Below are 54,143 nucleotides of genomic sequence, written 5' to 3'. Positions count from 1 at the left end.
CTTGATTGTCGAGGCGGATGGCGGTGAGACGTTTGCGACCCGGGGGGGTGTTCAAGGGCACCAAGGTCACGGCCGCCGACGTGCCGACCCACCTCGCCCAGGCCATCGTGGCCATCGAGGATCGTCGCTTCTACAGCCATCTTGGCGTTGATCCATTGGGCATCCTGCGGGCAGCCTGGCGCAACTGGCAGGCGGGCGGCACCCGTGAGGGCGGCAGCACCGTCACGCAGCAGTTGGCGCGCCTCATGTTCCTGTCGCCGGACCAGAACCTGCGGCGCAAGATTCAGGAGGCCGTCATCGCCCTCTGGCTGGAGAGCCAGCTCAGCAAGGAAGAGATCCTGCTGCGCTACCTGAACACGGCCTATTTCGGCTCCGGCGCCTACGGGGTCGATGCAGCCGCTCGGCGCTACTTCGCCAAGCCGACGAAGGAACTGTCCCTGGCTGAAGCCGCCATGCTCGCCGGCCTCGTCCGGGCACCGTCTCAGCTTGCCCCCACCCGCAACCTCGGAGGGGCCAAGGAACGGGCCGACACCGTCCTCCAGGCCATGGTGGACACCGGGGCGATCACGGCGGATCAGGCGGAGGCGGCCCGTGCCGAGCCCGTGAACCTGCGGGTACCACCCGAGACGCCGCCCGGCACCAACTACTTCGTCGACACGGCAGCCGCTGACGTGCGCCGCCTGCTTGGCGGCGCCTCGGGCGACCTGACGCTGCGCACCACGCTCGACCTGGAGCTCCAGCGGCTCGCCGAGGGCGTCATCGAGCGCCGGCTCGACGCCGAGGGACGGCAGAAGAACGTCTCGCAGGCAGCCCTGGTCGCGCTCTCACCCGACGGCGCGATCCGTGCCCTCGTTGGCGGCCGGGACTACGAGGCGAGCCAGTTCAACCGTGCCACGCAGGCACGACGTCAGGCGGGGTCGCTGTTCAAGCTGTTCGTCTATCTCGCCGCGATACAGAAGGGCTACGATCCGCAGTCCATGGTCGTCGACCGCCCGACGCAGATCGGTGACTGGGAGCCGCAGAACGCCAACGGCCGCTTCCGCGGTCCCGTGAGCCTGCGCAACGCCTTCGCACAATCGATCAACACGGTTGCGGCCCAACTCGCCGACGAGGTCGGCATCCCGGCAGTGATCGAGACGGCGAAGCGCCTGGGCGTCCAGTCCGAGTTGCCGGCGGTGCCGAGCCTGGCACTCGGGTCGGCCGAGGTGACCCTGCTGGAGATGACCCGCGCCTATGCGGCTGTGGCCACTGGCAACCTGGCCCTTGAGCCGTACACGGTCCGCTCGATCCAGGGCTCAACCCAGCAGGCCCTGTTTACCCGCCCGGGCGCAGCACCCCGCGCCGAGGGCTTGGGTGCGAGCCGGGCGGCGATGCTCGACCTCTTGCAGGCGGTGGTGCGGGACGGCACGGGCAAGGCGGCGCGGCTGCCGAATGTGCTGGCGGGCGGCAAGACGGGCACCACGCAGGAATACCGGGATGCCTGGTTCGTCGGCTTCACGCCCGACCTGATCGTCGGGGTCTGGGTCGGCAACGACGACAACGCGCCGATGAACAAGGTGGTGGGCGGCGACCTGCCCGCGCAGATCTGGCATGACTTTCTGACTCGCGCCGCACCTCTGCTCGCCAAGGACAAGCAGCAAGCTCCGACTGCGCAAGTGGCACGCGCAGATCCGGAGGGGGCTGCTCCCCCTGCCCCGGAGGGCGCCGTCCTGCGCGGGGCTCCGGAGGTGATGGACACCGGAACTCTCGTGATCCGCGGCACGATGGTTCGCCTGGAAGGCATTCAGGGCGAGCGCGGCACCCTGGCCCGGCAGCTCGCCCGTTTCCTGCGTCGGCGGGAGGTGATCTGCGCCCCAAGCGACACTCCCGGCCTCCAGCGCTGCCGGATCGGGAACTACAACCTCTCGGCCATCATCCTGGCCGCCGGCGGAGGCCGAGCAACGCCAGATGCGTCAGAGGAGCTACAGGCGGCCGAGGACCAGGCGCGCTCCGCCCGTCTCGGAGTATGGCGGCGCGGGCGATGAAGGCCAGACGTGCTCCTTGGCTAGTTGGTACGCCACTCTCCGAGCGAACTGTTGGCAGCCTCAGGAGTTGGCTCGCTACCGCTCCGATCAGGATGGATTGCGTGTCCTGACCTCCTCTGCCGGAGAGGACTGGTCCCTCGCTGGCGTCCTGTTCTGCCGCACCATGAGGCTCTCGTCTGCATGGACGACTTCAACCGCACGCAGATGCCAAAAGAGGAATGTGTCGGCCCAGGAGCTTGGATGGATTCTACGTGCGATGCCGAGCGTCCCGGGGATATTCCTGACCGCGGCTGGTTTGATGTTCTCGCCAGACTGGCGCATTCCCTCGGCCGCGACGGCATGTGGCTCAGATCGGCTGGTGTTGCCTTCTGTGCCATCTTCGCCGCCATCCCAGGCGCATCCGCTTCTGTTTCCCTTTTCGGACTGCTGGCCAGCCCGGAGGCAGTGCATCGCCCCATTGAGATGCTGAGCGGTCTCGTACCTGGTAGTGCGACCACGTTCCTGGCCGATCAGATGCAAGCGGTTGCCCAGACCTCCCGAACCCAACTCGGGGCCGGCCTCGGTGGCGCCGTGCTCGCGGCGCTCTGGGGCGCGTGGTCCGGGGCTTCCGGCCTAATCGCTGCCCTCAACATCGCCTACCGGGAGGAGGAAGCCAGACCCTTCTTCAGGCGAGCTCGCGATGCGCTGATCGTTGCCCTCGCTGCCGGCGTGTTCATGGTGTTGGCCTTTGCCCTTCTCACACTGCTCCCTCTGGTTTTGGAGCGACTGCCGCTGGATCCAGCGGTGCGAACCGTGGCCTCCTTCGCCCGCTGGCCGGCCCTTGCCCTGCTGTGCATCACCGCCCTTGGGATGCTCTACCGCTTTGCTCCCTGCCGGCGGGCTGCCAAGTGGCGCTGGGTCAGCCCCGGCGCGGCGGTTGGGACAGCCTTGTGGCTGGTGTGCTCCACCGGGTTCTCCTTCTACGTCTCGCACTTTCCCTCGTACAACCAGACGCTCGGGCTGCTCGGGACCATCATGATGCTGCTGACGTGGTCGTATCTGAGCGCCTTTGCCGTGCTGCTTGGCGCCGAATTGAACGCCGAGTTGGAGCGGCAAACCTCCCGGGACACAACCACCGGACCGGTCCGGCGCCTGGGCGAGCGTGGCGCCGCTGTCGCTGACACGAAGATCTAAGCCGTGGAAGGGCGAAGGTGAGAAGCCCATTGCAGAAGGCGAGCCGCTTGGAACATCTCGCAAGTCGACACGTTCGCCCGCACGGCTGGGCATTGGCGGCGAGGCTCCCATGGACGAGGATCAGACACCCAATGGCGTTACCTTCCTGGAGATAGAAATGCCGGAAAGCTGTGGGCCCGCCCCTGTTCCTGGCAAGCTCGGGCCTGTCGAGTTGGATTGGATCGGGCGTGAGTTGCGCGAATACTATGACAATGTCCTGTGCGAACCGGTTCCGGCGAGGCTCTTGGCCCTGCTGGATCAGAGCCTCGCCTGGAGGACATTTCATTGACCCTGGATCTGGCGCTGCGTGATGAAATCCTGGCGTCGGTTCCGAGCCTACGCGCTTTTGCGATGTCGCTCACGGGCCACCCCGACCGTGCTGACGATCTCGTTCAGGACACGCTGGTGCGGGCTGTGTCCAACATCCATCGCTTCGAGGTAGGCACGAACCTCAACGCTTGGCTGTTCACGATCCTGCGCAACCTCTTTCATTCCGAGTACCGCAAGAGAAGGCGTGAGATCGAGGATGCGGATGGATCCTACGCGGCCCGTCTCTCGGCTCCGCCTGAGCAGGGCGCCAGGCTCGACTTCGCGGACTTCCGCAAGGCTCTGGCGCATATCCCCGTCGACCAGCGGGAGGCTCTGCTTCTGGTAGGAGCCGAAGGCTTGTCTTATGAGGAAGCGGCGGAGGTATGCGGAGTGGCGGTGGGCACGATCAAGAGCCGGGTCAACCGGGCGCGGATCAGGCTCGCCCAGGTGCTTGCCGTCAAGCAAGGCGAGGAGTTCGCGCCGGATCCGACGATCAGAGCCGCCCTACAAGGTACATCTAAGGCTTAGGTGAGCAGCCGGGTGCCAATCCATAAAATAGCCACGGTTGAACGACCAAGCTCTGGCCATGCGGTTTCAGTTCCCTTGAGCCGCATCGGCCCTGGTTGAGGCTCCAACCCGATTCTCTCAGCCAGGGCCATTGGCGCCCTAAGCCGGAGGTCACGCAGGGACCCCTCGGTTAGGGCGTTCTCCTCACCGCAGCAACTCCCGATGCGGAGTTCGCGATCAGGAATAAAGGCTCACCCCGTTTGCTCAGTTGCGGTTCGGTCGGGACAACCTAGTTTGGCTGGTGTGGCATCGCCCCCCTACACGCCACAGACGCCCCGGCTGAAGACCTCGTTATGCTTCTCACCGGGGCGTTTCCTTATGCACCATCAGTGGTCCGCATCGAAACGGGACCGAAGTCAGGCCGCGGTAGGGCAGGATCACCTCGGTATCATGTTCCGCAACTCGCCAGCCAGTCAGGCGGCTAGCGGATGCTGCACCGGCCATTCCTCCGCTGCTTCGATTGAAACAGGGGCTTCCACCTCTATCTCCTCCGCGAGCATTCCGACCGAAAGTCCTGCATCGTGAACTTCACGCGCCAAACTGAAGCACTCATCGCCGTTAAGCAGGACACCTACAGGTCCAGGCGCCCCTAGGCTGGAACAGCCGGTGCACAGCTTCCTTGATGACGGAGAGAAGGGCGCTCTGTTGCGCAGTCGGGACTGGTCGACCACTCCCCTCGGCTCCCTTGAAACGTGGCCACAAGCGCTCCGCACGGTGGTGAGCCTGATACTGACCTCCAAGTTCCCGATGTTCGTCGCCTGGGGACCGGAGCTCGCGCTCCTTTACAACGATGAGTACGCGTCAATCCTGGGCTCAAAGCACCCGCATGCCCTGGGCCGTCCCTTCCAGGAGGTCTGGCCGGAGATTTGGGACCACATCGAGCCGCTTGTCATCAGGGCCATGGCCGGAGAGGCCACGTTCCACGAGAACCTGCATCTCGTCATGGAGCGTCACGGCTTTCCGGAGGACACGTGGTACACCTCTTCCTACTCGCCTGTCCGCGATGACAGCGGCGCCATTGCTGGGATGTTCTGCGCCTGCACCGAGACTACGGAGAAGGTGCAGGCGGATCACAGAGCCAGATTTCATGTCGAGCTGAGCGAGCGGCTTGCCACCCTGTCTGAGCCGTGTGCCATCGCCCTGGCGGCAGCACGGGCGCTCGGCAGCCACATCAACGCAGACCGCACTGGATACGGCGAGATCAATGCGACGGAGCAGGTCGTGGCGGTCGAGCAGGACTGGACGCGGGACGCATCCGTGGCGAGCCTCGCCGGTGAGGCTCGCATTCTCGACGCATTCGGCCCCGCCGTGATCGCGGAGCTGAGGGCCGGGCGCACGCTCATCGTTGAGGACTGCTTGGCTGATCCGCGAGTTGGCCAAGATCACGCAGCAACATGGGCAAGCATTGGCTGTCGCTCCCTGATCGTGGCACCCCTCATCAAGGAGGGGCGGTTTCGGGCCATCCTCTATGTGCACGAGGCGAGGCCTCGTCATTGGACGGCTACCGAGATCATGCTCGTCGAGCGCGTCGCCCATCGTACATGGGATGCCGTCGAGCGCGCCCGCATCGAAAAGGACCTGCGGGACAGGGAAGCGGCCCTGCGGCAGAACGAGCAGCGGCTGCGCGCCACCTACGAGCACGTGTTCGCCGGCATTGGTGAAGTCGACCGAAGCGGGCGCTTCCTGCGCGTCAACGAGCGCCTGTGCACCATCACCGGATACAGCCGGGAGGAGCTCCTCGGACGAACCTTTTGGGACCTGACCCATCTGGATGACCGCGAGGTGGACCTGGAGCGGTTCTCGCACCTGATGTTGGCGAAGTCAGACACGTACACGGTCGAGAAGCGCTACATCCACAAGGATGGCCATGAGGTGTGGGTGGAAGTCGCGGCCTCTCGGGTCGATGATCCCTCCGGGGAGCCGCTCTACGGCATCAGCGTGATCCAGGACATCAGCGAGCGCAAGAAAGCCGAGGAGCACCAGCGGCTGCTCATCAACGAGCTGAACCACCGGGTGAAGAACACGCTGGCGACGGTACAATCCATCGCAACACAGACGCTGCGCGGGTCTGAGACACCCTTGGAGGTCCGTGAGGCACTGGAGAGCCGCCTGTTCGCGCTCTCCCGCGCTCACAACGTGCTCACCCGGGAGAGCTGGGAAGGCGCTCTGCTGCACGAGATTGTTGGTGATGTCATCGAACCCTACGGCAACGGGCGGGAGGGGCGGATCCGCGTCCAAGGAGGCCGGGTCCACCTCGTACCGAGGATGGCTCTCGCGCTTTCAATGGCCGTTCATGAGCTAGCCACGAATGCGGTCAAGTACGGAGCGCTCTCAAACGCAGCCGGGGAGGTTCACCTGAGCTGGATGGTGGATCACACGAAGAGCCCGCCTCTTCTGCTTCTGCGCTGGCAGGAGACTGGCGGCCCGAGGGTCACCCGTCCCACAAGGAAAGGGTTCGGGTCGCGCCTGATCGAGCGCAGCCTGGCTCATGACCTGAATGGCGAGGTTGGGATTGAGTACGCTCCGACAGGCCTGATCTGCTCGGTCGAGGCTCCGCTCCCCACATCGATGCTTTGACCCTTCCCTTCCGAAGCGCGTGATGTGGATTATTGCTGCTTTCCCATACCCACGCGAGGGAACAGATCCCTTTCCTTCAACCCCCGTCAACGGTGAGCAGTGTCCCAATCAGACGTACGAGTGTCTCAGGATGGACGGGCTTGCCGATGAACAAGGCTCCCTCCGGCAGGTCACCCGGCTTCGGTGCGGCGCGCCCAGAGGCGATCAGCACCCCAATGTCCCGGCGGCTGGCGCGAACCTGGCGGGCCAGCTCGAACCCGTTGATGCTGCCGCGCGGCATCTCCACGTCCGTGACCATGGCTTGGATGTCCCAGACAGCCTTCAGGACTCGCAGGGCCTCGTCGGCATGAACTGCTTCGATCACCTTGAAGCCGGCATCCTCCAGCACGTCAACGAGCGTCATCCGGACGAGTGCCTCGTCCTCGACAACGAGAATACGGGGTCGGTGATCAGATTTAGATTTAGGCATACCCGACGAAAGAGAGATCAACAGCCTTTGTTCCTAATGCCAAGACGTGAAACAATGCCGGTCATCTAGGCAGACCTTGGCTAAGGTCACCTCTTGACGAGAAGCAAGTTTAATGTGGTGGGGACCCATTGACCGCCTGCTGAGAGACCACTTGCGCGTCCCTGACGGAACCAGACCCAACCACCGAGCTTTTCCAGCCTTGCAGTAAGACAGCCCCGACGGGCATCTGAGCAGGAGGCATGATGCCCAAGAGGAGCGACGGCCCAAGCCTTGAACTGAAGCGCATGCACGAGTACCAGCGGGCGCTCGCCGCCTTCGGCCGTGTGGCGTCTGAGGTTCTGCCGCGAGAGAGGCTGTTGCACTACGTCACGGCCCAGGTCTCCCGTGTCACCCACATCAAGCACGTGAAAGTGCTGTGCTACCGTCCGGATCACGGTGACCTGCTGATGGTGGCAGGGGTGGGCTGGAAACCTGGCGTGGTGGGCCAGACGAGCTTTGCCCTCGACAATGCCTCACCTCCAGGCCGGACGATGCAGACGGCTGCTCCGGTGATCGTCGAGGACCTGCCGAATGACCCTGAGTTCCGCATGCACCCGAGCCTGCGCGACCATGGCATCGTCTCGATCCTGAACGTGCCGGTGCGGATCGACGGCCGCACCTGGGGTGTGCTCGAAGTCGATGCGGAGGAACCACGCTCCTTTGACGAAGGCGACGTGACCTTCCTGTCCACCATGGCCAATATTCTAGGCGTTGCCCTGCTGCGGTTGGAGACTGAGACCAAGGCGGCCGAGGCTGCGGCTGCTCATGGACGGGAGAAGTCCTTTGCCGACGTGGTCCTGCGCGAGTTCCAGCACCGCGTGAAGAACAACCTTCAGACCATCATCTCGTTTCTGGCCCTGCAACGGCGGCACGCTTCGACACAGGAGGACCGGGACCGTTTCGTGAGTGTTATGGACCGGGTGCATGCGATTGCCCTGGCTCAGGATCAGCTCTCGTTCGACATGGGCATCAGCAACGTGGAATTCGGCGATTACCTGCGGGCCCTATGTGCCAACATCGACCCGCAGCGGGAGACCGTGAGCATCGAGGTTGAGGCCGAGCGCGGAGCGCTGCTTCCTCTGGACCGGGCCGTGGCAGCCGGGCTGATCGTCAACGAGCTGGTCACCAACTCCCTGAAGTACGCTTTCGACGAGGACGGTGGCATCATCCGGGTCAGCTTCACGACACAGTCCGAACTCGGCGAGGCCTGCCTTGTGGTCGAAGACAACGGGCGCGGCATGGGACCGCCGCGCAAGGGCGGGCTCGGCCTTCAGCTCATCGACGCCTTCACCAACCAGCTCGATGGTCAGGTGGAGAGGGAGCCGATTGAGAAGGGCACCCGCACCAGTGTCAGGTTCCCTCTGCCGCTATGATCGCACTCCCCTACACTCACGTACTCAGGTGCTAGCTGAACACCTGTTTGCCATACCACAGCGTCATTTACGCTGCCGTGAATTTCCGGATTGGCATCTCGATGCGGAAAGTCCGGAACGGGTCAGAAATTCGCATTCCGGCGACTGAAACAACGTCGGCTTGCGAACGCCGAAGCGGACCAAACGCTTACATCTCAGGAGTGCCATTTTGAGACCTTCCGAGGATAGAGGCTGTTGCGGGCTATATCCGTCAATGGCTTACGACAAGAACTTCGGGTAGGGCCATTGATGGAATGCGGCGAGCGGATCAGGGGTTTCCCTTACTTTGGCTGATGGATCAGGGCATGGTAGGAAACTTTGGCAGTTAAAGTGCAGATTCCTCACCGTGGTTGGGTCGACGGGAACATCCTTCCAAGCCGGTCAAAACAAAAACAGGTTCCTGGGGCAAGAGAGATGAAGACCTATTGCGAGTTCACGTTCGATGCCGCTCACTCGGTGGCTCCCTATTCCGGGCTGCATGGACATACCTTCATCGTCAAGCTCACCTTCGGCGGGCCCGTCGACGAGGTCTATGGCTGGCCGGTCAATCTCTACGACGTCGAGAACTACATCAAGGAGATCAAGGGCGAGCATGGGTCGGGCCTCGATCACGGCAATCTCGACCTCAACCCCGCCATCGGCGTCGCCTCGCTGGAGAACGTCACCAAATATGTCTGGAAGCTGGTGAAGGAACGCTTCCCCGGCCTCGAGGAAGTGGAGCTCAAGCGCGGCATGTCCGGCTCCCAGGAAGGCTGCATCTATCGCGGTGAGGCCGAGGCCCGCATGGGTTTGGCAGCCTAGCCCGTTGGGCGCTTCAGGATGGCATGACCGCCACAGCGCCACCTCAGGCAGGAAAGCGGTTCATCCGGAACAGCGGCTCAGAGCGCCGCTTGGTGTGGCTGGGTTTCTCCCTGCCACTCCGGGAGAGGAAAGGCACGGTCGTAGGCCCAGTTGAACACAAGGGCGTAGACCATGTAGGCCCCGGCAAAGGCAACATCCATGACAAGGGCGTGCACGAGGCCTACCTCAAGGTACCACGCGATGACGGGCATCAGCAGGGCCAGCAGCGCCAGTTCGAACACAACAGCATGCAGGATGCGCAGCGGAAGGCTCTTGTGCGTTCCGCCCCTCAGGCGCTGCAGCGCTGCATCAAAGGCCAGATTGTAGATGTAGGTCCAAACCGTCGCGATGATCGCACAGGCTACACCCACCACGCCCACATCAGCCACTGGCATGCCGAAGGCCCACGCGCCGAGCGGCGAGATCAGGGCAAGGCCGCCGAGTTCGAAGCTGATGGCGTGACGGATGCGATCCCCAGTTGAACGCATGATCAAGAAGCCTCAAGGGAGAAGGGCGGACTGAGCCGCTTGGGTATGATGGACCTCTTATGGCCCTGCCCGGTCGAGGGTCGCGCATTCCTGCACGAACTCGCTCTTGAGCGCGGTGTCGCTGGCCAACTCGCCCCAGTAGTAGGTGTTGACCATGCGGCTGCGGTGGCTGGCGCGGACCCCGCGCTGGGTCTTGCACATGTGCACGGCGCTGATGCGCACGGCCAGCCCACGGGGAGCGGTCATGTCCATGATGTACTGCCCGATCTGCTTGACCAGTTCCTCCTGGATCTGAAACCGGGAGGCAAAATACTCCACAATGCGATCGTACTTGGACAGGCCGATGATCTTGCCATCGGCCGCCGGCAGGATGCCGATGTAAGCCTGGCCGTAGATTGGCATCAGGTGGTGGGCGCAGATGGAGCGCAGCTCAATTGGCCCGGTGATGATCAACTGATCGTAGGCCTGAGCGTTGTCGAACTCGGTGATCCTGGGCGGGGCGGTGAACCGGCCTTCCAGGAGTTCCTCAACATACATCTTGGCGACGCGCTGAGGCGTCTCGCGCGTGTTGTGGTCGTTCTGGTGATCGATGCGCAGGATATCGAACAGTTCCTCAATCTTCCGGGCAGCCGCCGCGGTCATCGCCTCACGCTCAGCCTCAGTCAGCGGCTGGTCGAGAGCTTCGTTGCACAGGCGAGCGAGGTTCAGATCACGCGAATGGAAGTTCATCATGGCCCCTGCGGATTTGTTCTGTGGTTAGTTTGAATGGCCGAAGAGGTGATTGGCCAGAAGGGCGAGCGTCAGCCCGGCTAGGATCAGGACCAGTATTAGGGTGATTTGGGTTACCTTTTCATGACGCGCCAGCCGGGCGTCGATAGCTTCCAGGCTTCGTTGCTTCGCCTGGTCATGTCTTGCCTTGTCAGTATCGTCATAGGCTTTCATCTATGCCCCCAAAGATGAATTTATTCTAATCATTTGCTCTACCAGTCTCATGCTGCCATGGGAAGATGATCCGGCAGAACGTGCGTCAAATTGCGCGTAATGGGGAATTGTGGAATGTAGAGCCACGGAATGGTCCGCTCAGGGTTATCCTCTGCCGATCCCCTGACCTCCAAGAACGTCCGGTGTTCCTCGCGAGAGCAGACTTTGGGTCTACTTCCGAGAGGTGCCAGTTGTGGACATTGCCCTTTGTTGGAGAATTCTTTCCCCCTTACACTCAGCCTGTCGGGTTCACTGACATGTTGGCCGAAATCAGGCGCTCTTTTCGGAACTGTCAGTGGGAGGGGACATTAAAGGTTCGTCCTGGTTTGGAGCTCCGAACGGAAGTGGTACCGATTGCCTCTGTCCAATGCACAAGACTATCCCGTCTGGGTCAACATCGGGATCTTCCTCGTGGCAGCCGTGCTCGTCTGGGGCGCCGGCACGCGTCTGACTCACTATCTGGATAACATCTCCCGCAAGACAGGCTGGGGGCAGGCTTTCGTGGGCATGCTGTTTCTCGGCGGCATCACCTCCCTGCCCGAGATCGCCAACACGCTGACATCGTCCTGGAGAAGGGGTCGTGCGCCAGCACCTCCTCCTGCATCCAGGCGCCGGCCTCGACCAGGGGCTTGGGCAACGCCACCACGGGCCAAGGTTCGCCATGCACGAGCTCGCCGATGCGCCGCTGCAGGGCCCTATAGCTGGGCGTCTCGGTCTCCCCGAGGAGAAAGGTGACCTCGCCCGGCAGATCGCTTCGCCGGTTCACCACGCGCTCGACCGCGTCGACCAGATCGTCGAGGTGCAGCGACGGCTGGCCATGCTCAGGATTACCGGCGAATAGGTAGCCCGTGGGCTGACGCTCGTAGATGCGGGCGATCTGCTGGGCAAGGAAGGCCGAGCGGCAGCGCTCGTCATAGACCCCGGCCGGCCGCAGGATCACGACCGGGATTAGGCCGTGCTCGGCCAGGACGAGCTGTTCGGTCTCGACCTTCGACTGCGGGTAGGCCCATTTGGGTTCGAGGGGCCAGTCCTCGGTGATCGGCCGGCCCGGCTGTGTGGGAGCGTGAACAAGCATCGTGCTGGCGAAGACGAACTGCTCGACGCGCTCGAATCCTTTCTGCAGCGCCTGCAGAAGGCGACGGGTGCCCTCGACTGTCACGCTCTGGTACTTGGCATCAGGCTCGCCCGAGAGATCATAGTAGGCCGCCAGATGGATCACCGAAGCGAGGCGCGCGCCGAACCGGCGGCGGATCTCACCTAAGGCATCGTGCACGCTGTCATCGGAGGTCAGGTCGACCAGAACCGTCTCGACGCCCTCCAAGGGCTTCTTCGGTTGGACGGTGTCGAGCCCGACCACCCGGTAGTGCCGGACCAAGCGCGCGGCTATGGCCTGCCCCAGAAAGCCGCTGGATCCGGTGATCAGGACGAGAGGATGCGGCATGAAGCCCTCCTTGCGACAGCCCAACGGGATCCCTCACTCGGCAGTGTCACCGTGGGCGCAGGTCTGCTCCAGGTAGGCGGCAAGGTCATAGCCGCCGAGGAGTTCCTCGGGCCGGATCGTCTGGTCGACCTCGATGGTGACGGTCTGTCCGCCGCCTAGCTAGCGTGAGCACGCGTGGTCTGGTGCAGGTCCAAGATCCGTCGAAGTTCCGCCGGAACGCATTGCAAAGGTCTGGCGTCATCGCTGTCCTCCCGCGAATCGAAGGCCGACGTCCCCGCTGCTGCAGGCCCGATTACAATCTTCTTGGTAGGCGACGGCACTCGGTCAAGAGGGCTCAGGATCTTCGCCTGCGCAGCCGAAGGCTCATCCAAGAGCTTTAAGGCTGCCAAAGGAGAGCGCTTACGCTGGCGCGATCAGGCTGAACAGGGCTGCATGGCACGCGCCATGTGGGCATGCCCGTTGCAGTCCCACAGAGTTTCCCATGCCGCCTGTCACCTTGTAGTTTGGGGCCAAGGTGCGGCCTACCCCAGGCGAGACGGGCAGGAGCCGGATCGCAGAACCCATCACGGCCCCTCCTCGTTGTCCTGGCAAGCGCTCCCATCCGGGCGCAATGCACCTCGAAGGAGGGTATCATGTTGAGACTGCAACTGGCCGCCGGCTTGGCGGCTACGGCCCTGATGGCCGGATCGGCCTTGGCGCAGACGAGCCCGGCCCCGACGCAGCCCGCCGGCTCCGGGCAGATCATCACCCAGATGACGCCGGACCTGATGCGCGGCTCGCAATTGATGGGCGTCGATGTGTACGGCGCCGACAACCAGAAGATCGGCGATGTCGATGAGGTGCTGGTCGGCAAGGACGGCAAGATCCAGGCCATCGTCGGCGTCGTCGGCGGGTTCCTTGGCCTTGGCGAGAAGGACATCGCCATTCCCTATGGCCAGGTGCAGTGGATGGCCGACAACCAAGCCCAGGCCGCCGGTGCCGGTGGCTATGGAACCAACACCGCCGGCGGTGTAGCTACTCCAGCGAGCCCGGGCGGCGCGCCTCCAGCAGGCCAGCCGACCACGACGGGCAGCACCGGCACGGCGGGCACCGCCACCACGGCCGGCGCAGGTGCCGATGACGGCGGGCCGGACCGGGCCATGGTGAAGATGACCAAGGCCGACCTGCAGGACGCCCCTGCGTTCCGCTACAGCGAGAATGAACCAAACCGGCCAGGGGCTGCCGGCAACACCAATCCACCGCCGCAGTCCGCCAGCCCTCCTGGCAACACACCGCCGACGGCACCGCGGCAGTAAGGCGGGAGCGAGAGACGGTGCGAGATCCTGCGGGCCGCACCGTTGATCCCTCTTCAGGCGAGCCGCAGAAACTGAGAGTGTGAATCAGCATCGAATACGGACCCTTGAGCCGACTGACGTTACGCGCATGACGTGGCTGGTGAATTCGTAGCGTCGATAGGGTCATTATCGGCGCCGATCGTGACCCGTCAGATTTCCATTTTGTGTCGCTAAATCCAGGCGTTGCGCTTTCCTTGGGAGGGGGCAAAGCTTCGATGCCGATTCATAGTCAAGGTCCACCTACCATCCTGTGGAGTTGCGGCGACGGATAGCGCATCACTCGAGAGCGAGCGCCCTGCGGACATCGTTCGCTACTGGTTCCAAATGCCTCCGGGTCCGCCTTCGATCGCCCGGTGCACGGACGAGCGCCTCGGCCGCAATACGGCGCAAGGGGTAGGAAGTCGTTTCACCTCGCTTCAGGTTTCCCAATCCTGCCCTGCCCTCGCGCGGACAACACCCGATAGACGGACAGCCCAAGGGCACCAAGGCCGGCCACAGGCATGATCCAGGCATCCGGTGAGCCCATGGTCCACAGGGTCGCTCCGCTGAGCGCGCACCAGATCAGCGGAATGACCATGAGCCCCAACCGAGGCTGCTCGTCCACGGTCAGCAGGATGCCAAGCGTGGCAAGCACAGTGGGATCCGGTGCGATGCCAAAGATCTCGGCCTGCTTCCAGTCGCGACCGACAAGCGAGCCAATCAGCGGCTGCACCACTAGCGCAAACACAAACAGCCCTACTCCGGTCCGGCCGATCCAATCTTTATACGGCTGAATCGAGAGCCGGCTGCGAATGACGCCTGCCCAGATGAGCAGCAGTGCCTCGGTAACAAAGCCGATGGCGAAGTAGCGCGCCGCCCAGTTGATCGTGTCGTAATGCTCCACAAGGTAAGCCCAAGCCGTCCAAAGCCAGCCGGCCGCAAGGATCACGGTGACCACTGAGCCTTGCAAGCCACCAGCACGATGCAGCCGCCACAGGATGACAAGGCCGAGCAGCAGCGCCAGGATCTGCGCCGGCCAGATTGCCCGGTTGTAGAGCTCGAACAGACGTTAATAGGTACGGGCCGAAAACAGCAGGAAATCCGATGGCGTGTAGGACAGCCAGTCCGCCATCAGAGAGCCTCGACATAAGCGATCATGCGGGCCCGCAGCGCGGCATCCGGCAGGCGCCCGCTGGCCGCTGCCATGTTCTCGCTCACATGATCCACCCGGGTCGTCGCCGGGATGGCGCAGGTCACGGCCGGGTGTGAGACGATGAACTTCAGGATGAACTGCGCCCAGCTTCTCGCATCGATCTCGGCCGCCCAAGGCGGGAGCGGGTGGCGTTCCAGGCGGTCAAGCAGGGCACCCTGCTGGAATGGCCGGTTGACGATCACCCCGATGCCGCGCTCGGCCGCCAGGGGCAGAATGCGCTCTTCGACCTCACGATCGAGGATGTTGTAGGTCACCTGAATGAAGTCGAGCGGATGCTGACGCATGATGCTCTCGAACTCGCGGTGCCGGCGTCCTTCCGAGGTGGTGATCCCAACATAGCGCACCTCGCCGACCGCCTTCATGGCGAGGAGCGTCCTGAGGTGGGTCTCCCAGGACAGGAGATTGTGGACCTGCAGCAGGTCGAAGCGAGGAACCCTCCAGTGGCGGCGTGACGCCTCGATCTGGCTTGGACCGGCTGAACCAGACGAAGTCCAGACCTTGTCGGCCGAGAACAGGCGGGGCGAAGGACCGAGCTTCTGTAGGCCATAGCCGACCACCTCCTGCGATGAGCCGTACATGGGCGAGGAGTCGATCAGGCGCCCGCCGGCCGCGAAGAATGCCCGCATAATCTCGGCGCAGCTGTCCCGTGCTTCGGCGTCGCGCCCGACATTGAACGTGATCCAGGTGCCGAGTCCGACCAGGGGCAACGCCTCCCCAGTCGAAGGAATGGCTCGCGTGAGAACCGGACCCGGCTGTGCAACCCCGGTCAGGGGCCACATCATGGCAGTAGCACTGGTTGCCGCCAAGGCACGGAGGAGACCGCGGCGGCTGAGGGGGTGTGATGGCTCCATCGAAAGTACTCCCGGTCTCTCCCGGCTGCCTGACCAGTCACCCTTGTGTGCCCTGGGCGCCGCAGCCGTGCATTAGGTTTGAACACATTATCTCGACAGGCTCATCACAGTCTGCTCGATATCGGAACCTTAGCCGTTCTTGACCGTCATCCCTGTGCAGTGTCCTAACCCGGACCTGAACAACGCCGGAGGCTGATCGATGCACAGAGCCATCTCACCCTTGTTTGCACTGCTCGGCGGCATCGTCCTTGCTGGTCCTGCAGTGGCTGAAGTGTCGATCGTGGTCGACAAGACCGCCCAGCGCATGACCGTGTCTGTCAATGGAGAACAGCGCTACTCCTGACCCGTGTCGACGGGCACGGCCGACTACTCGACGCCGACCGGCACCTTCACGCCGTCACGGCTGGCCAGGGTGCACGACTCACGGGAATGGGACAACGCACCCATGCCGCACTCGATCTTCTTCACCGAGGCGGGCCATGCCATTCACGGCAGCCGTGCCACGACCCACCTCGGGAGCCCGGCCTCGTATGGCTGCGTGCGGCTGGCGCCCAGGCACGCGAGCCTCCTGTTTGATCTCGTCAGGGTGGAGGGAGCCGAGAACACGCGGGTCGAGATCACCGGGATGGATCCGATTGGCACCGGAATGGCGGGTGGGTCTGGCGCGGGAGGTGACTACAGCCGCCTGACCAGCTTCGACCCGCTGTCCGTCGGGATCATGGCCGGCGGTAGCGTGCGTCGCTCCCGATCGGAAATCAGCAGACCTCCGTAAGATGGCTCGTCCGCTGTCACCGGCGGCGATACCGAGAGGGGTCACTCCCCAGATCGGCAGATGCCTGTCCAGCGCGCTCCGGCTCAGGATCGTCTCGCGCAAGACGCAAAGCCCTCACCGGTTGTTAACCCTGCTTCACAACAAACCCCTATGACCGGGAGCCTCGATCGACTGGAGGGGTTTGCTCAGCAGTCAGGCTCTCAAGGATGATCTCATGATCAGGACCGCTCTGCGCCTCATGTCTTTCGCTGCGTTATTGCTGATTTCAGCATGGCAGCCCGCCGCGGCTGCCAGTTTCGACTGCTCCAAGGCTGAAGCGGCGGACGAGAAAGCCATCTGCGCTGATCACCAGCTGAACGATGCGGACGTCGAGATGGCTGTCCTCTACACCCAGCTCAAGCCCTTGCTTGGCATGGGCGCCCGCGGTGACATGGAGGATGAGCAGGCCGCCTGGCTCGAGCGGCGAGCAGCCTGCGGGGCCGACCGAGCCTGCTTAGGCAAGGTATATCAGGAGCGCGTTCAGCAGCTGAGAGGCGGCTTCGACGCTCTAGCGAAGCGTAGTCCCTTCTGACTGCAGCTATTGGGGGACGCCCCAGCAGGATCGTGCTCATCACCGTCCCGTCACACTCGGGCTGCATGAGCCCCTTCTCCGTTTGATAGGGAGCCCCTCGATGACCACGCCGCGGTTTACGAAAGAGGAGATCACGGCACGAGCCCGGCAACTCGCCGATGAGCAGGGACCTGGCTGGGACGCGATCATAGCCGAGGAGCAGGTTGGCAAGGACACGGCCGAGCTCCGCTACTGGCGAGAGCTGGCTCTGAAGGAGCTTGAGGCCGAGGAGCCGACGGTTCTGGAGGTCGAGGCCAGCACGCCCAAGACCGTGGGGCTGGACTAAAATTTCCGATAGTTCCCGTTCCATTAGGATCAGGGTTCGCCGTCCTTTTTTCAGCGCCCGTTATCCTCCTTTACCGATAGTAGAAGTAGCCCCTTCTTCCATCTAGAAGTCACGCTTTATCTTGACCGTGGTTGTCCTTTTTCGCGCTCGCACCTGCCCGCCAATCAACCTCAGCCGCCACCTCAGACCAAAATCGGAAACCCTGCTCGCTTCCCCTCGCGCGGCAATAGAAGGCCTGCTGCCGGGCCCGGGCGTAAGCCGCTCTACCTTCGTACGAGATCAGACACACAGCCTCGTATTCAATGGCCGTAAGACCGTCTTGAGGTCGGCCCCTGGAGAAACGGGCAAGCGAGTTGCGGATATAGCGGATCAGGCGGCTCATCACGCTCAGTATGGGCACCTGATACTGCGGGTCAATCGAAGGTCAGAGTACCAACACTTAACGATGATCGAGCGGGTTCCGTTGGGGATCGTGCGCCGGGCGCGCAATTGGGGAGGGATCGGCACCAACGGCCAAGAGCCGGCCGAGGTTTTCGCCGACGAGCTCGAGGCAGGCCTGACTCTTGAAGCTATCGCTCAGGCAAAGCGGCGACGCGGATATCAGGATTTGTAATGCAGACGTAAAAGACCCTGCCCGTTGCGGGGCAGGGTCAGTTTCTCCTCGCCTTCGGAGCCGTCCGAAGAACAGAACCAGTAGGGCACGCGCTACGCACCGTGTCAAATGCATGAATTGTTAACACTGCGGTAAGCATAATCGCGGCTTGGGTCCCATCAAGCGGGGCCTAAACCGGAGTGGTGTTGCATCTTTGTCATAGCCATTCTTCCCCGCCTCTCCATAATCTGCCTTAAGATCTCCTCCTCCAAAGGATTCGTCTTCATGAAAACCCGTCTTCTCGGCCTGCTGGCCGCCACGGCCCTCGTCACCATCGGCATCTCCGCCGCTTCTGCTGCCGACCTGCCGCTGCGCGCTGCTCCTCCGGCTCCGGTGTTCGCTCCTGTTCCGGTCTTCACCTGGACCGGCTTCTACGTCGGTGGTCAGGTCGGCTATGGCTGGAATGCCAACGACAACGACATCGTGCTTCCGGGCGGCTTCGTCGTGGAGAGCGGCGACTTCGGCGACGAAGGTGATGGCTTCCTCGCAGGCGTCCACGCTGGCTACAACGTTCAGCTCGGCTCGTTCGTGGTCGGCGTCGAAGGCGACATCGAAGGCGTCTTCGGCGATGACGATGATGAAGACGTTGTGATCACCCGCGATGGCGTCGTGTTCACGAACTACGGCTTTGCTGGCAACGCTCTCGACTGGCAGGGCTCGATCCGCGCTCGCGCCGGTTTCGCGTTTGATCGCGCGTTGATCTACGCGACCGGTGGTTTTGCCTTCGCGGGCCTCTCGGACGGCTTCGGCATCGTCGGTGACGATGACGACACGCTGACCGGCTGGACGCTTGGCGCTGGTGTGGAATATGCGTTCACCAACAACCTGACCACCCGCCTCGAGTACCGTTACACCAGCTTTGATGGTGGTAGCAACGTGTTCAACGATGTTGATCTCGGCGACAACGAAATCGAGTTCCACACGGTTCGCGTGGGCCTGAGCTACAAGTTCGGCACCTACTAAGATCTCTCTTTCACAGAGACAGAAAAGGCCCGGGGAAACCCCGGGCCTTTTTCGTTTGAGGCACAAAATAGGCAGGCGCCCGCCTGGCGAGCTTACACGAAGTGCCACCACAGCAACTTCATGATCCAGGACTAGAAGAGCAGAAGGCTTAGCAAAAGGATCAGATACACTTTACGCATAGAACCTTTCTTCGTAAGGGCGGGAGATCTTCCCTCAGCTTTCACTTATGCCCTTTGAAGATCACTTGTTCCGATGAACCTCAGCAAAGAACCTTGCTACAGCAAGCACGGGCGATGCCTTGCAGGTTCTGCAATCTGCTCCCGACATTCAGGCCGTTGTCACCGACTGGAGATGCCCAGGGGCAGCATCAACGGCTTCGAACTGGCACGAAGGGTGCGGGCGGATCCGCGGGACATCGGCATTCTGATCGTGTCGGGGCGGGTTGCTCCCAGTCAGAAGGAGTTTGCCGGAAGGGGCTTTGTTCATCGGCAAGCCGGTTGATCCTGATACCCTCGTCAGGCTCCTCAACAGCTTGCTCCACTCAGCTTAAGTGCGTAAAGGCGAAGCTCGCTTACATCGTTATAAGGCGAGAGCGGAAAGCGTTTAGACGACCGCGATCTCGCACGGACTCTCGTCCAAGGCAGTGTGCAGGATCTCGCTGAACCGATGCTGGTCGAACGGCTTCTGCAAGATTGGGCAGGATTTGAAGCGCTCGGGCAAAACCGACGAGCCATAGCCTGTGGCGAAGATCACCGGGATCCCTCTGCTGCACAGCACATCGGCAACCGGATAAGACTGAACGCCACCAATGTTGATGTCCACGATCGCGGCGTCGAGGTCCGCCTCACGGGCGAGTTGCAGGGCTGGATCGAGCCGTGAGGCAGGTCCGACAATCTCAATGCCGAGATTGGACAGCATGTCCTCCATCAGGATCGAGATTGCCGCCTCGTCCTCAACAATGAGAACCCGGCACTTCTGCGCTTGTGTCATGCCCTGCCCCCAGTAACCTGCTGTGTGGTTTTAGGAAATGATGCAAACCTGCTCAGATGATGTCAAGAACAAAGAAGGAACCTTGGCAGTAACGAGCGACCCAGGTTCCAGCGACAGAGGTGCGCATGATCTGCCAGGGTGCACTGAAGCCTCTCTTATCTGGCGAGTTCCACCGCTGGAGAGTGAGCGGCCAGTCCAAAATGCTGGGATGCCCACATAGCCGCCTGGGTGCGATTGGCAGCTTTGGCCTTGCGCAGGATCGCCTTGATGTGCACCTTAACCGTGGCCTCAGCCAGACCAAGCTCCCGTGCGATGAGCTTGTTCGAGGCTCCCGTTGTGAGACATTTCAGGATCTGAGCTTCGCGATCCGAGAACTTACCGGCTAGTGCTGCAGGGTCATTCGCCGGGCCCATTGTCGGCGGCTGCGGGGCAGACGGCTGGTTGAGAAGGGCGAGGCTAACCGAGATCGGCAAGAATCTCTCACCCAGCATCACCAATTCCAGTGCCTTGCACATGGCAGGTGGGGACATTCCGGATGGGCACAGACCATCGAGCCCAGCAGCGCATAATTCCCGAACTGTCCAAGGATCGAGGTTGTCGCCCAGTGCGACCACGCGAGCACCAGGATACTGCGCCTTCAGCTGTCGGATCGTCTCAACGGAGCCCTCGTGTGAAAGGCTATCGCAGAGGATGACGAGATCCGGCACCTCGTGCCCGCTAGACTTGTCGTCTGCCACCGTGAACCGCGTCCCGTCGAGAATGCGGCTGACACCTGTGCGAAGCAGCGTGTTCTGGCAGATCAGGTAGGTTGCTATAGAAGGTTGAGCGCGCTGGGCCAGAGTCGAGGGCTGTGCCCTGTCGGCGAGATCGTGGTCCATCTTCCGGGTACCCCTTGCTCTTGTCAGACCGCCTCGGCGTCAAAGCATTCCCGTTCCACCTGCCGTGAGCAGGCAGATCCGTCGGGCCAGAGAGCCCTGTGGATCGGAGGTGCTGAAGCTTGAGCGTGTCGGCGCATTAACCACGCTACTACATGGAAGTTCCCGAAAGGGTGTGCCCCTCGGGATTAATCAGACGGAGTAGGTGCCCATTCCCCTGCGCAAAGGCGGTCAAGCTGGAACCCGCCTACCCCTTAAGGGTTAGTCAGGTGAAGGATTGTTCACCTACACCTTCCAACTGGGCCCCCGATTTGCCATCGGCGGGCCCTTTCTTCGACAGGCGTTCTGTCGCCAAAGTCAGGCAAAACGGCAGGTGAAGGCTGAGAGGGTCACAATTGCGCAGCATCCTGGGCCGCCTTCAGGCGTGACTTCCTCGTCCGGACGTTAGGAGTATGCGGCAACGATTCCACCAGCTCCCCGAAGGTCTTGAGATCCATCTCAGCCACCTCAAGAAGCCTCGCAATGGTCTGGGTTGAGGGCCAGCGCTCCCGTCCGTCAGGGCCGATCCGCTTGGAGACGTTGAGCGTGGTCGGATCCAGACCACATTTGCGGGCAAGTCCTGAGGCGGTCAGGTCGCAGTTTTCCGCAACCGTATCGATCGCTTGCCAAATCTTCCTATGAGTAAGCATCATCAAAATCCGCACGCCACAGCCGGCTAATGGCCGGCGGACCCGAGTTAGTCCAGGAAGCTTTTCCGGAGATTGCGCCCGGATTACGACATCTGGCGTCCCCGCATGGTGAGAAGCTCGACACCAAAGTCGATCCTGCCGGAATTCACCATTCGAACGAGGGCACGGTCGTACCTGCCAGGGTTCCTGATGCGGCTCTCGCCGCCATTCTGGCGAGGTCATGTTCGTAGAACTGAAGGACATACAGCACCGCAGTGGCGGCCTTGACCATGACTATGCCAAGCTCCTCGCTCGCTTTTGCCCATGCGCTTTTGTTGTTGGTGGAAGCCCCCGCAGGTATCGGCCGCTGGCGACGATATCCTCAGCTCGCAGGCCTCAAGGACCAATTCCGGTGAGAGGTGCCCTAACGCTTGTCCTTTTTAGAAGCCGAGAGCTATTGTTGATAGAAGTTATGCCGGAGCCCTGCGGACCTTCTTCTCACACCCGCATCAGCCAGTTCCGGATGCCGGAGACACTGCCAAACAGACCTGCAACACCCAGGGTACCGGCGATGAGATCAACCGTGATATGAACCAGCGGATCTTCGCTCGGCAGATTGTCTTGAAAAACATGCCAGAAGACATGGGCGCCCGCGATGAGCATGCCGAGCAGGGCCCCCAGGTAGGCCACATCACCGGTGCTCCAGCGTTTCTTTGACCAATCCTTCTTTCTCATGGCACTCCAACTGCAGTGTTCTTGTGCGCCGTAGCGAACCTGATTACGGCCCTGATTCAGGCTTCTGGAACTCGCGATGAGAACGGCTAGGCCAAGCGGGGCGACGTTGGCAGCCAGAATAGCGCAGCCCACGACCTCCAAGGCAGACAAAGAGGTGAGCAACACCGCCGCCACAGTTGTCAGGAGGGCAGCCATGAGGCTGATAACTGCGTAGGCAACCACGATCATAGCCAGTGTTTCTTGATTGGCAGAAGCAACCCGATCAGGACTAAACGGATGTGCTCAGGATTTATTCCCTGCTCATCCATAGCCAACTTGTCTTATTGGCGAACCTCGGCCTTGAGACTAGAGTGCCGCACTAGGACCTCAATCCGGTGATCTCTTGCGGGCCAAGGTCTGGCTTGAGCAGCCCTGTGCTGCGTTGCTGTCCAGAGGTCGCCGATGCGCTGCTACTTTCATCTGGTGAACAGTCACGAAGTCATCCCGGACGATACGGGGATCGAGGTCTCAGACCTTGAGACGATGCAGCTCTTCGCGCGGCAAGCCATTGAAGACATGCGCGGCGAGGTCATGGAGCTTGGCGAGTCCTGGCAGGGCTGGCGGCTTGAGGTGGTCTGTCCTGCGGGCTATGTTCTATTGTCTGTTCCCCTGGAGCCGACACTGAATTAGCCGCAGCAATGTTGAGGATTGCGGGCTGCTTTCGCGCGAGAGCAACCGGCGCAAAAGCACGCCCCAGCCGAAGGAAGGTTTGGGGATCTCCGGCCAGGGCGTCCGTGGCTATGCGGGGGACTACTACGCCACGTGATCGACGGTATGCCGGTTCGGCTGATCCACAACGGAGCAAACGGATAAGCCAAAGTTCCTAATGGCTTACACTCTGGAACGAAAGGTAGCCCGGAAACAGCATCGCCCTGGCCAGGAGTGGTTCCAGAAGGTCCCAGCCAAGGCGTGAGCGGAGGGGCGACTCCGCATTGGGTCGGGCTGATACGCAACGCGCCCGGTGACAGCATCCTGCCACAATCAGGTAAACGATCCGTGGTTGTCACACGAGGCAAAGAAAAAGCCGCTGTTCCAAGCGGCTTGAGGTGAGGTCCGGAGGAACCCAAAGGGAGCGACGATGACGAAGAACCGTCATGCAAGATAATAATACAGATCTGCTTGGGTTGGCAATATTCTTTCTTTAAGGCTGAAAGTTTTATATCAAAGTTGCAAGATTTGGCTTCGTTGGTCTAGCGGCTTCTGCACATCTTGTATCATGATGGCGCAATACCAATCCAAGTCCTGTTTGACCTTCAAGGAAAAGAAGCACCGAATGCCCTGCGCCGAGTCGATCCGGTGCAAAACGAGGTAATGCGGTCTTGTCGCCGATCCTTATGATACGAGTTGCATCGTGCGGCACATAATGGGAAAGACGCGGGACCATGCCGATTCTGTCAGCGTTTGCCTCCGCCTCCGTTGCCATCACCATTGCCGCCCCCGCCCTGGTCGCCTCCATTCCCGCCGCCGTTGCCATTGCCGCCACCGCCGCCTGCACCGGAGCCGCCGGAGCCACCACCAGGTCCGCCTCCGCCGTGATCGCCGCCTCTGCCTCCGCCCTGGTTGCCGCCACCGTTGCCATTGCCGTTATTGCCGCCGTCGCCTGAGCGATTGCCGGATGACCCGCCGTGGCCATCGCGCCCGCGAGCGTCTCCCAGCGAAGAATCCCGGCGGGACGAGCCGGATCCCGGATGCGTATCGCGCGGGGCGGGCCCGCGACCTCGTGCATCCGCCGGCGTGTTGCGCGAGTTTTCGCGATCCACCCCCTGGCTCAATCCGCGCGATGACGTTGGTTGTCCTTCGAGAGACACCCCCTCGATGCCGAGACGGCCCCTCCGATCGGTCACGACGGTCACTACCGCCGGCGCATAGGACCCGACCGGCAGGGTCGAGGCGGGGCGGCCCGTCACCTCGAGCCCCGAACCGAGCCGCAACCCGTTCCGTGTCCGCTCCACATAGGCCTCGATGGAGAACCGCCGGACATTCGCTCCCAGGAGATCCCGTTCCCGGGCCGTCCCGGTCACCTGGAGCGTGCCATTGGCATAGGATCCTTCGAGCACGACCCGATTGCCGACGAGGGCAGGATCCACCCCGGCGAGCTTCAATGTTCCGATCCCGAGGCTGCCATTGCGCGATCTTGTCACCTGGCCGGCAATCCGGTCCGATCCGCCCTCCCGCCGCTCGATCAGGCTTGCAACGATCGTGCCATCCGGCCGCCGCAGGCCGAACACCGCCACGCGGTCGCCGCGCTGCCAGTGGCCTGGGGTGCCCAGCGCCTGCGTGGCGACAGTCTGACCGAGCACCGTCAGGGTCTTCCTGCCTGTCGCCTCGATGGGGCCAACAACCTCGCTGGTCACATCGATCTGCCGCGTGGCCAGCACGCCGTTGCGGTTTTCGGCCACCACCCGCACCACCTGACCGATCTTCAGGTCGGAAACCGCGCGGGTCTGTCCGTCGATCCGCACCGGCACGTCGGGTGCGTAGTTCACATGCCGGCCGTTGACGATGATGCTGCCGAACCCGCGGATGCGGCCCATCATGCCCGTGCCGCCGATGCCCCGGTCACCGTCTGGATCGTCGGACACGACCCCGGTGCCGCCGATGCCGCGGTCCTGTCCGTTCTGGCCCCATGCAAGGGTCAATGAGGCGACAAGCAGAACCAGCGCCACCAGCCAGAGCGCATGGGTTCGTGCGAGCGAAGCGGCGTGATGCTTCACGGCTTGGCTCCCTTGTCTCTGGTGTCGGTGGATGTCGCTGCAGCGGATGGCGGCACGACCTCTTCGGAATAGACATAAACGCCGAAATTCCACCGCCACTGTCCCGGGGGAGCCTTGTCGCTGGCGGCATGGGCTTCACGGTTCAGCGTGTGGAGAGCCTCCATGGCCACGTCGCGGGAGCGCTGCTGCAACTGCTCGGCCAGTTCCTTGGTCAGCCCGTCGTAGTGGACCGCACGTTCCAGAAAGGGCGGTGACCCAGCTTCCACGTTCGCCACCGCGGCGGCGATGTGGTCGTGCAGGTTGCGCCCCAGATAGTAGAGCTGCTGGTCATCTCCACCGCGCGGCACGTAGGCCGCCTCGGCCAGCACGGCGCGATCCTTGTCGTCCAGCACCACCAGCTTGCGGTCGACCCACTCGTCGAGCACGGCGCGGGGGCGCACGTCGCGCGTGACCGAGGCGACGAGGCGCTCGAAGGAGGGGTGCGACGGCTCGGCCGTGCGGGGGAGAGGCAGGGGGCGTCCGTCGGGGCCGGTGAAGTCCGGGTCCGCGAGCCAGCGGGCCAGAATGCGGCTCGTCTGCGAGACGGTCGCTGGGACCGTGTTGACCGGGGCGCCGGCGCCTCGCAGCCGGCGGACTTCCTTGCGGTGGATGCCAGTCAGGAGGCTGACGCGGCTGTCCGTCTGCTCCTTGCCTTGAAGGGCGAAGTCATGCTCGGCGACGTTCACGTAAAGCTCTCGCAGCAGCTCCGCCAGCATGGGAAACGTGATCCCGCTCCGGATCAGGAGCCGCACGAGGGGGCGCAGCAGGCGCGCCAGGGGCGCATGCAGCTTGGCTGGTTCGAGGGAGCGGGGAGCATCGCCGGACATGGTGTCTAAATAGGCCGATCAGCCGTGGGAAGCAATCCCACATCAAGGTTGACGTGGGAAAATTTCTCACATACGTCTCAGGGTAAGGGGGCTCAAAGGCTTACTCATTTTGAAAGGAAACCTCATGACACGACGTCTTGCTTTGACTGTTTCGGCACTTGCCCTGGGACTCGCCGTCAGCCTGCAACCGCTGTCTCTCGACCTGACTTCGCTCAAGCTCGACAAATCACAAGCCCAGGCCAAAGGCGGCGATGGGGGAGGCAATGGCGGTGGTAACGGAGGCGGAAACGGCGGAGGCAATGGAGGCGGCAACGGCGGAGGGAACGGCGGCGGTGGCGGCAATGGCGGCGGTGGCGGCAACGGCGGTGGCAATAGCGGCGGAGGCGGCAACGGCGGCGGCAACTCCGGCGGCCATGGCGGCGGCTCCGGAGGAAAATCCGGCGGCGAGTCGCGCGGCGGTGGAGCCGAGAATTCCCGTGGCGGCGAGCGCAGCGGCCGCAGCTCCGGCCCGAGCGATGCCTCCGCAAAGGGGCAGGCCAGGGCCGAGCAGGCGCGCAGCACCCGCGATGCCAAGCGTGATGCCAGGGACGCCGGCACGACAGTCTCCTCCGACGCGAAGAGGGCAGCTTCCAGCGCCAAGACCATCGGCCTCGACACCGCCAAGCTCGGCCGCATGAACGCGGTGAATGCCTCGGCAACCGCCCGGCGGAATGCCGCACCGCACTCGACGGTCGGGTTGATCGCAACTTACGAGAAGGCGCTGACGCTCGGCACGGATACCGAGGACGAGATCACTGACGCGGAGATCACCGCGGCCGCCACGGCGCTGGCTGCACTGTCGAAGCAGGGCGTGCCGGAAGAGCCCGTCAAGGTGCTCAACGAGAGGCTCGGGCTCGAGATCGATCCGGAATCCGCGGTGTTCGGTCAGATCGTCAGCGAGGCCCGCGAGATCCAGGCCGCACAGCCGTAGGCGAGCTGACCGTCCTGCCGCTCAACGGCGGCAGGACACTTCCTGCGCAGGTGCATCGATCCGCTCCGGCAACGGCGTCATCTCGATGAGGTGTCACATGCAGAGATATATTCGCCAAGTCCAAGCCACTGAGAGGGTTCCCATGCACGATCCGCGGCAACCCCGTGTTCTCGTCGTCGAAGACGAAACCATGGTGTCGATGTTGCTTGAGGACATGGTGTGCGATCTCGGAGGGCATGTCGTCGGTCCGGCCGCCAAATTCGAGCAGGCCATGATGTTGGCGCTCAAGGCTGAGTTCGACCTTGCCGTTCTCGACGTCAATCTGGATGGCTTAGCGGTCTATCCGATTGCGGATGTCCTACGCCATCGCGGCATCCCATTCATCTTCACAACAGGGTACGATTCCAGCGTTCTTCCCCAACGTTACCAACACAACTACCTGCTTTCGAAGCCGTTCTCACAACAGACCTTTAGCGATGTCTTGCGAGGAGCACTTACTGAAGCGCCTGTCACGACGGCTGCATGCTAGGTTCTGAGGTGGCCAAACTCGAGCTAAGCCACCATGCTTCCTATAAAGTGAAAGCACGATCGGACCGTCGTGTGCATGTCAAAGGCAAAGTTTCTTGTCCTTAACGATAGTCTACTCGGCCGGGCGAGTTCAGTTAATCGGGAGTAGATCTCGCGCTTACCTCCGGAACGGACCGGCACAAGTCCGGCCCGTTCCGTTCGTTAGTAGTCGGCTTACTGGAAGTTGACGTTGCGCACGCGGCGGCGCTCGATGCTGCCGGTGGTGATGTCAGCGTCGACCTCAATGCGTCGGTCAATGCTGCCGGTCGTGATCTCTGTCTCAGGGCGAAGAACCGTGCGAGCGGTGCGCACCTGCTCCGGACGCACCACCGTCTCGTTGCTCACGACTGTACGAGGCCGGGTGACGGTCTGGTTCTGCACGATCGTGCGTCGCTGCATCATGGTGTCGTTCTCGACCACCGTGCGGGGCCGCATTACAGTCCGCCTCGCCGTGACGGTGCGGGGCCGCTCCACAATCTGGTACTCCGTCACCTGCCGCGGCCGCATCACCGTCTGAGTTTCCGTGATGGTGCGCGGACGCTCCACCGTCTGGGTCTCCGTAACAGTGCGAGGCCGCATCACGGTGCGGGTTTCGGTGATGGTGCGGGGTCGCTCCACCATCTGCGTCGTCTGCACGGTTTCAGGCCGGTAGACGATGTGGGGGCGCATCACGGTCTGCGTGGTCGTCACCGGAACCCGCTCGGTGATCGTGCGGTTCACGGCCACCTGTTCAGGCTGCATGACCGTGCGCGAGACGGGCACCTGATGGCGCTCGACAACAGTACGTGAGACCGGCACCTGCTGACGCTCCGTAACGGTGCGGCTCACAGTAACCTGCTCAGGTTGCATCACGGTCCGGGTGACCGGGATCTGCTCACGCTCGACCACGGTCTGGTTCACGGCCACCTGTTCGGGCTGCATCACGGTGCGCTGACGCTGCACGGTCACGGGTTGCTCGACCGTACGTGCAACGGGCACGTTCACCTGCTCCTGGACCGTGCGAGCCCTCTGGACGGTCTGCGGCCGCAGAACCGTCTGGGTGCTCTCGACAGTCTCAGGGCGATAGACCGTGCGGGCACGCTGGACCGTTTCGCGCTCGATCATAGCGCCCGACCCGGCTTCTGGGCCACAGGGTGGCAGCGCGGCACGCTCGGCTGGGGTGGCGTACGGACCGGCACAGGCTGACGTGCCGAACTGGGCCTGCGCCTCACCGGCGAAACCAACCGCACCAAGAGCCAAAGCAGTAGCGGATGCTAACAAGGTGTTCTTGAGCATTTCTTCTCTCCATGAGATCAGGAGGCTAGATTGTCTTTGGTGACCCCTTGAGAACCCCTATGACGGGACAGGGTTCCTAGAGCCAAGCTCCTCAAGGCCCGGCGGCGGCGAACACTCGTGTGCCCTGCTGATGCCTTTGGAGCGGCACCGGATCGGCCTTGAGGGGCTGAGAACCTGCCGGTCATCGCAAGGCGCAGACATGCGTTCGGGCGAGCCTGACCAGAGACTTTCCAACAATCCTGATGGCGATTGGATTGTCATGGGCAGGGGCATTCCCGGAGAGCGGTCTCGATCGATCCGCTCGATCATGGCCTGTTCGCTTCCAGGGTCACCCTTCGGCGGGATTGTGGCGGCTCATCAGTGCGTGCAAGTGCTCGACGAGGGCATCGGGGTATACCGGCTTGGCGATGAACACGGCCGATGGCGGCATATCCCCGGGGTTCGGGAAAGCTTTGCCCGAGATGACCAGCACGCCGACCTCCGGCCAGCCCTGCGCCACAAGGCGCGCGAACTCGAAACCATCGAGGGAGCCGGGCATGTCGACGTCCGTGAGGACGACGCCAACGTCCTTGCGCCGCCTGAGGGTCTCAAACGCCTCATCCGCATTCTCCGCTTCCAGCACCCAGAAGCCGGCTTCACGGAGGATGTCCACCTGAGTCAGCCGCACCAACGGCTCGTCCTCCACCAGGAGCACAACAGGCTGGTCAAGGATCGGGGCACGCGGCTTCACCTTCATAGGAGCAGCAACGGTTGTCGCCGAAACTCGGTTCCGTGAGTGCCCCATCGGCTTGGGTGCGCCCAGGGACGTTGCTTATGGTGAGCTGGGTTCGTCAGGAACGTTTGGCCTTCCCAATGAGCTGCTGGATCCGATCAACCACGTCGTGTGGCGGGTAAGATTTCTCCAGCAATTGGCCAGCCTCACAAAGGGTTGCCGCAATGTCCCGAGCGCTCGACCCCGGAGGTGAGGATGACCTGAACGCCGGGCTTGTTGGCCCGAACCCAGCGCGCCAATCCGAACCCGTCGATTTCCCCAGGCATCTGAACGTCGCTGAACACGACGTCGATCGGCACCCTGGACGATTGAAGCACTTCGAGAGCTTCGCCCGCATTGACAGCCTCGTAGACCTTGTAGCCGCACTCGCGCAGGTAATCGGCGATCACCAAGCGGACCAGAACCTCGTCCTCGACCACGAGGATTGTTGGCGCAGGAGTGTCGGATTGAGGTGTGAGGTTGGTCGATGCAGGGCACATGACGAGCCACTCGCCACGCTTGCGCTTTGTTCCAAAGCTTACAATGGGACATCATAACGTGGATGGGTCCGACCAGCTGAGGCTGTGGCTGACGAGACTGATCACGCGCGAGATCAGGTAGGGTTTGCGGATGAACAGGCCCAAGTCATCCAGGTCCGGGATGGCTGAGGCTTCTGACACCCCTGACGTGAGGATCATCCGGGTGGGCATGCCACGGGCGTGTACGTGACAGGCGACGTCCAGCCCGTCTTGCGCCCCCGGCAAGTGGATGTCGACGAGCAGGAGGTCGATGCGCATGCTGTCGAGCAGCGTGAGGGCATCATCGGCGGAACTCGCCTCCAGGACCTTGAACCCCATGGGCTCGCAGTTCGTCGCTGATGGCGGAGCGCGTCAGGACATTGCCTTCGACGACCAGAATGGTCAGGGGCGTCCGGCGTGGGAAAGCCGTGACCGATGCAGCATTCATGATGATCCCTTACGCAACCGGTTGGCCGGGTATCGGGCTGTAGCCCTGGGAGTTCTTACCCGAGCATGTAATGTGGTGCCCCTTGCGAGACTGAAACTCCTGAACCCTGCCGTCTCGGTCCGAAGGGCCTAGGTTTCCACGCGGGCGGAACCAAAGCGCGGCAATCACGCTCTACCTTGTCATTTTTGATCTGTTAGTCCTGTGTCCAATCCCTTTTCAGGTGTCGTCTTGCTGGTCGAGGACGAGCCGCTGGTGCGGCTGGTGACGGCTGACATTCTCATCGAAGCTGACTTCCGTGTCATCGAAGCGGCCAGCGCCGACGAGGCCCTCACCGTCATGAATGCTGGGGTTGAGGTGGACGTGTTGCTCTCGGATGTGGAGATGCCACCGGGGGTGAACGGCTATGCGCTGGCCCGCCAGGTTCACGAGCTCTGGCCCGGCACCGAAATCCTGATCACGTCGGGACGAGAATGGCCGCAGGCCGGCGACCTGCCGCCGGGAGCCGCGTTCCTGGCCAAGCCCTGTCCCAGCGACACCCTGGTGTCGTATGTGCAATCGGCCGTCGAACGTGCCCAAGCCGCCAGAGTCGCCAGGGCTGAGGCAGATTTTGCAGAGGGAACGGTGGTGCCCTTTCCCATAGCAATATGATGCGAGAAGGGTTGGCTCAGCCCCCACGCCGGCACCAGGTTACTAGCGGGCTGCACAAGAGAGGGGCTAGCGCTTGATGAGCTGGATCACCTTGCGGGTCTCGGGCTCGACGATGGCAATCTGGTCTCCCACGATGATGTAGCTGTACGTTGTCACGGTCGCGACGGTGGTCGCTGCATCCTGCGGCAATCCCATCACCTCCACCTCGTCCGGGATTGTCATCCCAACACGGAGCGGCTCACCCAGACTTGCTTTCGGCAAGTCGGGCGAACGCCGCACCTGCTCCTGAATCATCTTCTGCTTGTTCGGGGGAAGCAGGCGTGGTGCGCCGGTTTCAACTGCGGTTCCTTGGGTCGACTGGGACGAGGCCGGAGCAATCGAACCAAATGCGACCACCCCGGCGACAACGAGCGACACTGTCGATCTCATGATCGTCCTCCTCACCCCACTGGCCAGCTTAGCACGCCTGCATTGGTCCAGGGCCTCATCAGTCGCAAACCCGGATGCGGCGTACGGTGATTTCGCCCCATGGGTTCTCCCGTCGTTTGATGATCACGCGGCAATCGCTGCCCGGGCCCTGCCACCGACGAGCCGCGACCGGATGGCCCCAAGAGCGCCAACCTGGCACAGGGCGGTCATAGGCCCGCTCCTCCTCAACATAGCGTGCGCCACGATACGCCTGCTCCTCATGGAAGCGAGGCGGCAAGGGACGCTCCTGCGGCACCTCGAAAATCTGGCTGTGGCGGTGGGTTTCCACCTCTGCGTAAGGCTCGTCCCGGTAGTCGGCCGCCTGGACCGCCGTCCCAAAACAAAGACCGGCTAAAACTCCTGCGAGGATCACCGTTGGTGCCTTCATCAAACCCTCCTGACGGTCAGGCCTCATGCGAGCCGACTGTGGGACGCAGGATGATGGAAACGGCGTGACGCCTGTCGGAACGGGTCCTTCAGGTGTCGTTCAGGAACGGAAACGGCAGCCGACCTCTCACTGAGCCGCCAGGCACTGACACTCATGGAGCCTTCAGAACAGTGGTCGGGATCCGCCCGCAAATCCGGAACCTTCCTCGCAGCTTGGCGTTATGTGGGCTCAACCTGATCCGTCAGGCTGACATCAACAATGAAGAGCGGCTGTTCGAGTATCCGCCAAGAATCTGCAAGGGTATCTATGAGACCACTCCCCCGGACCTCGAAGCCAGAGGCTTCACAAGCCTTCACCATCATCCTGGAACGGCTTTACGCCATGGCGCGGCAGACGGACGCCTCGCTTGGCAGTCCCTCGGACCTCGAGGCAACGCTGATCGCACTGCCATCTGAGAACCGCAGCCAGGTCATGTTGGTGCTGGAGAGTGTCGAGAGCCGCGCCACAACCCGCGCCGATCAGGAACTTGCCGATGCGGCACGCTTGGTGCGGAATATTGCCGGTCGGGTTTGGAAGCATCAAGGGCTCGACACGTTGGCGCGAAAGATAGAGCCAAGAAGCTATGGCTTTCCGAATGGGTGAAGGCCAGTTCCGCTGACGCCCCGCCCTTCGCCGCAGCCCGGCATGCAGAAGACGGTTGCTCCATGCGTCGTGCTGCTGTGCCAAACAAACCGGTGCCGTTCGAAAGCTCCAACACGGTAGGATGGCGTGGAAGCGCCAGACCTGCCGATCACAGGGATTCGTCGGGAGAACACTCATCAACATCGAAGAAGCGGAGTGCACCGGGCAGCGGCTTGAACCGGAGCACGCGGGCGTGCCGCAACACGAAGCCATACGGGCCGGAGAACCAGGGTGAGGGATGCTCGGTCACGCAATCGGCGATCTCGACTTCGCCCACGATCCCTCCCCTAGCGAGGTCCTCTTTCCGTGGCAGGCCACCACCGCGGGCGATTGCCTGACACAACCAGTGCTCAGGATTCCGACACGCCTGCTGAAAGATGCTGTAGTCCTCCTGCCGCACGATGGCTGGAGCGTGGATCAGAACGCGCCCGCGCTGCTGGGTCGGCCAGTCTCGGTTCTCGATCTCCATGCCGGCGTGAAAGATCGCCCAGGCAAAGGGCTGGCGCACAGAAAGGGCAAGCGTCATGCGGGTCCATTCACCAGGTCCAAGGTATGCCAGGATTGACGCCCCACGGCCTATCCGGTTCCCGGTCCTGTCATGCTCCAGACAGAGCACCGCAGCTCCGCCCTTGCATTGATGCTCAGGCCGCGTAAGCCTCCAACTCTTCTGCAGGATGCCGCCGAACGAGTTGACCGATCACGCCCACCAGTTGGTGCGGTCGATAAGGCGTGCGCACGCAGGGAGCCCCGCTGACTTTCTCGGACTCCCTCAACCTGAATGGCATTCGTGACGTGTAGATCACCTTGAGATCGGGATCAGACACACGGGCGCTCTTGGCGAGGGACAAACCGTCATCAGCCTGACCAAGATCCGTATCAATGACCAAAACACTGATGCGTCGGTTCGTGCGCAGCAGATCCCGTGCCGCTTCCACGCTGCTGGCCGTGATGATCTCGAGACCATAGCCGGCGAGATGACTGGATGTCGTCATGCCCGTCAAACGATCCGGGGGAACAAGCAATACAAGCGGCTGTCGGCTCATGACGGAATACCTTGTACGGAGCGCGTGGAAACGCACCCTGAAATGGAAAGCTTGTTTGGAAATCAGGCACCTGAGAAAACTGCCACAGGGCCGGTTGAGGTCATCGTCGGACAACAGGGTTAACGAGACGTTAACAGGGACTGGGATCAGGCTGTGCCGAGATGAGTCATAACGAAGGCGATAGGTGCAATGGCAACCGGCTTACATCACATGCCGCCGAATGAGGCGGTTCTCTGACGGAGTGGAGTCGCCACTGTGAGATTGACCTGATTGCAGGTTTACGCCGGGCTATGCGTTCACGCGCAATCCTCGTCACGAGAGGAGCGATAGGCGCTCCGCCGTCATGACGCGGACCTGTTGAAGGAAGTGAGGGGCAGCAAATCTGTGATCGGGCCGCGTCGCAATCGTCTCAGCAACAGGCAAGAAAAAGCCGGGCCATGGGCCCGGCGAAGTTGAGGTTCGACATTTGGGTCAAAACCTTCCAGAGGGAACGGCCGATGCGGCAGCGCCGGGAGGAAGAAAGCGGTGCCGCGTTGATATCAGCCGCTGCTGATATCGTTGACTCGCCGTGTCTGAGCAAGCTGACGAGCTTCATGCAAGGGCTGCGCGCCAGACATGACGTCGAACTCACAAAAGCCATACATGGGATCTGTTGAGACCGGTCATCGTACCATTGTCATGACGCTACTAAAGGGTGGGTCTCTGTTTGGATGAGCGTTCTGCAGGAACACCCCCCAACATACATGCTTTCTGAGCGGCCCCGAACTGCGCTCACACCTGAGCAAGGCCGTCTGACCTGGATCTGCTGTGGCCTCAATCAACTTGCCAACGGTCCTCAATGACCTGGATTCGGATCTCGATAAGGTCAGCGAGAGCGCTGTCGGGGGTGAGAGCCCGAAGATCACAGGCGAGCTCTCTGAGTTCAGCGAGAGTCGCGCCTTCGGTCAGGGTCCGTTCGGCCATGCGTAATGCTTCTGAGAAATCCATGAGTGAACGCTCCTGTTTCAGAATCAGCCAGGAGGAAAGCGCCGGAATACGGCATCGATGAGCCAGCACTTGAACACTTCAGTGATGCTCTACTCCACGACAATTACCTCTCGCTCTGCTCGTTGAGGCATGAGCTGTGCAGCATCCGCTCCCCATGAGTGGACCAAAGCGCTGCCTGGATCACTGAGAATCCGGCCTCCACAACGGTGAGCTCTCACGATGGCTCATTGACACGATCATCTAAGCCGACCGTCCCATTCCTGGGGCAGAACACCTCGCGTCGATCAACTGATCTCGCGATTGCGCCGCAGGACGTCAGGTGCGACACATCTCGCGACTACCAAAGAGGGCGGACAGGATTAGCCGAGTGGATAGAACTCGCGTTTACGAGAAGGAGCCTCACGGCGGACAGGCTGCCTCACCGAGCGGCGGTTGTCCTTGTAGCTCGAGTAATATGATTTCCGGTTGCTGCGGTACGCACGGGTGCGGCGCTGGTCCGTGCTCGCACCGATCACACCGCCAATCACCCCGCCGACGGCCGCGCCGATTGGACCACCAACAACTGCCCCTGCCACCGCACCGATCCCGACGCCGACAGCTGTGCGATTCTGGGCCGAGGCGAGAGACGGGAACATCGTGAGCGCGGCCAATGAAGCCAATGTGATGACGGTCTTGTGCATGGAGGACCCCCTTGTTGATTGCCCGGGCTAACTCAGCGCCAGGGGCATGGTTCCAGCACACACGAACGTCAAACCGATGGCGATCAAACCGGATGGTGGTGCTTACGACGATGCTCGATGATCAAGCCTGCCTCTTCGTACAGCTGCCGTTAAGGAACCCCACTTTAAAACTTCGGCCATCATGATGAACCATAATGACTGATGCTGTTCTGGAGCACTCTTCTCACACTCCTGATCTCCGGGCTGATCCTCGGACCATTTGCCAGCAGCGCACCCGAGTGGGCCGGCCAAACGGCGATCTTCGCAGCGGTCGTGGCCGTTTTCGTTCTCTCTGCCTTGCCGAAACGTCAGGGTCTCAAGCGGACAAGCCCAGCGGCTAGCACGATCGGCTTCTGTATGGCGCTTGCGGGCCGGCTCACGATGTGAGCCCGGCGCCCCCCGGACAGCCAACTTCAATGGGTTTGATCTCTGCATTACAACCGACGCCGAACACATTCCCGATCATACGAGCCACGAAGCTACTAGCGGCCGAGGATCAGGCCTGCTCAGCCCGCCTGGAGGTGTGGCGAAGGCGCCGCTGAGGCGAGTAGCAATGTCGCCCCAGAAGGAGAAAGGCGGCAGGACCACCCACGTCATCCGATCCGGCAGCATCGTTCCAAGTGGAGAGATGCGCGAGCCGGCACTTTCAGCGCGGAGCCAAAGAATGCCGGCAGGCTGAAGTGAGGCTGCTTAGCTGGCCTGGGCTTGAACGGTTCCGCGCTCGGCCGTCCACCGGCCGGTGCATCCAAGCATGGCCAGACGCCATGTCCCGGAGCCGGAACTGGCCCGCAGGCGGCCCGACGCTTGCGCCTGCGCGATGCTGCGCTGAACGCTAAGCGTCACGCTGCCGTCGCGCCCCACGCCGCCGGACACACTCGCGCCCGCAGCCGAGATCGGACGCACGCGGCCATCCTCGACGGCGATGGTGTAGTGGTAGCTCGCATCACAGCTCCCTGCCTCCGTGACCAGGCGGACACTCCAGGTGCCATCGTAGGAGGCCGGCTTTGCCGGGGCTGCGGCCGCTTGGCCAACGAAAGCCGCGCCTGCGCTCAAGACGAGCGCGGTGACAAACTTCTTCTTCATTGTGGGTCTCTGCTCCCAAATCCAGCCAGCGATGGTGTCTGCCCATCGGTCCGGCCGCGTTTTCCCGAGATGGTCTGACAATCTCACACAGGCTGCGCAATCCTGAGCCAGCCGAAGGATGGAGTTCTGTCGTTTCTGAAGTCAGGTTCGGCCCGGCTGTACTTGTTGCTTCGTGCTTGCCCGGGCGGCTCACCCTAGGTGGGGCCGGGATCCGGCGGCCGCAAGAGCAAGCATCCGGAAAGGCCCACACATTTTCGGGCATCATTAAGAGTCTGAAGTCGTCGACGGGTGATCGTGTTTTCATCACACATCGATAGGCTGCGAGGTGAACGGATGTGCTTTCAACGGGGATCACCCGGACAACCAGCGCCCCGGGATCGAGATCAACGCACGGCGGCTTTTAAGCCGCCTCGAGGGAGACCCGGCAAAATGCTCCCGAGGCCCATCCTGGCTCGCCGAGGTCGGCAGATGGTGAGGCCTACCGTCGCCGCACTGCGCGCCGGCGGTTGTCGCCCTGAACCTCGTCCACAGCGCCGCCAGGCGCTCCCGCCACAGCTCCGGCGCCCGCACCGACGACCGCCCCAACGGGGCCACCGACCACTGCGCCGGCTGTGGCTCCAACGGCCGTGCTTGTTGTTTGCTGCCGGGTAGAACAGGCTCCGGCAAGGAGACACAAGATCGTGACGTATGCGAGTTTTTGCATGAGGTCCCTCCACATGGTCCGACCGCGACCTTCCAAGAGAACTTCAGAGTGGCTCCAAAGTTCGCGGGGCAGGCCGGGTGAGGGAACTCACGGTATTGCTGGGCCCTACCAGATTCGGCATGTGCTACTGGCCGCTTCAACAGACGCTTAAGGTTTCTTGCCTCGTGCGGCAGGGGAGCTCGTGCGTCTGGGTTCAACAAGCACAGTGGTATCAGTTGTCGTCTCGTCCTGGTGCCCCTGGAAGGGCATGGCGGCCCATATCTTCGCAGCTTTGATCTGGAAAAAGTCGGCAGCCGCCCGAACGGCTGGATCCGGCGAGAATGCCTTCAAACTTTGAAGCATCAGCACCAGACGACGACGGAGAACCCACGGAAGCGCAGCCAATGTGTCGTCCACGCTCAGGCGCGCGTGCCCTTCGATCCCGGCCTGATCGGCTATCTCTTCGATCCGGCTCTGGACGGCGCTCAGAGCCGCAGGGGTCAAATCATCGGTCATTGAAACAACGCACGCCTATACTGCAACTTGCCCCGGCAACGGCTCGCAAAGGGCTTTCGTTCCCCATCCACGCCAGATGCGGCAAGTCGTCCAAAGGGAAAACGGCAAATCCGATACGGCTGTTGTGAAAATCTGCTCCAATGGAGGAATATTCACCCGGCAGGCCCAGTTGAAAATGCTGGCGTTTTCTTAGGCTGAGCCGCCGTTATCCAACAGTTAACTGTACTTTCGAGATGGTTGCCTCGATCAATTCAGAGCTGCGTTATGCGACATGACCGAAGCGAACAGGCCCCTTGTTCCCGATCACTCTACGCGACGTGTTCCCAACTTGGCGTAAGCGCGCCCGCACTGGAACGCAGAGCTTCATCCAGATCGCAGGGGTTCGCTCCACATCTCACATAGAGATCGGTATGCAGTCTCGTTAATGGTCGCGGCGCAAGATGAGATTGCAATGAGTCCGTCTGCCGAAGCTCATGTCTCCGGTTATCAAGCGAGCTGCCTTGAGGCGCTGGCCTACCCCTTACGCTTCCTGATCAACGGGCGCCAGAGCGCCCGTTGACCGTAGCGGCAACCTCAGGCTCCGGCAGTGCATCGCGCAGCCAGGGATCCGCTGCAGCTCTCCCTTGCTCACGCAGAAGGATGAGGAGGTCCCAATCGGTGTTCTTGATGCTGTGATGGCTGAGATCGCCGACATAAGTGTCTGCCGAAAGATGGTGCGGCTTTAGGCGTCGCAGCTTGCGTCCAAGCGCTGTCGCTTGAACATCGGCTTGGCCACAGAACTCCGTCATTGTGAACAATGCCTCAAAGTCCTTCTGCAAGGATCCATTGAAGGTGATCTAATTCAGTCTCTGGTCAGATGCCTCGTGATTGGCCGCCACAGGCGTGAACGAGTTCAGAACGAGCAAGGCCTGTGGGATAGCTCAACACGTCAGGAAAAGCCAAGCGGGGCCCTGGCTGACAAAGCAGCCAGGGCCCCGCTTGGACGAGCAAGCTTGGTGGATGCTCCCCCTCCCAGCGGCTCAGGCTATCGCGGCAGCCGTCCGGTGGAAATCAAGAAGCTTACCGCCGCCCGCCGCCATTGCCGTTGCCATTCCCGCCACCGTTGCCACTGTTACCGCCTCCATGGCCGCCACCGCTGTTTCCATTGCTGTTGCCTCCCCGATCACCTGTATCGCCGCGGCCCTGTGAACCACCGCCGAAGTCACCGCCATTGGGGCTCTCGCCGGCACCTCCTACGCTGCTGTCATTGCCGGGATTGCCGGCTCCGCCCTGGTTTCCACCACCGCCGCGACCACCATTGTTGCCGCCCCTGTCGCCGGCATCGCTGCGGCCGTGGGAGCCGCCACCGAAGCCGCCGCCATTCGGGCTCTCGCCAGCATTGCCAGCGCCCTTGTCGTTGCCCGGATTGCCACGGCTGCTGCTGTCAGCGCCTCCACCGAAGGTCCCACCACCTGCGAACGATCCGCCATTATCGGCTCGGCCTGATCCGGAGCCTGCTGCAACGGAAGAGGCCCCTGCGGCCCTCGCAGATGCCGCAGGGCCTGTCGAGCCGGAAGCGAACCAACCACCAGCACCCGGCGCCCTGGCAGGAGCCACGGACCCTGCTGACGCCCGCCCGAGAGCCCCTGTCGTCATGTCATCCCGGTCGACCCGATTGAGACGGTGCCGAGCCTGGGGAAGGATGGCACAGCGGCAGACCTCGTGGCCTCTCACAATGCGAAGGCGGCAGTTGCCGTACATGGAAGGGTTGGCGACGGCGGGCTGGCACTGCTGACCCGGTCGGATTGCTTGAGCGTGAGATGAGGTTGAGAGGGCGACAAACAGGGCAACGCCGGACAAAGCAAGAGCGTGCGAACGCTTCATAGTTCACCTTCAGTAAGCAGTAACAATGAGAGCTGACTGCAGGACAGCAGCCAAGCTGCCTAGACTACGCCCAGTGAAGAACATGGTTCCGGCGCAAATGCAGGTAATTTTTGACGTCTTGAGCAACAAACTAGTCGGGCATTAACTCTATATACATAATCATCTGCTTTTCTATAGTTAATTAAACATTAATTGCTCTGCTTCTTCAGAAGTGCTTTGTATTGAGAATTGGTCCGTAGTCACAGATTTGCCTATAGCGGCGCAAAGACAGGAGCTCCGCTGGGATGAGCAATCATCAACCCCAAACAAGCATTTCTGGACAGCATCGTTTGCAGAGTCGGTTTCAGATGAGAGTTGAGACCCAGAGCACCAGCTCGGTTGCAGCCTTGCCGAAGGCCTCATCGAGACCCACCGCCGCCGCTGCTGCGTCAGTAGCCCTGACGGGAACGCCTTCCTGCAGAATTCGCGCACCAACAATTCGGCCATCCCCGCCCAGGATTTTGGCCGTGAACTCCACCTCTGCCCTAGGTTCCGGCGTCAGGCTCACCTGAAAGCTGCGGATGTCGATCACAAGCTGATAGTCGGCTGCCAGGCCGTCGATCGGCCGCGCAACAGTCTGCACATAGTCGGCGTTCTCGAAGCTCTGGATGATTTTGGCCTGCAGGAGCTTCGGCAGGCTGTCGCTCCATTGCGCGTCCAGCGCCACGCTCTCCCCCGCTCGTGGCCGTATAAGGATCTTCTGCGTGTCGAACAGGACGAGGGCCGTCGGTTCGGGTATCACCAGCTGTCCGCCCATGGTCTTGTCGTGCGGGGGAAACTCCCGAGGCGCCGTCAAGTCGTAGGTCGGCGCCGGGGCTTTTGCAGGGCCTCCACCACCGAGACGTTCAAGCGCCTCCAGGATCCCGTCCAGACGATCGGAGTTGCGCGCCAAGGCTCCCGAGAAGGTGCTGAGATTGGAGATGGTGTCGCGCAGCGGCTCGGCAGTCTCCGCCATGAGGCGGTCGAACCGCTGCAACGCCTCGCGTGCCGCCTGGCTCAGGTCCTGGGTCGCGGCCAGGTCCGCCACGAGTATGGCCGTACCGTCGCCAGAACTCAGTGGCGGCGACGCTGCCGTCCCGCCTTCGAGTGTCAGCGATGGTGCGCCCATGAGGCCCTGGGCTTCGACGCCGACCCGGGTATCGGCCCTGACCGGGGTCCCCTGATCCAGAGCGATTGTTGCCATGACCTGGCGGGGATCGTTCCTATCAAGTTCCAGTTCAGTCACCACGCCGGCCGGGATGCCATTGAACAGGACCGTCGAGCCGGGCTGCAATCCAGTGACTGGGCTCTCAAAGCGGACGCGATAAACCGCACGCTCGCCGAAGCCGCCTGCGCTGCGGAGCCAGTACGCGAACGCAAAGGCAGCGAGGACCACACCCAGTGTAAACAGCCCAATCAACGCATACCGCGCCCGCGTCTCCATGGTCCGGCCTCACCTCGGGTGAGATGCATATCGTCACTCGCTACTCACAACTCCGCCCTATGATAGCAGGTCCGGGCCTGTCGGCAGCCCTCCCCTAACGTGTGCGGCTGAGGTCGACCGAGACCTGCGACAGCTCGGTCCCCTGGGAGCGGATACTCACCGTCTGGCGTGATCCGCGGGTGCTCATCGCAATTCCGGCCGAGAAGCCAGGACCTTCCGCGACAGCATCGATCCGGCCCGTGTTGACGCGGCCAGAGATCCTCCCCGAGAGGTTGCGCGTGGTCTCCGCCCATGAGCCTCCAACGCGGCCCCCGTCGTAGTTGATGTCCGTCCGCAGCTCGAAGGTATAGCTGTCGCTGCCACAGCGAAGGTTCTGCCGTAGGTTATTGCCGGCGGATGCCACAGCATAGGCGGCCTGGCAGCGGAGGCGCTCCGTGGTGCCGTTCGACAGCGCAATCGTACCGCTGCCCGTCCAGGATCCGGCAAAGCCGGCAAAGGGGCCGGGTGAGGACGCGCTGCTCTGCGCACGGACTGATGACCCAAGCAGCAGGAACACGAGCGCGCCCGCAAGCAGCCCGTGTGCACGCGCGAGGGTGTCATTCCGTCCTTTCGGCACAGCTCGGCCCTTGTTCATGCCGTATCGCCGCAGCGTAGCGCGAGCACCCCAGGTTGGCGATGCGGCACGAGTGACACTGTCCGGAAAAGCTGGCGCGGCCCTGATGGCGGAGCACGAGCTGGGCTAACGCGCGCCCCAGCTGGAGGGACACCCAGTCCCAAGCTGGCACACCTTGTCCAGAAGACTCTGGACGCTATCTCAGCTCGAGCGTGCGGCCCTGATCAACCCCCTCATGGCCCTCGTGCCGGAAAGGCCCCTCTCCCGGGGCCTTTCTTTTTGAATAGCCTTCCCAGCGGTTGCATCAAGCCGTGGGCGTGGTGTCCGCGGGGATTGCAACGAAGAGCCGGTCGAAGTCAGCCGGGGCATGTTGCAGCCCGTCGGCGTCGGTGATGAGGACGTCTCTCACACCCTCGGCGATGAGAGAGCGGGCTTTCTCCACCGCGGCGGCTGCGCTGTCGCAGGTGATTGCCACGGCTCCGTTCCCGGTGTTTCCGGTTACGACAAAGAACATGCTGCCTCCCTTCGGTTGCACACTCAGATGGGTCGTCCGCGGCCCACCCATCTGACGATCACCTCAGCCGTCGAAGACGAGCAGGCCGGTCGATAACAGGCGGTGGTTCAAGATGAGCCATCGACCTATTTCGCGGACGATAAGATGTTGATCCGCCGCAACGGATCACCGCTTGCTCGCGCGCATGGCTTCCCGCTCGGAACGCTCGATCATCTCAATCAACGACCTGAACCTCATCGGAACACCCTGTTGCAGGATACTATCGTAACAAGCTCGGAGCGAATGCCCTATCGTGACAACCAGATTCTCCTTCGAGGAATGAAGGCCGTTCTGGAGAACAGGGTCCCAAGACATCCTTCTGATTGGGCTCATGCCAACTCTCCCAAATGATACCAGGCTTTTCTGACCGTCAGCGCTGACGGACAATTTGAATGGGGAACTCACACGGAACGGGCCAAGTTTCAGCTCTGCATTTCGTGGACATCGACCGGAACTTCAGAGCCAACCGCAACAAAGCAATATTTGTCAGCAACCGAGCGCCTTTCCTCCCTGGATCCTGGTGTGTTGGGTTTACAGGTTTCGGAACATTGGCTTCTGGACCAGGAGCCCGCAGACGGCAACATGACTTCGCCGCCATTGTTCAATCAATACGCTCCAGATGCCTCGAAGGCCTCTCAGCGAGGAGCCAAGCCGGTCACTCCGCCGCAGAGGCCGTTGGGGGGATCTGAAACGCTTCGGCCTCGGCGGGGCGGCATGCTCCCGTCAACGAGCGGATCTTTTGTGCGAGATCTGCCGCCCGGTACGGCTTGTAGAGAAGGTCAATGTTCTCAATCGGCTCGTCGCCGTCCACATAGCCGGTCGTCAGGAGCACCTGAATCTCAGGCATCTCACGCCTGATGAGGCGCGCAAGACCGATCCCGGTCAGTTCGCCCGGCATGCGGATATCCGAGAACACGAGATGGACTCGTCGATCCGCCCTCAGAAGCCGGGCCGCTTCATCGCCGGAAGCGGCCTCCATCACGCTGAAGCCGAGCGAGTGCAGCGTCGAGACCGCCACCTGGCGAACAACGGGGTCATCCTCAACCACCAGAACGTTTTGCCCGGCACCAAACGAGTTCGGCACGGTGTCCCCTGGCTCAGGTGATCGCTCCACGGCACCTCTCACACGAGGCAGGAACATGCGAATGGTCGTGCCAGCGCCCGGCACGCTGTCGACTTCCACGTGGCCATGCAACTGCTGAACGAAGCCATACACCATGCTGAGCCCGAGGCCTGTGCCCTTGCCGCTCTCCTTCGTGGTGAAGAAGGGTTCAAAGACGCGCTGCACGACCTCTGGCGGCATGCCGATTCCTGTGTCGCTGACCGCGATCATGACGTACTCGCCAGCGGCGATGGCCGTGCCTTCTTCCATGAATCGGTTCTCGACGGCAATCGTCAGATCGCCGCCATCCGGCATGGCGTCGCGGGCATTGACCGCCAGGTTGAGGAGCGCCGCTTCGAACTGGGCCCGGTCGACCTGGATCGGCCAGATGGCCTCCTCTGACAAGAGGCTCACATTGACGCCTTCGCCGAGCGTGCGCTGCATCAGATCGAGCAGTTCCGGCAGGAGGGTCTTCACGTTGATGGTCGAGACCTGCAGGGGTTGACGGCGCGAGAAAGCGAGGAGCCGGTAGGTTAAGCCGGCACAATGTTGTGCGCTCTCCATCGCCATCCGGACGCGCCGCTCAGCCTTGTCATTGCCCTGGATCGATTTCTTCAGCAGGTCGAGGTTGCCAATGACAACGCTCAGCATGTTGTTGAAGTCGTGAGCGATGCCACCCGTGAGACGGCCGATCGCCTCGAGCTTGCTGGCGTGCAGCAGGTTCTGCTCCATCTGCTTGCGCTCGGTGATGTCGAACCACATGCCAAAACATTCGCCCGGCCGGCCATCGTCATCGCCCATGAGCACGGTCTGGTCGAGGAAGTGGCGTTCCGTGCCATCGGCACAGCGCCAGCGATACTCGAGGGACGCTGTGCCGTCCTCAGGAAGCCGCTGGAGTTGGGTTAACACCCGCTCCCGATCCTCGGGATTGAGCCGGGAAGCCCAGAAATCCGGCGGCTCAAGAAAGGCCTCAGGGGGAAAGCCGGTGATACGCTCAATGCTCCCGCTCGTGAAGTGGAGATGCCGATGATCCTCCTGCCCGGAGGCGGTGTAGAGTGCGATCGGCAGAGACGCGAGGACAAGGGACTGGTGCTCCTCACGGCGGCGCAGGGCCTGCTCCACCTTCAGCTTCTCGCTGCGCACCCGCAGGTTCTCCATGAGAAGACGGCGCTCTTCTTCGCTCTGCCGGCGAATTTCCTCCGTTTTGCGGTAGAGGTCGACGAAGATGTCGACCTTCGACTTGAGGATCACGGGTTCGATCGGTTTGAACACGTAGTCGACGGCGCCCGCCGAATAGCCGCGGAAGACGTGTGCCTCGTCCTTGTTGTGGGCGGTCAGGAACAGGATCGGCACCCGCGCGGAGCGCGGACGGTTGCGGATCAGGCTTGCAACCTCATAGCCGTCGAGCCGCGGCATCTGCACGTCAAGGAGAATGACGGCGAAGTCTTCCTGCAGGACCTGGCGCAAGGCTGCCTCGCCGGAATCGGCCGTGACGATCTCGAGCCCAGGCGAGCGCAGCATTTCTTGTGCGGCCATGAGGTTCCTGCGATCGTCATCGACCACCAGGATCTTCGCGAGGATGGGCTCAGACGAGGCATGAGCCAGACCCGGAGGGAACGCGCTCGGGCTTGCCCTCATCAACTTAGCATCTTCCATCATCACCTCGGCCCGATCTTGAGGATCTTATCAGGAAAGACCTTCCTGTCTGCTGCATGGCAGTTGAACCAGTCATGAAGGTCGGCAGGTAGTGCCCCGGCGGGCCAGAGCGTGACAGATAGGCCCTTTCGCTCTTCTGATCCGGGCTGGTCAAGGTCCAGTGCTGGTCCGGAGAGAAGCGTGCTCCGGGGACGCTTATCACCAGAGCTGTCAAAGGTATGGGAGCGCTTTACCGCAAGACGGCGAGCAGACAAAGGGCCGGCATGCAGATCAATCCGGAATGTCTCTGGCATGCAGCCGCTCTCGATCGCATCATCTGCAGAGATCGGTCCGAAACTCTCAACCAGAAATTTACAAAGATCAGTATGCTACCACCTTTGGTCGAGACTGTTGGGCCAGCGATCAGTAGCGTGGGATGACTGGCCCAAGGGCTACTCGCGCCAACCGGTCGTCAACGTCGCCAAGCATACTGAAATGTCGTTCGTGGGTTGCCGGAGCAGCCAAAGAGCGTTAGCAACGCTTCCTCACCGTCTAATTGCCAAGCCACTTCGGAGGAGCCTCAATGCCCCACGAAGCGTATTGTATTGCATATCGAGATAACCGCTGGTCTGTCCTTCATCGTGGCCGGGATCTCGGTGCATTTTACCTTCGCACCAATGCCTTGAAATTCGCGGTCAGGGCCGCGCACTCATCGACGGCGCAGAACTGCCCCAATGTGTACATTCTCGACCGCAGCGGGGATTTTTATACCGTGTGGAACGGGGGCAAGGACCTCATCAGCTTGGTTGCTTAGAACCGCAGCACTTTACAGCCTCGCTCGCTAATCGGGCGGACACGCGACCCAAGTGCGGAGGAGCACAAGCGTGGGAGCTTGTTTTGGCTCCATCCCTCGATCTATGCCACGACCGTGCTGGCGCTCCAGCTTGAGCGGCGATAACCTCGCAAAGCTCGCCTGACATGTGCGTGAGGCACCCGTCTTTTCGAGGTGCCACACCGATCGAGCAAGCCCTGGCTCTCGCCATTGCCCTGGTGCGATCCTCGCCAGTGGTGTCCTGCTTAGATCACCACGACGTTCCGGAGCACGGAGGCGAGCAAAATCCTGTCAAGCGGCACGCAGAGCCACGAGCGTAAAGCACGCTTTCGGCTCTTGCTGCTCCAATCGCCTCATTGCTCCCGCTAGTCGAGAACAGAAGCGTAGGTGAGCCTCCATGAGGAGACGCTGCTTCTTGGCCTGAGGTTGAGCACCCACGTGACTGTCGCGCATAAATCTCTCGGCGGCAGCGTGAAGATCGTCCGCAGCCGCTTCAAGGCCTGGATCCCGTTCGAGCATACTGATCAGGTCGACAAGGAGCGATGCCAGATCTCTGACGTGGATCGCTCCGCCGCCCTTTTCAATCCCGGACAGCACTCGTTCGATCGTGCCAAGCTGTTCGTTCACGCGTTTGATTGAAATCATGAAGGCCATAGGTTGGTGCCATCGGAGCGGACTCAGCCGTCGGCCCCCTGCTGGCAGTATCGAGAGAATGCGCCGGTATGGTTAACCAACACTTACCAGACTCGTCGCCTCATCGTTTTTGGCCCGCAGCCCTTGGAAGTGAGATCAAGAGCGGGAGGCTGGATCACCGGGTCTGCCGGAGTTCGGCAGCCAGGCTCCACGCCGTTAACCACCTTGTTGATGGCATGTTCAATCGGGTCGCCTCGAGCGCCTGCTGACCCATGTGAACGGAACCCTCGGGTCGGAACTCACGAATGGATTTGTATGTTCACTCACAAGCAGATCTGGGCCGCTTTTGACGCCATTGCCGAGGCCGAGGGGATCTCAGTTTCTGCTTTGAGCAAGAGGGCCGGCCTAGATGCAACCGCCCTCAATCCCTCGAAACGCTTCAGCCGAAGCGGCCGTGAACGATGGCCATCCACCGAAACACTTTCCAAAGTTCTCAGTGCGGCCGGCATGGATCTAAGGTCCCTCGCGGATATCATCGACAGTCTTCCCACGGACGACACGCCGGGCGAATCGCAGCAGGGATCAAAGGCCAAAGCGAAGAGGCTCCGGCGCAGGTGAAATCATCGCGAGCATCCGTCCCGTGTTCGAGGTACGGTAATGTCTACGGGACAGGTGCATTAGGAAGCTGCAGTCAGTATCCGTGCAGCAGCCTTCATGCCCTCCTGGCCCGCGCCAGGTTGCGCTCACTCCGCCGCCGAAGTGAGCGGGCCAACTCTCTTGCGAGATCAACCTCGAGATCCACAGTGGTGCTCTCTGCGCCTTCATTGGAGATTGAGCTTGCTGTCGGCTGGAGAGCCGCCGTGTCGGACCTTCCATTTCCTTCAAGCGATGGTTTGTCCATCGGTGCTCGAACTGAGGAAATGCTTGACGGACTCACGATCATTGGCGCCCCAACGGAAGGGACCGCTGCCGGGAGCGTAGGCGCAACAGACCGGCTCTCGAGAGCATCCAGCAAGCTGTCGAGCGCCAGGTTTGAGAGTTCAACATCATGCTGCTCTGGAAACCCCTGAAGAGCCAAGGAGCGATTTAGATATCTCGCATCATCCGTTACCTCAGGTCCGAACCACGGCGGGGGAGTGAACGCCTCCGCCCCAACGTCGGCTACGAACTCTACCGAGATCAGGTCGAGCGGCTCCGAACTCACGAGATGATCGGTGAAGATGGCTTGTCCAGCGACAGGGAGTTTGGACCGCACGTATCCGAGCTTGCCAGCGACAAAATCCAGGAGTGCGGCTGCGTGGGCGTGCGGGATCTCCGTGTGTTCCTCAACCGGCGCAGCGCCAGGGTCCCTTGTGACAAGCACAAGATAGACCTTTCCGCCGGCAAGGTGGACATGCACGCTCCGCTCCAACTGGTCGGGGAAATAGCCCTCGATAATCCTTTCGCCACTCCGCTCCTTGCGAATGAGCCGGGCCAATGAAGGTGCGATCAGAAAGCGTCGAGTCGGCATGCTGCCCCCCTGTTTGGTTGAATGTGTCACTGGGCTATTCGCCCAACAGGCGCTATGCCGCCCGCAATGAGGTGCCTGCGCGGCGATGATGATGGTGGAGCCAAGGCTTCAGAGACTGCCAATTCGATCTTTGAAAGATTGGGCTTTCTCGTAGGCCTTTCAGTGTTTCACGAGGGATGAACGTTCCGGTTGACCAATCCTGCTCTCATTGCCGCGTCGTGCGCCGACGTTGCCAGAGCGCCGGTGTTGTCGCCGTAGGCGTTTCATGAGAGCGATGGAGGCAAGCATCGTGCGTTCAAGCTGGCTCAGAGTAGCATCAGCATCAAACGACGGGGACAAATTCTTTCGTTCCAGCTTCATCTCGCGTCTGGTTCCGTTTCTTGTTTGACATCCAAGACTGATGAGGACAGTCATCGGGCGGCAACTAAGCGGTGCAGTACGGCTGGATTGTGGCGGGCCAGGCTCACTGGCTTTGACCAGACGTTGAACTCGACCCGCCGATGTGACGAGAATCGCAGCTCAATCGGAGTCTTTCGTCCGGATGAGGGTGGATGATGTCGAGGCATGCCATATAGTTGCCACATTCCTTAACCGAATCTAACCCTGACTGGGAACAGGAATATGTGATGGGTAGGATGTTCACGACGCTCGGGGCTTCAGTTGTCGTCCTCGCAACCCTTACCAGCAGCGTGGCAGCGAAAACTGTCTTCTACGAGATCAACGGCCAGCGTTATTCGTACGACACCAACAATCGCCAGCAGGCGACGGCTGCCCGTCAGCAGATTGAGGCGGCAAAGGCCGTTGAGTCAGCCCAAGCGAAGGCGGCAGCAGAACGCGCGAGCAATCCTCTGGTTGCCATCTTCGGGTCGCAGGCACAACGAGAGGCTGCCGAGGCTCAGGCGCAACTCGAGAAGATCATCGCGGACCAGCAGCAGGTTGCCGCAGCCCGCAAAACTCAGCGAGCGGTGCCGACTGCTAAAGATGACAGTGTCGCAAAACCAGCTGGCGAAAAGGCTGGAGAACCAGCCGAAGGCAGCGAGCGTCAGCAGACGGCCCTCCGCGGTGCAGTCGAACCAGCCAAATCTGATAATGCCTCGAAAGCCGCAATCAAGTCGATCTCCCTTGATGCCGAGACCGGCATCAAAACAGTTATCAGAGTGGATGGCTCGATCCACGAGGAGCTGTTCGATCCGAGTGTTCTGTCAACGCTCGACCCCGATCAGCGCTCTGCAAGCGCGATAAGCAGTGTGGCCGGGACCGGTCAGCCCTATAAGGGCTCACCGGATGACACAACCGGTTCCACCAGCCTGCACAGAGCCACGCTTGGGCTGAATGCAGGTGCTGACCTACGTGGCGGACTTCTGGCGAACTAAGAGCGATCCCCGGAACTCAACCATGCTGCCGCGTCAGAGCAGCCTGATGGCCGCGAGATCACAGGTTCGCGGGAGCTCTTCTCACGCATCAAGCGGCAAAGCGAAGATTGCCGTGCAGCCAGATGCTCCGCCGACCTGGTTTAAGTGGCTGGGCCGCCGACAGGTGTTCACGGAAGCGCTGATGCGCATGAACCAGCAAGCGCAGCTTTCGCGCGATCGGCTGTGAACACGCAGCCCGGTCCGCAACCACAGCCTCCGCGGCAGCGTACAGGTCCCCCGTTGCGGCCTCAATGCCGGGATTTCGTTCGACCAGTCCCATCAGCTCAAGGAGCTGTTGCTGCAGGCTGTACAAAGCGTCCTCCCCACCTCCTTGCTGGATCGTCAGCAGGATTGGGTGAAGCCGGCTGAGCATCTCGTCGACTGCGTTCTCGAATGTGGCTTCCGTCATGGCCATCACCCCATAAGTTCGAATCGGCAAACTGATTTGTCAGCAGGCTGGCTCGCGCAGATTGCCGAATGGTTAAGCGGCGGCGACCAAGTTCGCGTGAGCGTGCGCTCCAGCCAGCCGATACAGTCTATCACGCAGTGGAGACGGCTCTTTGATCGGTTCTATCGCTGCGCTATGACCGCGACAGGAGACCAGATCCGCTGGAGGATGGGTGCAGCCACAATCCCGCTGATCAAGGCAAGGGCGGCCACGATCAGCCCTAGGCGTCCGTACCAGATTGCCCGTTCCCTGCGTCGCATGCGAAGCCAATCGTTTGTTGCGCTCCCTGCAGTTATAGGCCGTGATCGCCGCCAGCCAACAGCTTGACGTTCGTCGAAGGGCATCACGGTGGACGCATACACTTCCCATTTCCGGGAGGGATTCTAGAGCGGAGCCTGTATCGGGCGTCGAGAGCCGTGGCAAAAGCCATCGCTACTAAGAGCGGGATGGAAGCGGGCGTGCGACAGCACTCTCAGTGAATGTCTCCGGCGAGATCGCTTGTGGGAGCAAGATCAATTCGGCAGATCCGGGAGAAACAGCCTTTAGTCAGTCGACGCCTTCGCGGCGACCGGGAGATCGAAATCCAGAGAGAGGGAGGGACCCACCGGCTGAACCGGCAAGGCCTCGGACTTCGCCCACAGGTTTGCCGCCCGCTCAAGCAGGATTGTGCAGGCAGTCTGGAGTTCCGGGTCCGTCGCAAAGGCCTTTCGGCTCTGGAGAGCGAGCACGACGCGACGGCGATAGAAACTGGGGAGGGCTACCAGGGTCGCTTCGATCGAGGAGCGCTGAGACCCTCTGATCTCAGCCTCTTCGGCGATCTGGTCGATCACCGCATGAAGATCACCGAGGTGGAACGCCAGATGCGATGAACGGTTATCGAGTGAGTTCGTCACCAGTCCTGTCCTGCTTTTGGCCCGCGGCACACGATTGGGCAGATAATAACCTATGTAAGCAGCACCAGGTTCCGACAGCGCTATTCACTGCGGCAACTTGACCGTTCGGGCGGAACAGCTGTTGCTAAGCCACGCGCCGGCCCAGCAACGGCTGTTCTCAGGCTGCCCCGCGAGTGCGGGACTGCAAGAGCACTTGATACGCCTCGAGCAGGCGCCTGCCTGCCCTACCCCGCTCCCGCTCGTGACCCGAAACCCGAGACGTGGAGCACGAGTTGTGAGGGGCTGCCATCAGGGTCCAGTGCCACAAGCCTTCGCCGGGACCATGTTCGATCCGGTAGACGCGGCCAATGACCTGATCCCCGTCTAATGCGGTGAGGTCCTGAGGCTGCCAGAGAGCGTCAGGGATGGCATCGCGGGTCAGCTTCCATGAGATTTGCATCCAACCAGTCTCCTTCTGACTCCGTTACGCTACGGGCTTGGAGCGAACGACAACTAGAAGGTCCGTTAGCTCACATCCAACATCCGACAGTGGAACCAGAGCCCGCTCAGACACAGTCCGCACACATCCGTGGCGGCGCGACCATCGGGCAAGGCCTAGGAGAATCAGGATCAGCAAGGGAAAGCACCTTTCTGCTGGTGACCGACGCAAGCATCGGCGCGCCGCAAAATGCAGCTCGATAAGGGGCCGCCCGGAGGGCGACCAAAGATGAGGCAGACCGCCAGTATCGAAAATCACGCTGGCTCGATTGAATCTAGAGCGTACCGGATCGACAGAAAGTGCAGCGACGCCGACCCGCCCATGAACTGGGAGCATGGAATACTTTGAACGCGTTTACACCTTGTTAAGGATTACTTCCGTCGAAGAGCAGTCTGCACCATGCCTGTCCCTCAGAGCAGCATTGCCGACTGACGAGACCACCAATCAATCCATCGGCGCTTGGTCCAAGGACCGGAAGCATCTCCGAAGGCATTATGCTGATCAGATATCTCAGCAACACACGGCGTGAACCCTGCAAGATGCGACATGGCTGGAGGAGGTTCGTAGGGGTTCCGTCAAGCAGTCGCCGTTACGTCGCTCTCAGGCCGTGCCACGCGACATTGTCTGCCTCCAAGCGCCCTGTTGAACACAGGTTGTTCCAGGGGTACTGCCCCTCGTTGCCCAGGGCGCTCAATCCGTTCAGGCTGCGAACAACTCGCATGGTCCTCTCCCCATGTGCAACCGAGAGGCAACAGGAAGGGGCACGAATCCCCCAGCGGTCCCGGGCCTCACCTGAGCGGAGAGGTGTTTGGGAAGCTCATGGCAGAGGCGCTTCAGTTCCAGAGGGAGAACAACCCCTAAATCCCCACTCTTGGACAGCCCCACACTGATTGATTTGTCAGGCCTTGGCTGTGCTGGAAGGAACACAGAGGGGCTGAACGCAATCGATCAGATGCTGGCCAGCAGAAGGCTTGCCCCGACGAAGGAAGTGACAGAGGCCGTAAAGAGGATCGTTGCCCGCTGAAGTGATGGGCCAGGGTCAGCGAGGCCCGTTGAGACTGAAGTGGTGTCTTGAAGGTGCCCCGAGATTTGAGGGTGCTGCATCGACCTTTCCTATCTTATGACTGACGACGTATCGTCAGCAAACGCAGATGGTTGGCGGCCTATTTCCTCGCAGAAATCACAAAAATATCCTGCAGTCGCCCGAACCTGAGAGGACCCAAGCGCATGTGGTCGACTGTCTCTCCCTGTCAGACACCAGTTTGATAGTCCTTCCGCTTCTCTGGTCGAAAGGACATTCTCACGCCAGCTTGCCTTCGTAGAATAGGCTGCTTCTCAGCCGAAGGATTTCGTGCATGCCGTCTGCCTTGCCTGAGCTGAAGAGCTTGCGTGGATTGCCTTCTTCAGGTCCTTCCTGGCATCAGCAGCCCGCTCATGCAACTTGTTCGATATTTCTCGCACCATGATCTCAGACAGGATAAACTTCGCTGATCCCGACTTGAACTGAGACATCCGAGCAAGCAGCCCACTTTCGAGCCGCAGGCCGTCTGCAACGAAGATATTCGTGTCCAGGGTAATCGCGTCGTCCTGCATTCGACAGGTCCATAGATGTTCGCCGCTCGGAATATCAGATTCCGAGGCTTTTCACAGATCCCGATATCCTTGCTGGCGCAGCTCCTCGGCAATTTGGGGCCAGCGCAAGATCTGCTCCTGATTGAGCGCCGGCATTATCAACCAAACGCAGCTTTTCCTTTCCAGCTAAGGTTTTGCGTGAGATTCTGATCTCGTGTTCGATGGCAGGATCGGGAGGTCGCAATGGATCTGCCTGTGCGTGAGGTACTGGCGAGGATCACCACGGTGCCAGACATGGTCCGAGCCTTCCGGGACGAGGACCATTGCCGGCGCTTGCTCGAGGCGATGATCTGGCCTAACGGGAGGATTTGCCCCGCCTGCGGCTACCGGCGGTCCATCGCACTGATGGGCAGAGAGAACGGGAAGCGTGCACGGCCCGGGCTGTATCAGTGCTCGAACGGCACCTGCCGGTTTCAGTTCACCGTCACAACACGAACACCCCTGCACGCAACGAAACTTCCCCTTCGGGTCTGGCTGTCCGGCCTCTGGCTGATGCTGCAGTCGGACAAGGGCATCTCCTCCATCCGTCTGGCGGAAGCACTCGGCGTCAGCCAGCCGACGGCCTGGCGCATGGGTCATGCCCTGCGCCTGATGGTCGGACGCGAGCAGGCGCTGGATGGCGTGGTCGAGATCGATGGGCTCTATGTTGGCGGCAAGCCGCGGCGGGAGAAGAACTATTCTCCACCCGGGCGTGGGCGCAAAGGCCAGCCGAAAACCTTGAAAACACCGGCGCTTGTGGCCGTGCAGCGGCCGCCGGATGTAAGCGTCGGTGCGCCGTCTGGTGAGGTGCGGGCAGCGGTGATCGAGGATCTCTCCGAGTCCGAAGCTGATCGAGTTCTCACCGAGGCGGTCGAGCCCAGCGCACATCTGATGAGCGATGAATGGAAAGCGTTTGTGTCCATAGGCAGCGCGTTTGCCGCCCATGACACGGTTCACCACAAGGCACGTGAGTACGCCCGTGGTCCGGTTCACATCAACTCAGCCGAGGGCTTCAACGACCGGATCCGGCGCACGGTCTCTGGCGTGTTCCATCACATCAGCCCGCATCACGCGGATCTCTACTTCAATGAGATCGGCTTTCGCTGGTCGCAGCGTGTCGTCACAGGCCAAGCACCCCGCCGGACCCGCAAAGGACGGCCGGTGACCAGAACTTTGTGGGCGCGAATACCTCCTGCGCTGCAGCTCCCAGCAGTGTTTCGCTTCGCCATCGGGCGCGAGATGCGGCGAACGAAGGCCGGTGGGATCGACCTCGTCTCGAAAGTAGCTGTCTTTGGTTGATAATACCGGCGTATAATCAGGAACAGATCTTGCGCTGACCCCAACGAGGGCTGGCTGTATCTGGCCGTGATCCTAGAGCATCGGACGCTTACACGGACGCATAGCCAGCGGCCTTGAGGAAGTTCCAACATTCTTGCGGCTCAAACAAA

General features: G+C 61.7%; 64 protein-coding genes and 1 pseudogene (1 of these 65 running past the window's edge). 25 read left to right on the top strand and 40 right to left on the bottom strand.

The window, feature by feature from the left end:
- The 6 genes from JQC81_RS34135 to JQC81_RS14950 form a co-directional block, all read left to right on the top strand.
- On the top strand, positions 1-151 hold the 3' portion of the coding sequence (locus JQC81_RS34135; protein WP_312887522.1) for a hypothetical protein. Its footprint begins 455 nt before the window's first position; the window shows 151 of its 606 coding nt (coding positions 456-606); its start codon lies off the left edge, out of view; its stop codon occupies positions 149-151.
- On the top strand, positions 33-2,024 hold the full coding sequence (locus JQC81_RS14970) for a PBP1A family penicillin-binding protein (RefSeq protein ID WP_312887523.1): 1,992 nt from the start codon (positions 33-35) through the stop codon (positions 2,022-2,024). The genes JQC81_RS34135 and JQC81_RS14970 overlap by 119 nt, the downstream gene beginning before the upstream one ends.
- 240 nt (positions 2,025-2,264) lie before the next feature.
- Complete coding sequence (locus JQC81_RS14965; protein WP_203272598.1) at positions 2,265-3,197, top strand: YihY/virulence factor BrkB family protein; 933 nt, start codon at positions 2,265-2,267, stop codon at positions 3,195-3,197.
- Positions 3,198-3,306: 109 nt separating this feature from the next.
- A complete protein-coding gene (locus JQC81_RS14960; RefSeq protein ID WP_203272597.1) occupies positions 3,307-3,525 on the top strand; it encodes a NepR family anti-sigma factor in 219 nt (72 codons plus the stop codon).
- Complete coding sequence (locus JQC81_RS14955; protein ID WP_203272596.1) at positions 3,522-4,073, top strand: sigma-70 family RNA polymerase sigma factor; 552 nt, start codon at positions 3,522-3,524, stop codon at positions 4,071-4,073. Before JQC81_RS14960 ends, JQC81_RS14955 begins: the two co-directional genes overlap by 4 nt.
- A gap of 645 nt (positions 4,074-4,718) precedes the next feature.
- On the top strand, positions 4,719-6,689 hold the full coding sequence (locus JQC81_RS14950; protein ID WP_203272595.1) for a PAS domain-containing HWE histidine kinase family protein: 1,971 nt from the start codon (positions 4,719-4,721) through the stop codon (positions 6,687-6,689).
- Between the two features lie 76 nt (positions 6,690-6,765).
- Here JQC81_RS14950 and JQC81_RS14945 read toward each other — a convergent pair whose 3' ends face one another.
- Positions 6,766-7,158 (bottom strand): response regulator, encoded by a 393-nt coding sequence (locus JQC81_RS14945; protein WP_203272615.1) that lies wholly within the window; start codon positions 7,156-7,158, stop codon positions 6,766-6,768.
- Between the two features lie 242 nt (positions 7,159-7,400).
- On the opposite strand from JQC81_RS14945, the gene JQC81_RS14940 reads away from it, so the two are divergent.
- Positions 7,401-8,570, top strand: coding sequence for a sensor histidine kinase (locus JQC81_RS14940; protein ID WP_203272594.1), 1,170 nt, complete (start codon positions 7,401-7,403; stop codon positions 8,568-8,570).
- Between the two features lie 453 nt (positions 8,571-9,023).
- On the top strand, positions 9,024-9,410 hold the full coding sequence (locus tag JQC81_RS14935; RefSeq protein WP_203272593.1) for a 6-carboxytetrahydropterin synthase: 387 nt from the start codon (positions 9,024-9,026) through the stop codon (positions 9,408-9,410).
- A gap of 77 nt (positions 9,411-9,487) precedes the next feature.
- Here the strand turns inward: JQC81_RS14935 and JQC81_RS14930 are convergent, their stop codons facing one another.
- Genes JQC81_RS14930 through JQC81_RS14920 form a run of 3 tightly spaced genes read right to left on the bottom strand, consistent with a single transcriptional unit; the run spans position 9,488 to position 10,879 of the window.
- On the bottom strand, positions 9,488-9,937 hold the full coding sequence (locus tag JQC81_RS14930; protein ID WP_203272592.1) for a PACE efflux transporter: 450 nt from the start codon (positions 9,935-9,937) through the stop codon (positions 9,488-9,490).
- A 57-nt stretch (positions 9,938-9,994) separates the two neighbouring features.
- The gene (folE, locus tag JQC81_RS14925; protein WP_210347173.1) at positions 9,995-10,666 is read right to left on the bottom strand and encodes a GTP cyclohydrolase I; all 672 of its coding nucleotides are present in this window, start codon (positions 10,664-10,666) and stop codon (positions 9,995-9,997) included.
- Between the two features lie 27 nt (positions 10,667-10,693).
- Positions 10,694-10,879, bottom strand: a complete 186-nt coding sequence (locus tag JQC81_RS14920) for a hypothetical protein (protein WP_203272590.1) — start codon at positions 10,877-10,879, stop codon at positions 10,694-10,696.
- A 450-nt stretch (positions 10,880-11,329) separates the two neighbouring features.
- Here JQC81_RS14920 and JQC81_RS34130 point away from each other — a divergent pair.
- Positions 11,330-11,431, top strand: a pseudogene (locus JQC81_RS34130) (hypothetical protein); the annotation flags it as partial.
- A gap of 13 nt (positions 11,432-11,444) precedes the next feature.
- Here JQC81_RS34130 and JQC81_RS14910 read toward each other — a convergent pair.
- The gene (locus JQC81_RS14910) at positions 11,445-12,359 is read right to left on the bottom strand and encodes an NAD-dependent epimerase/dehydratase family protein (protein WP_203272589.1); all 915 of its coding nucleotides are present in this window, start codon (positions 12,357-12,359) and stop codon (positions 11,445-11,447) included.
- On the opposite strand from JQC81_RS14910, the gene JQC81_RS14905 reads away from it, so the two are divergent.
- Positions 12,351-12,518: a hypothetical protein gene (locus JQC81_RS14905; protein ID WP_203272588.1), complete on the top strand. Its 168-nt coding sequence runs from the start codon at positions 12,351-12,353 to the stop codon at positions 12,516-12,518. The genes JQC81_RS14910 and JQC81_RS14905 overlap by 9 nt on opposite strands.
- A 473-nt stretch (positions 12,519-12,991) precedes the next feature.
- The gene (locus tag JQC81_RS14900; protein ID WP_203272587.1) at positions 12,992-13,654 is read left to right on the top strand and encodes a PRC-barrel domain-containing protein; all 663 of its coding nucleotides are present in this window, start codon (positions 12,992-12,994) and stop codon (positions 13,652-13,654) included.
- Between the two features lie 445 nt (positions 13,655-14,099).
- On the opposite strand, the gene JQC81_RS14895 is transcribed toward JQC81_RS14900, so the two are convergent.
- Together JQC81_RS14895 and JQC81_RS14890 are read right to left on the bottom strand one after the other, a co-directional pair.
- Entirely contained in the window at positions 14,100-14,738 is a 639-nt protein-coding gene (locus JQC81_RS14895; RefSeq protein ID WP_281400284.1) for a DUF6064 family protein, read from the bottom strand.
- 65 nt (positions 14,739-14,803) lie between these two features.
- Positions 14,804-15,736 carry an aldo/keto reductase gene (locus JQC81_RS14890; RefSeq protein WP_376772408.1) on the bottom strand — a complete coding sequence of 311 codons (933 nt, stop codon included), beginning with the start codon at positions 15,734-15,736 and terminating at the stop codon, positions 14,804-14,806.
- A 199-nt stretch (positions 15,737-15,935) separates the two neighbouring features.
- Between JQC81_RS14890 and JQC81_RS33150 the strand changes: the two genes are divergently transcribed.
- From JQC81_RS33150 to JQC81_RS14865, 6 genes are all read left to right on the top strand, one after another.
- Entirely contained in the window at positions 15,936-16,079 is a 144-nt protein-coding gene (locus tag JQC81_RS33150; RefSeq protein ID WP_246520432.1) for a hypothetical protein, read from the top strand.
- Between the two features lie 3 nt (positions 16,080-16,082).
- Positions 16,083-16,508 (top strand): L,D-transpeptidase, encoded by a 426-nt coding sequence (locus JQC81_RS33145; protein ID WP_312887521.1) that lies wholly within the window; start codon positions 16,083-16,085, stop codon positions 16,506-16,508.
- A gap of 214 nt (positions 16,509-16,722) precedes the next feature.
- Entirely contained in the window at positions 16,723-17,079 is a 357-nt protein-coding gene (locus JQC81_RS14880) for a lysozyme inhibitor LprI family protein (protein WP_246520431.1), read from the top strand.
- Positions 17,080-17,179: 100 nt separating this feature from the next.
- The gene (locus JQC81_RS14875; RefSeq protein ID WP_203272585.1) at positions 17,180-17,404 is read left to right on the top strand and encodes a hypothetical protein; all 225 of its coding nucleotides are present in this window, start codon (positions 17,180-17,182) and stop codon (positions 17,402-17,404) included.
- A 445-nt stretch (positions 17,405-17,849) separates the two neighbouring features.
- Complete coding sequence (locus tag JQC81_RS14870; RefSeq protein ID WP_203272584.1) at positions 17,850-18,017, top strand: WGR domain-containing protein; 168 nt, start codon at positions 17,850-17,852, stop codon at positions 18,015-18,017.
- Positions 18,018-18,281: 264 nt separating this feature from the next.
- Positions 18,282-19,019, top strand: coding sequence for an outer membrane protein (locus tag JQC81_RS14865; protein ID WP_203272583.1), 738 nt, complete (start codon positions 18,282-18,284; stop codon positions 19,017-19,019).
- 603 nt (positions 19,020-19,622) lie between these two features.
- On the opposite strand, the gene JQC81_RS14860 is transcribed toward JQC81_RS14865, so the two are convergent.
- From JQC81_RS14860 to JQC81_RS14845, 5 genes are all read right to left on the bottom strand, one after another.
- Positions 19,623-20,009 carry a response regulator gene (locus JQC81_RS14860; protein ID WP_203272582.1) on the bottom strand — a complete coding sequence of 129 codons (387 nt, stop codon included), beginning with the start codon at positions 20,007-20,009 and terminating at the stop codon, positions 19,623-19,625.
- A gap of 155 nt (positions 20,010-20,164) precedes the next feature.
- On the bottom strand, positions 20,165-20,887 hold the full coding sequence (locus JQC81_RS14855) for a LuxR C-terminal-related transcriptional regulator (RefSeq protein ID WP_203272581.1): 723 nt from the start codon (positions 20,885-20,887) through the stop codon (positions 20,165-20,167).
- Positions 20,888-21,273: 386 nt separating this feature from the next.
- On the bottom strand, positions 21,274-21,573 hold the full coding sequence (locus JQC81_RS34350) for a helix-turn-helix transcriptional regulator (RefSeq protein ID WP_203272580.1): 300 nt from the start codon (positions 21,571-21,573) through the stop codon (positions 21,274-21,276).
- 145 nt (positions 21,574-21,718) lie between these two features.
- A complete protein-coding gene (locus tag JQC81_RS33870; RefSeq protein ID WP_281400283.1) occupies positions 21,719-21,844 on the bottom strand; it encodes a hypothetical protein in 126 nt (41 codons plus the stop codon).
- Positions 21,845-22,050: 206 nt separating this feature from the next.
- On the bottom strand, positions 22,051-22,515 hold the full coding sequence (locus JQC81_RS14845) for a hypothetical protein (protein WP_203272579.1): 465 nt from the start codon (positions 22,513-22,515) through the stop codon (positions 22,051-22,053).
- A gap of 213 nt (positions 22,516-22,728) precedes the next feature.
- Here JQC81_RS14845 and JQC81_RS14840 point away from each other — a divergent pair, with 213 nt between their 5' ends.
- The gene (locus tag JQC81_RS14840; RefSeq protein WP_203272578.1) at positions 22,729-22,956 is read left to right on the top strand and encodes a DUF6894 family protein; all 228 of its coding nucleotides are present in this window, start codon (positions 22,729-22,731) and stop codon (positions 22,954-22,956) included.
- Positions 22,957-23,720: 764 nt separating this feature from the next.
- Here the strand turns inward: JQC81_RS14840 and JQC81_RS14835 are convergent.
- Positions 23,721-25,040: a DUF5666 domain-containing protein gene (locus JQC81_RS14835; protein ID WP_312887520.1), complete on the bottom strand. Its 1,320-nt coding sequence runs from the start codon at positions 25,038-25,040 to the stop codon at positions 23,721-23,723.
- Positions 25,037-25,906, bottom strand: a complete 870-nt coding sequence (locus JQC81_RS14830) for a DUF6502 family protein (protein ID WP_203272577.1) — start codon at positions 25,904-25,906, stop codon at positions 25,037-25,039. Before JQC81_RS14830 ends, JQC81_RS14835 begins: the two co-directional genes overlap by 4 nt.
- A 124-nt stretch (positions 25,907-26,030) precedes the next feature.
- Between JQC81_RS14830 and JQC81_RS14825 the strand changes: the two genes are divergently transcribed.
- Positions 26,031-26,876 carry a hypothetical protein gene (locus tag JQC81_RS14825; protein WP_203272576.1) on the top strand — a complete coding sequence of 282 codons (846 nt, stop codon included), beginning with the start codon at positions 26,031-26,033 and terminating at the stop codon, positions 26,874-26,876.
- Positions 26,877-27,018: 142 nt separating this feature from the next.
- On the top strand, positions 27,019-27,405 hold the full coding sequence (locus JQC81_RS14820) for a response regulator (protein WP_203272575.1): 387 nt from the start codon (positions 27,019-27,021) through the stop codon (positions 27,403-27,405).
- A gap of 212 nt (positions 27,406-27,617) precedes the next feature.
- Here JQC81_RS14820 and JQC81_RS14815 read toward each other — a convergent pair whose 3' ends face one another.
- From JQC81_RS14815 to JQC81_RS33135, 5 genes are all read right to left on the bottom strand, one after another.
- Complete coding sequence (locus tag JQC81_RS14815; RefSeq protein WP_203272574.1) at positions 27,618-28,718, bottom strand: hypothetical protein; 1,101 nt, start codon at positions 28,716-28,718, stop codon at positions 27,618-27,620.
- 328 nt (positions 28,719-29,046) lie between these two features.
- Complete coding sequence (locus JQC81_RS14810) at positions 29,047-29,454, bottom strand: response regulator (RefSeq protein ID WP_203272573.1); 408 nt, start codon at positions 29,452-29,454, stop codon at positions 29,047-29,049.
- A gap of 182 nt (positions 29,455-29,636) precedes the next feature.
- Positions 29,637-29,969, bottom strand: coding sequence for a response regulator (locus JQC81_RS14805; RefSeq protein ID WP_246520430.1), 333 nt, complete (start codon positions 29,967-29,969; stop codon positions 29,637-29,639).
- A 51-nt stretch (positions 29,970-30,020) separates the two neighbouring features.
- On the bottom strand, positions 30,021-30,326 hold the full coding sequence (locus tag JQC81_RS14800) for a response regulator (protein WP_246520429.1): 306 nt from the start codon (positions 30,324-30,326) through the stop codon (positions 30,021-30,023).
- Complete coding sequence (locus JQC81_RS33135) at positions 30,289-30,435, bottom strand: hypothetical protein (RefSeq protein WP_246520428.1); 147 nt, start codon at positions 30,433-30,435, stop codon at positions 30,289-30,291. The genes JQC81_RS14800 and JQC81_RS33135 overlap by 38 nt, the downstream gene beginning before the upstream one ends.
- Before the next feature lie 201 nt (positions 30,436-30,636).
- Between JQC81_RS33135 and JQC81_RS14795 the strand changes: the two genes are divergently transcribed.
- A complete protein-coding gene (locus JQC81_RS14795; protein WP_203272572.1) occupies positions 30,637-31,083 on the top strand; it encodes a response regulator in 447 nt (148 codons plus the stop codon).
- Between the two features lie 66 nt (positions 31,084-31,149).
- Here the strand turns inward: JQC81_RS14795 and JQC81_RS14790 are convergent, their stop codons facing one another.
- On the bottom strand, positions 31,150-31,512 hold the full coding sequence (locus JQC81_RS14790) for a DUF1236 domain-containing protein (protein ID WP_203272571.1): 363 nt from the start codon (positions 31,510-31,512) through the stop codon (positions 31,150-31,152).
- A 58-nt stretch (positions 31,513-31,570) separates the two neighbouring features.
- Positions 31,571-31,939 (bottom strand): hypothetical protein, encoded by a 369-nt coding sequence (locus tag JQC81_RS14785; RefSeq protein WP_203272570.1) that lies wholly within the window; start codon positions 31,937-31,939, stop codon positions 31,571-31,573.
- 306 nt (positions 31,940-32,245) lie between these two features.
- On the opposite strand from JQC81_RS14785, the gene JQC81_RS14780 reads away from it, so the two are divergent.
- Positions 32,246-32,581, top strand: coding sequence for a hypothetical protein (locus tag JQC81_RS14780; protein WP_203272569.1), 336 nt, complete (start codon positions 32,246-32,248; stop codon positions 32,579-32,581).
- 148 nt (positions 32,582-32,729) lie between these two features.
- Here the strand turns inward: JQC81_RS14780 and JQC81_RS14775 are convergent, their stop codons facing one another.
- The 13 genes from JQC81_RS14775 to JQC81_RS14715 all read right to left on the bottom strand — a co-directional run bounded on the left by JQC81_RS14775 (position 32,730) and on the right by JQC81_RS14715 (position 44,881).
- Positions 32,730-33,146, bottom strand: coding sequence for an ASCH domain-containing protein (locus JQC81_RS14775; RefSeq protein WP_203272568.1), 417 nt, complete (start codon positions 33,144-33,146; stop codon positions 32,730-32,732).
- A gap of 115 nt (positions 33,147-33,261) precedes the next feature.
- Complete coding sequence (locus JQC81_RS14770) at positions 33,262-33,612, bottom strand: DNA-binding transcriptional response regulator (RefSeq protein WP_203272567.1); 351 nt, start codon at positions 33,610-33,612, stop codon at positions 33,262-33,264.
- Between the two features lie 864 nt (positions 33,613-34,476).
- On the bottom strand, positions 34,477-34,650 hold the full coding sequence (locus JQC81_RS14765) for a hypothetical protein (protein WP_203272566.1): 174 nt from the start codon (positions 34,648-34,650) through the stop codon (positions 34,477-34,479).
- Between the two features lie 359 nt (positions 34,651-35,009).
- The gene (locus JQC81_RS14760) at positions 35,010-35,330 is read right to left on the bottom strand and encodes a YMGG-like glycine zipper-containing protein (protein WP_203272565.1); all 321 of its coding nucleotides are present in this window, start codon (positions 35,328-35,330) and stop codon (positions 35,010-35,012) included.
- 729 nt (positions 35,331-36,059) lie between these two features.
- A complete protein-coding gene (locus JQC81_RS14755) occupies positions 36,060-36,452 on the bottom strand; it encodes a hypothetical protein (RefSeq protein WP_246520427.1) in 393 nt (130 codons plus the stop codon).
- Positions 36,453-36,930: 478 nt separating this feature from the next.
- Entirely contained in the window at positions 36,931-37,155 is a 225-nt protein-coding gene (locus tag JQC81_RS14750; protein WP_203272564.1) for a YMGG-like glycine zipper-containing protein, read from the bottom strand.
- A gap of 147 nt (positions 37,156-37,302) precedes the next feature.
- Positions 37,303-37,650: a hypothetical protein gene (locus tag JQC81_RS14745; protein ID WP_203272563.1), complete on the bottom strand. Its 348-nt coding sequence runs from the start codon at positions 37,648-37,650 to the stop codon at positions 37,303-37,305.
- Positions 37,651-38,709: 1,059 nt separating this feature from the next.
- Positions 38,710-39,513, bottom strand: coding sequence for a hypothetical protein (locus JQC81_RS14740; protein ID WP_203272562.1), 804 nt, complete (start codon positions 39,511-39,513; stop codon positions 38,710-38,712).
- A 343-nt stretch (positions 39,514-39,856) separates the two neighbouring features.
- Entirely contained in the window at positions 39,857-40,975 is a 1,119-nt protein-coding gene (locus JQC81_RS14735; RefSeq protein ID WP_203272561.1) for an ABC-type transport auxiliary lipoprotein family protein, read from the bottom strand.
- A gap of 94 nt (positions 40,976-41,069) precedes the next feature.
- The gene (locus JQC81_RS14730) at positions 41,070-41,609 is read right to left on the bottom strand and encodes a hypothetical protein (RefSeq protein ID WP_203272560.1); all 540 of its coding nucleotides are present in this window, start codon (positions 41,607-41,609) and stop codon (positions 41,070-41,072) included.
- A gap of 283 nt (positions 41,610-41,892) precedes the next feature.
- Positions 41,893-42,102 (bottom strand): hypothetical protein, encoded by a 210-nt coding sequence (locus JQC81_RS14725; protein ID WP_203272559.1) that lies wholly within the window; start codon positions 42,100-42,102, stop codon positions 41,893-41,895.
- Between the two features lie 165 nt (positions 42,103-42,267).
- Positions 42,268-42,456, bottom strand: coding sequence for a NepR family anti-sigma factor (locus JQC81_RS34345; RefSeq protein WP_376772409.1), 189 nt, complete (start codon positions 42,454-42,456; stop codon positions 42,268-42,270).
- 340 nt (positions 42,457-42,796) lie between these two features.
- Positions 42,797-44,881, bottom strand: coding sequence for a response regulator (locus tag JQC81_RS14715; RefSeq protein WP_246520426.1), 2,085 nt, complete (start codon positions 44,879-44,881; stop codon positions 42,797-42,799).
- Between the two features lie 1,216 nt (positions 44,882-46,097).
- Between JQC81_RS14715 and JQC81_RS14710 the strand changes: the two genes are divergently transcribed.
- Positions 46,098-46,349 (top strand): hypothetical protein, encoded by a 252-nt coding sequence (locus JQC81_RS14710; protein WP_203272556.1) that lies wholly within the window; start codon positions 46,098-46,100, stop codon positions 46,347-46,349.
- A gap of 706 nt (positions 46,350-47,055) precedes the next feature.
- Here the strand turns inward: JQC81_RS14710 and JQC81_RS14705 are convergent.
- Entirely contained in the window at positions 47,056-47,853 is a 798-nt protein-coding gene (locus tag JQC81_RS14705) for a CYTH domain-containing protein (RefSeq protein WP_203272555.1), read from the bottom strand.
- A 635-nt stretch (positions 47,854-48,488) separates the two neighbouring features.
- Between JQC81_RS14705 and JQC81_RS14700 the strand changes: the two genes are divergently transcribed.
- A complete protein-coding gene (locus JQC81_RS14700; protein WP_203272554.1) occupies positions 48,489-49,226 on the top strand; it encodes a hypothetical protein in 738 nt (245 codons plus the stop codon).
- Positions 49,227-49,314: 88 nt separating this feature from the next.
- On the opposite strand, the gene JQC81_RS14695 is transcribed toward JQC81_RS14700, so the two are convergent.
- The 5 genes from JQC81_RS14695 to JQC81_RS14680 all read right to left on the bottom strand — a co-directional run bounded on the left by JQC81_RS14695 (position 49,315) and on the right by JQC81_RS14680 (position 52,677).
- On the bottom strand, positions 49,315-49,680 hold the full coding sequence (locus JQC81_RS14695; RefSeq protein WP_203272553.1) for a hypothetical protein: 366 nt from the start codon (positions 49,678-49,680) through the stop codon (positions 49,315-49,317).
- A gap of 575 nt (positions 49,681-50,255) precedes the next feature.
- A complete protein-coding gene (locus JQC81_RS14690) occupies positions 50,256-50,606 on the bottom strand; it encodes a hypothetical protein (protein ID WP_203272552.1) in 351 nt (116 codons plus the stop codon).
- Between the two features lie 157 nt (positions 50,607-50,763).
- On the bottom strand, positions 50,764-51,045 hold the full coding sequence (locus tag JQC81_RS14685) for a hypothetical protein (RefSeq protein ID WP_203272551.1): 282 nt from the start codon (positions 51,043-51,045) through the stop codon (positions 50,764-50,766).
- 628 nt (positions 51,046-51,673) lie between these two features.
- Positions 51,674-51,805 (bottom strand): hypothetical protein, encoded by a 132-nt coding sequence (locus JQC81_RS33865; RefSeq protein WP_281400281.1) that lies wholly within the window; start codon positions 51,803-51,805, stop codon positions 51,674-51,676.
- Positions 51,806-52,419: 614 nt separating this feature from the next.
- Entirely contained in the window at positions 52,420-52,677 is a 258-nt protein-coding gene (locus JQC81_RS14680; protein ID WP_203272550.1) for a PIN domain-containing protein, read from the bottom strand.
- Positions 52,678-52,899: 222 nt separating this feature from the next.
- Here JQC81_RS14680 and JQC81_RS14675 point away from each other — a divergent pair, with 222 nt between their 5' ends.
- A complete protein-coding gene (locus JQC81_RS14675) occupies positions 52,900-53,994 on the top strand; it encodes an IS1595 family transposase (RefSeq protein ID WP_203272549.1) in 1,095 nt (364 codons plus the stop codon).
- Positions 53,995-54,143 lie beyond the last annotated feature (149 nt).

It is taken from the genome of Microvirga arabica (assembly GCF_016811235.1).
In the GTDB taxonomy this organism is placed as follows: domain Bacteria; phylum Pseudomonadota; class Alphaproteobacteria; order Rhizobiales; family Beijerinckiaceae; genus Microvirga; species Microvirga arabica.
Note: the sequence above shows the minus strand (reverse complement) of the source record. Positions and strands in the feature narration are given on the sequence as shown.

Coding starts and splice junctions, on each gene's coding strand:
- JQC81_RS14935 (WP_203272593.1), top strand. CDS start 9,024: ATGAAGACCTATTGCGAGTTCACGTTCGATGCCGCTCACTCGGTGGCT.
- JQC81_RS14785 (WP_203272570.1), bottom strand. CDS start 31,939: ATGAAGGCACCAACGGTGATCCTCGCAGGAGTTTTAGCCGGTCTTTGT.
- JQC81_RS14825 (WP_203272576.1), top strand. CDS start 26,031: ATGACACGACGTCTTGCTTTGACTGTTTCGGCACTTGCCCTGGGACTC.
- JQC81_RS14910 (WP_203272589.1), bottom strand. CDS start 12,359: ATGCCGCATCCTCTCGTCCTGATCACCGGATCCAGCGGCTTTCTGGGG.
- JQC81_RS33135 (WP_246520428.1), bottom strand. CDS start 30,435: ATGAATGCTGCATCGGTCACGGCTTTCCCACGCCGGACGCCCCTGACC.
- JQC81_RS14745 (WP_203272563.1), bottom strand. CDS start 37,650: ATGACCGATGATTTGACCCCTGCGGCTCTGAGCGCCGTCCAGAGCCGG.
- JQC81_RS14730 (WP_203272560.1), bottom strand. CDS start 41,609: ATGAACAAGGGCCGAGCTGTGCCGAAAGGACGGAATGACACCCTCGCG.
- JQC81_RS14755 (WP_246520427.1), bottom strand. CDS start 36,452: ATGAAGAAGAAGTTTGTCACCGCGCTCGTCTTGAGCGCAGGCGCGGCT.
- JQC81_RS14815 (WP_203272574.1), bottom strand. CDS start 28,718: ATGCTCAAGAACACCTTGTTAGCATCCGCTACTGCTTTGGCTCTTGGT.
- JQC81_RS14845 (WP_203272579.1), bottom strand. CDS start 22,515: ATGATCGTGGTTGCCTACGCAGTTATCAGCCTCATGGCTGCCCTCCTG.
- JQC81_RS14725 (WP_203272559.1), bottom strand. CDS start 42,102: ATGTTCTTTGTCGTAACCGGAAACACCGGGAACGGAGCCGTGGCAATC.
- JQC81_RS14840 (WP_203272578.1), top strand. CDS start 22,729: ATGCGCTGCTACTTTCATCTGGTGAACAGTCACGAAGTCATCCCGGAC.
- JQC81_RS14940 (WP_203272594.1), top strand. CDS start 7,401: ATGCCCAAGAGGAGCGACGGCCCAAGCCTTGAACTGAAGCGCATGCAC.
- JQC81_RS14930 (WP_203272592.1), bottom strand. CDS start 9,937: ATGCGTTCAACTGGGGATCGCATCCGTCACGCCATCAGCTTCGAACTC.
- JQC81_RS14800 (WP_246520429.1), bottom strand. CDS start 30,326: ATGGGGTTCAAGGTCCTGGAGGCGAGTTCCGCCGATGATGCCCTCACG.
- JQC81_RS14705 (WP_203272555.1), bottom strand. CDS start 47,853: ATGCCGACTCGACGCTTTCTGATCGCACCTTCATTGGCCCGGCTCATT.
- JQC81_RS33865 (WP_281400281.1), bottom strand. CDS start 51,805: ATGCGAGTTGTTCGCAGCCTGAACGGATTGAGCGCCCTGGGCAACGAG.
- JQC81_RS14765 (WP_203272566.1), bottom strand. CDS start 34,650: ATGGATTTCTCAGAAGCATTACGCATGGCCGAACGGACCCTGACCGAA.
- JQC81_RS14750 (WP_203272564.1), bottom strand. CDS start 37,155: ATGCAAAAACTCGCATACGTCACGATCTTGTGTCTCCTTGCCGGAGCC.
- JQC81_RS14880 (WP_246520431.1), top strand. CDS start 16,723: ATGATCAGGACCGCTCTGCGCCTCATGTCTTTCGCTGCGTTATTGCTG.
- JQC81_RS33150 (WP_246520432.1), top strand. CDS start 15,936: ATGCACAGAGCCATCTCACCCTTGTTTGCACTGCTCGGCGGCATCGTC.
- JQC81_RS14695 (WP_203272553.1), bottom strand. CDS start 49,680: ATGGCCATGACGGAAGCCACATTCGAGAACGCAGTCGACGAGATGCTC.
- JQC81_RS14865 (WP_203272583.1), top strand. CDS start 18,282: ATGAAAACCCGTCTTCTCGGCCTGCTGGCCGCCACGGCCCTCGTCACC.
- JQC81_RS14700 (WP_203272554.1), top strand. CDS start 48,489: ATGTTCACGACGCTCGGGGCTTCAGTTGTCGTCCTCGCAACCCTTACC.
- JQC81_RS14855 (WP_203272581.1), bottom strand. CDS start 20,887: ATGGACCACGATCTCGCCGACAGGGCACAGCCCTCGACTCTGGCCCAG.
- JQC81_RS14740 (WP_203272562.1), bottom strand. CDS start 39,513: ATGAAGCGTTCGCACGCTCTTGCTTTGTCCGGCGTTGCCCTGTTTGTC.
- folE (WP_210347173.1), bottom strand. CDS start 10,666: ATGAACTTCCATTCGCGTGATCTGAACCTCGCTCGCCTGTGCAACGAA.
- JQC81_RS14920 (WP_203272590.1), bottom strand. CDS start 10,879: ATGAAAGCCTATGACGATACTGACAAGGCAAGACATGACCAGGCGAAG.
- JQC81_RS14810 (WP_203272573.1), bottom strand. CDS start 29,454: ATGAAGGTGAAGCCGCGTGCCCCGATCCTTGACCAGCCTGTTGTGCTC.
- JQC81_RS33870 (WP_281400283.1), bottom strand. CDS start 21,844: ATGGTCAAGGCCGCCACTGCGGTGCTGTATGTCCTTCAGTTCTACGAA.
- JQC81_RS34345 (WP_376772409.1), bottom strand. CDS start 42,456: ATGTCTTGGGACCCTGTTCTCCAGAACGGCCTTCATTCCTCGAAGGAG.
- JQC81_RS14805 (WP_246520430.1), bottom strand. CDS start 29,969: ATGTGCCCTGCATCGACCAACCTCACACCTCAATCCGACACTCCTGCG.
- JQC81_RS14685 (WP_203272551.1), bottom strand. CDS start 51,045: ATGCAAATCTCATGGAAGCTGACCCGCGATGCCATCCCTGACGCTCTC.
- JQC81_RS14870 (WP_203272584.1), top strand. CDS start 17,850: ATGATCGAGCGGGTTCCGTTGGGGATCGTGCGCCGGGCGCGCAATTGG.
- JQC81_RS14780 (WP_203272569.1), top strand. CDS start 32,246: ATGAGACCACTCCCCCGGACCTCGAAGCCAGAGGCTTCACAAGCCTTC.
- JQC81_RS14675 (WP_203272549.1), top strand. CDS start 52,900: ATGGATCTGCCTGTGCGTGAGGTACTGGCGAGGATCACCACGGTGCCA.
- JQC81_RS14760 (WP_203272565.1), bottom strand. CDS start 35,330: ATGCACAAGACCGTCATCACATTGGCTTCATTGGCCGCGCTCACGATG.
- JQC81_RS14960 (WP_203272597.1), top strand. CDS start 3,307: ATGGACGAGGATCAGACACCCAATGGCGTTACCTTCCTGGAGATAGAA.
- JQC81_RS14860 (WP_203272582.1), bottom strand. CDS start 20,009: ATGACACAAGCGCAGAAGTGCCGGGTTCTCATTGTTGAGGACGAGGCG.
- JQC81_RS14965 (WP_203272598.1), top strand. CDS start 2,265: ATGGATTCTACGTGCGATGCCGAGCGTCCCGGGGATATTCCTGACCGC.
- JQC81_RS14790 (WP_203272571.1), bottom strand. CDS start 31,512: ATGAGATCGACAGTGTCGCTCGTTGTCGCCGGGGTGGTCGCATTTGGT.
- JQC81_RS14680 (WP_203272550.1), bottom strand. CDS start 52,677: ATGCAGGACGACGCGATTACCCTGGACACGAATATCTTCGTTGCAGAC.
- JQC81_RS14900 (WP_203272587.1), top strand. CDS start 12,992: ATGTTGAGACTGCAACTGGCCGCCGGCTTGGCGGCTACGGCCCTGATG.
- JQC81_RS34350 (WP_203272580.1), bottom strand. CDS start 21,573: ATGCTTACTCATAGGAAGATTTGGCAAGCGATCGATACGGTTGCGGAA.
- JQC81_RS14890 (WP_376772408.1), bottom strand. CDS start 15,736: ATGGAGCCATCACACCCCCTCAGCCGCCGCGGTCTCCTCCGTGCCTTG.
- JQC81_RS14735 (WP_203272561.1), bottom strand. CDS start 40,975: ATGGAGACGCGGGCGCGGTATGCGTTGATTGGGCTGTTTACACTGGGT.
- JQC81_RS14715 (WP_246520426.1), bottom strand. CDS start 44,881: ATGAGGGCAAGCCCGAGCGCGTTCCCTCCGGGTCTGGCTCATGCCTCG.
- JQC81_RS14820 (WP_203272575.1), top strand. CDS start 27,019: ATGCACGATCCGCGGCAACCCCGTGTTCTCGTCGTCGAAGACGAAACC.
- JQC81_RS14770 (WP_203272567.1), bottom strand. CDS start 33,612: ATGACGACATCCAGTCATCTCGCCGGCTATGGTCTCGAGATCATCACG.
- JQC81_RS14775 (WP_203272568.1), bottom strand. CDS start 33,146: ATGACGCTTGCCCTTTCTGTGCGCCAGCCCTTTGCCTGGGCGATCTTT.
- JQC81_RS14905 (WP_203272588.1), top strand. CDS start 12,351: ATGCGGCATGAAGCCCTCCTTGCGACAGCCCAACGGGATCCCTCACTC.
- JQC81_RS14945 (WP_203272615.1), bottom strand. CDS start 7,158: ATGCCTAAATCTAAATCTGATCACCGACCCCGTATTCTCGTTGTCGAG.
- JQC81_RS14830 (WP_203272577.1), bottom strand. CDS start 25,906: ATGTCCGGCGATGCTCCCCGCTCCCTCGAACCAGCCAAGCTGCATGCG.
- JQC81_RS14875 (WP_203272585.1), top strand. CDS start 17,180: ATGACCACGCCGCGGTTTACGAAAGAGGAGATCACGGCACGAGCCCGG.